Raw genomic sequence first — 56,907 nt, 5'->3', positions numbered from 1 at the left:
GGACCGGCTTGCCGCTGCCGTCGAGCTCGACGGTGCTCGCCGCGGGCTGCGGGTCGGCCGACTCGAAGGAGGAGCTGAAGTTCCCGGGCGGCGGCGCCGCGGCACCCGCCGAGGGTGCGACGACCAGCAGACCCACGGGCAGCGACAGGGCTATCGCGGCGCCTGCCCATCTTCGCAAGGACAGATGGCGGGCAGAGGGGGAAGGTGACACGGAGGGACCTTTCGTCATTGGAGGTCGGGTGCATCACGTCGGGGCGCGCCGCGGCTCGGTCCTGATCGGCGCCAGGAGGCGGTTCGGCCCGGAGAACAGGTCGGGACAGATCGGGACAGGTCAGTACGAGGAGGTGCCGCGACCGCCGACCCGGAACGGCGACAACCGCCCCGGCCCCGGACACGAGTTGGGGCGAAGGTCCTGGATCATGCGGAAGCTCCGTAAGGGGATGGGGGACTCGTAAAAGGGCACACCTGCCGTAGATCGCGGTTAGCCTGTTCCTTACCAGACAACGTTGTCAAGAGTGGAGCGCGTAACCCCCGTGAAATAGCCCGTTCTCCTTCCCGGTTCGCCCGGCCGGGACCGGGCGGGCGAACCGGGGGCCGCGATCGGCCCGCCCCCAACCGCCGTCTCCGATCAACCGCTTCGCGGGAGGCCGGGCGGTGACGGGCGGAGGAGGACCGGGCGGCTCACGCCTCCGGGCGCATCAGGGCGTTGAGTTCGCCCCAGGGGATGCCGCCCGCCAGCGCGGCGTAGCTTCCGCTTTCCAGCAACTCGCGGGTCGCGCGGTCGACAAGGGCGTAGGCCGCCTCGGCGACGGCGCTGCCCAGGCTCACCCGCGCGGCGCCGGCGGCGGCGAGTTCGGCGACGGCGGGTGCCCCGGGACCGGCGAGGACACCGAGGGGGGCGTCGATCCCGTCGGCGAGCTCGGAGACGAGGGCCGGGTCGGTCACGCCGGGGACGAAGATGCCGTCGGCGCCGGCGTCCAGGTAGACGGCGGCGCGCGCCAGGGTCTCCTCGATGTCGCCGGGACCGCGCAGGAAGGTGTCGGTACGGGCGTGGACGAAGAGCGGCACCCCGGCCTCGTCGGCGGCCCGGCGCGCGGCGGCGATCCGGGAGGCCTGGTCGGCCGGGGCACGCAGCGGCCGCGGACCGCCGGCGAAGGAGTCCTCGATGTTGACGCCCACGGCGCCCGCCGCCAGGACCGCCCGCACGGTGTCGGCGACGCCCTCGGGGCCGGTCGCGTAACCGCCCTCGATGTCCGCGCTCACGGGGACCGCGACGGCCGCCGCGACCCGGGCGGTGAGCGCCAGCGCGAGGGACGGATCGACGTGGCCGCCGTCCGCGGTGCCGAGGGTCCAGGACACACCGGAGCTGGTGGTGGCGACGGCGGCGGCCCCCGCGCGCTCGGCGACGCGGGCGCTCGCGGCGTCCCACGCGTTGGCCAGCAGCAGGGGGCGGCCGGGGACATGGAGGGAACGGAACAGTTCGGCCTCGGCCTTGAGTTCAGGATTCACACCGGCCAGTCCATCAGCGGGACGCGGTGGCCGTCCGGCGGTTTTCCGACACGACCGTCCGCCCGCGTCCGCCTACGTCGATGTCGGATTCTCGCTAGCCTCCGGGGGTCCCGCCCACGGATGCTGGGTGATGTGCACGAGGACTTCGAACGCTGCGTACGCGCCGTACAGGCGAAGGACTCCCGTTTCGACGGGTGGTTCTTCACCGCGGTGCTGACCACCGGCATCTACTGCCGGCCCGGCTGCCCCGTGCACCCGCCGAAGCCGCAGAACATGACGTTCTACCCGAGCGCGGCCGCGGCCCAGCAGGCCGGTTTCCGTGCCTGCAAGCGGTGCCGCCCGGACGCCAGCCCCGGCTCGCCGCAGTGGAACGAGCGGGCCGACCTCGTCGCCCGCGCGATGCGGCTGATCGCCGACGGGGTCGTGGACCGCGACGGCGTCCCGGGCCTGGCGAGGCGGCTCGGTTACAGCACCCGGCAGGTGGAGCGGCAGCTGCTCGCCGAGCTCGGGGCGGGGCCGCTGGCGCTCGCCCGGGCGCAGCGGGCGCAGACCGCCCGGCTGCTGATCGAGACCTCGGCGCTGCCGATGGGCGACGTCGCCTTCGCCGCCGGCTTCTCCAGCATCCGCACCTTCAACGACACCGTGCGCGAGGTCTTCGCGCTGACGCCGAGCGAGCTGCGGGCCCGGGCGGGGCGGCAGCGGGCGACGGCCGCCCCCGGCGTCTCCGGAACGCTGTCGCTGCGGCTGCCCCACCGGACGCCGCTCTGCCCCGGCAACCTCTTCGGGCACCTGGCCGCGACCGCGGTGCCCGGCGTGGAGGAGTGGCGCGACGGCGCGTACCGCCGCACGCTGCGGCTGCCGTACGGGCACGGGATCGCGGCCCTGCGGCCCGAGGCCGGGCACATCGGGTGCCGGCTGTCGCTCACGGACTGGCGCGACCTGTCGCACGCCATCAGCCGCTGCCGGTGGCTGCTGGACCTGGACGCCGACCCGGTCGCCGTCGACGGGCTGCTCCGCGAGGACCCGCTGCTCGCCCCGCACGTCGACAAGAGCCCGGGGCGCCGGGTACCGCGCACGGTGGACGGCGCGGAGTTCGCGGTACGCGTGGTGCTGGGGCAGCAGGTCTCCACGGCGGCCGCGCGCACCCTGGCCGGGCGCCTGGTCACGGCGCACGGCGATCCGGTCGCCGACCCCGGAGGCGGCCTCACCCATCTCTTCCCGTCGCCCTGGGCGCTGACCTCGCTGGACCCCGAGCGGCTGGCCATGCCGCGCTCGCGACGGACCACGCTGACCGGCCTGGTGGAGGCGCTCACCAAGGGCGGACTCGACCTGGACGTCGGCAGTGACTGGGACAAGGCGCGCGAGCAACTGGCCGCCCTGCCGGGCTTTGGCCCATGGTCGGTCGAGGCGGTCGCGATGCGTGCGCTCGGCGACCCCGACGCGTTCCTTCCCACCGATTTGGGCGTACGCCTCGCGGCGGATTCGCTGGGCCTTCCGAGGACCCCCGCGGCCCTCGTCCGGCGATCCGCCGCGTGGCGGCCCTGGCGGGCCTACGCCGTGCAGTACCTGTGGGCCACCGGCGACCACGCGATCAACTTCCTCCCCTCCGACAAGAACTGAGCTTCCGTCATGTCCCTTCGCACACACGCCTCGACGGACAGCCCGGTCGGACCGCTGACCCTGGTGGCCACCGACGGCGTCCTGTCCGGTCTCTACATGACCGAGCACCGGCACCAGCCCCCGGTCGAGACCTTCGGCGAGCGCCGCGACCCCGCCGACTCCCCCTTCGCCGAGGTCGCCGAGCAGCTCCGGGCCTATTTCGCGGGCGGGTTGACCGACTTCGACCTGCCGCTGGCGATGGCGGGCACCCCGTTCCAGCAGCGCGTCTGGGAGGCCCTGCGGGAGATCCCGTACGGCACCGTCACGACCTACGGTCAGCTCGCCGGCGAGCTGGGCAGCCCCGGCTCCTCGCGCGCCGTCGGGCTCGCCAACGGGCGGAACCCGATCAGCATCGTCGTGCCCTGCCACCGGGTGATCGGCGCCTCGGGGAGCCTGACCGGTTACGGGGGCGGCCTCGGCCGCAAGAGGTACCTGCTCGACCTGGAACGCGGGCTGCCATCTCATATGTGAGATACCCTCGCCCCATGGGAGACGACTACCTCGCACGTATCGGCAAACTCATCCGTGACGCCCGTCAGCACCGGGGCTGGACACAGTCACAGCTGGCGGAGGCGCTCGGCACCAGCCAGAGCGCGGTGAACCGTATTGAACGCGGAAACCAGAACATCAGCCTTGAGATGATCGCCCGAATCGGTGAAGCGCTCGACAGCGAGATCGTCTCCCTGGGGTACGCGGGCCCGATGCACCTGCGGGTCGTCGGCGGGCGCCGGCTGTCCGGCGCCATCGACGTCAAGACGAGCAAGAACGCGTGCGTGGCGCTGCTGTGCGCCACGCTGCTGAACTCCGGGCGGACCACCCTGCGCCGCGTCGCGCGGATCGAGGAGGTCTACCGCATCCTGGAGGTGCTGAACAGCATCGGGGTGCGCACCCGCTGGATCAACGACGGCAACGACCTGGAGATCGTGCCGCCGGCCGCGCTGGAGCTGGACTCCATGGACATGGAGGCCGCCCGGCGCACCCGCAGCGTCATCATGTTCCTCGGCCCCCTGATGCACCGCACCGACCGCTTCCGCATCCCGTACGCCGGCGGCTGCGACCTGGGCACCCGCACGGTCCAGCCGCACATGACGGCCCTGCACCACTTCGGGCTGGAGGTCACCGCCACCAGCGGCATGTACCACGCCCGGGTCACCCCCGCCGTGACCCCCGGACGGCCCATCGTGCTGACCGAGCGCGGCGACACCGTGACCGAGAACGCGCTGCTGGCCGCCGCCCGGCACGACGGTGTCACCGTCATCCGCAACGCCAGCTCCAACTACATGGTCCAGGACCTGTGCTTCTACCTGGAGGAGCTGGGGGTCAGGGTCGACGGCATCGGCACCACCACACTGACCGTGCACGGCGTCGCCCACATCGACCGGGACGTGGACTACGCGCCGTCGGAGGACCCGGTGGAGGCGATGAGCCTGCTCGCCGCGGCCGTGGTCACCGAGTCCGAACTCACGATCCGCCGCGTGCCGGTGGAGTTCCTGGAGATCGAGCTCGCCGTCCTGGAGGAGATGGGCCTGGACCACGAGCGCTCCGCCGAGTACAAGGCCGACAACGGCCGGACCCGGCTGATCGACCTCACGGTGCGCCCCTCCAAGCTGCGCTCCCCCATCGACAAGATCCACCCGATGCCCTTCCCGGGCCTCAACATCGACAACGTGCCCTTCTTCGCGGCGATCGCCGCGACCGCGCAGGGCTCGACCCTCATCCACGACTGGGTCTACGACAACCGCGCCATCTACCTCACCGAGCTGACCCGCCTCGGCGCCAACGTCAAGCTCCTGGACCCGCACCGCGTCCTGGTCGAGGGCCCCACCCGCTGGCGCAGCGCCGAGATGATGTGCCCGCCCGCGCTGCGGCCCGCCGTGGTCACCCTGCTGGCCATGCTCGCCGCCGAGGGCACCTCGGTCCTGCGGAACGTGTACGTCATCAACCGCGGCTACGAGGAGCTGGCGGAGCGGCTGAACTCGATCGGCGCGCAGATCGAGACGTTCCGCGACATCTGATCCCGCGGAACCGACCGCGCGGCTCCCGGACCCCCTCCCGGCATCTGGCACCCCTTGGCCCGCACCGAACCCGCCGTGATAATCATGCTGCGGTCACCGGATCATGGCCCGGGGGGAAAAGGCCAGGCCAGGAGGGGGTCTTCATGACAGCGGTCCGACAGGTCCGACAGGTCGGTCAACGGAGCGGCGGCACGGCGACGGAGGGGATCCGGGAACGCGCGTCGGCGTTCTCCCTGAGACGGTGGGCGCCGCGCCCGCCGGCACGACTGGATCCGGCGGGCGGGAACCCGGACCGCGCACGGCTGCTCGCGTCCACCGCCGCGGGCGACTGGCCCGCGATGCGGGCCCAGTTGTCCGCGGTCACGGACGACTGGGAGCGCAGCTGGCTCATCGCGGCGGCGACCGACGTCGCCGGGTTCGAGCAGTGGATGCCCGGCGTCGTCGAGGCCGAGGGGGACTCGGGACTCGCCCTGCTGGTGGCGGGCGCCCGCGGGGTGAGCTGGGCGTGGGAGGCCCGCACGGGGGCGCGCGCCTCGCATGTCTCCCGCGAGCAGTTCCGGATCTTCCACGAGCGCCTGGAGACCGCGGAGGACCTGCTGTACCGGGCGGCCGAGCTCGAACCCGGGTGGGCCTCCCCCTGGTACTTCCTGCAGATGTGCGGGCGGGGCCTGCAGATCGGCCCGGACCTGGCGCGCCTGCGCTTCGAGGCCTCCGTGCGCCGCGTGCCCGGTCATCTGGGGGCGCACCAGCAGCACTTGCAGCAGGTGTGCGCCAAGTGGAGCGGCTCGCACGAGGAGATGCACGCCTTCGCCCGCGAGTCCATGGAGAGCGGGCCGGAGGGCGGGCCGCTGGGCGTGCTCGTGGCCGTCGCGCACCTCGAGCACTGGCTGCACCTGGACCAGGGCGCCGACAGCGCCTACATCCTGCAGGACCACGTGAGCCGCGAGCTCCACGAGGCCGCCGACCGGTCCATCCGCCACCCCGGCTTCGCCGGCCGGATCGAGGCCGTCGAGTGCTACAACGTCTTCGCCATGGCCTTCGCCCTCGCCGGGGAGAAGCGGGCGGCCGCCGCGGCCTTCGCCGCGACCCGCGGCCTCGTCACCCGCTCCCCGTGGCAGTACATCAACGGAGACGACCCGCGGGTGCCCTACCGCGCCCTGCGCTCCGGCGCCGGCCGCCACTAGCCCCCGCCGCCGCACTCCGCACACCGCGCCGTGCCGGGCGGCACACGCTCGCCGGCGCGCCGATCGAGAAGGCCATCCACGTGTCCCACTCCCCTTCCCCGACAGCCCACACGTTCCAGGTCGACCTGCGCGGCCTGGTCGATCTGCTGTCCCACCACCTCTACTCCAGCCCGCGTGTCTACCTCCGCGAACTGCTGCAGAACGCCGTCGACGCGATCACCGCGCGACAGGCGCTCCAGCCGAGCGCCCCGGCCCGGATCACCGTGGCGACCGGCGACTCGCTGACCGTCACCGACACCGGTGTCGGCCTGAGCGAGGCCGACGTCCACTCCTTCCTCGCCACCATCGGGCGCAGCTCCAAGCGCGCCGCCGCCGGGGAACTCGAAGCCGCCCGGGGCGACTTCATCGGCCAGTTCGGCATCGGCCTGCTCGCCTGCTTCGTCGTCGCCGACGAGATCACCGTCCTCAGCCGTCACGCCGCCGTCCCCGGCGCCCCCGCCGTCGAGTGGCGCGGCCGCTCCGACGGCAGCTACACCATCCGCACGCTGCCCGCCGGCGCGATGCCCGAGCCGGGCACGCGCGTGACGCTGACACCGCGCGCGGACGGCGGCGAGTGGACGCAGCCGGACCGGGTGACCTCGCTGGCCCGGCACTACGGCAGCCTGCTCCGGCACGAGGTCACCGTGGTCGACCCGCGCGGCGGGACCACCGTGGTCAACGACACCCCGCCCTGGGAGCGCCGCCACGGCTCGCCGCTGGCCCGCCGTGAGGCGCTGGCCGAGCACTGCCGCACCACCTTCGGGTTCACGCCGCTGGACACCATCGACCTCGACCTGCCCGTCGCCGGGCTGCGCGGCGTTGCGTACGTCCTGCCCACCGCCGTCAACCCGTCGGAGCGCGCCGGGCACCGGGTGCACCTGAAGGGCATGCTCCTTTCGGACCGGGCGTCCGAACTCCTCCCGGAGTGGGCCTTCTTCGTCCGCTGTGTCGTGGACGTCAGCAGCCTGCGCCCGACGGCCTCGCGCGAGGCGCTGTACGAGGACGAGACGCTGGCCGCCGTCCGGGACGCCCTGGGCGCGCGCATCCGCGACTGGCTGACCGAGCTCGCGGCCAGCGACCCGGCGCTGCTGCAGCGCTTCATCGACAGCCACCACCTCGCGGTCAAAGCGCTCGCCCGCTACGACGACGACCTGCTGCGGATGCTCCTGCCCTGGCTGCCCTTCGAGACGACGGACGGCAACGTCACCCTCGAGGAGTTCGCGCGCACCCACCCGACGGTGCTGGTCACCCGCAGCGTCGACGAGTTCCGGCAGGTCGCGCCCATCGCGGCGGCGGCCGGCCTCGGCGTGGTCAACGGCGGTTACACCTACGACCGGGAGCTGGTGCACCGGCTGCCGGAGATCCGTCCCGGCTCCACCGTCACCGACCTGGACCCCGCGACGGTGACCGCCCATCTCGACCCCGTCGACTCCGGCGCCGAACTCGCCGCGGCCGCCTTCCTCTCGGTCGCCCGCGAGGTCGTCGGGACGTACGACTGCGACGTGGTGCTGCGGGCCTTCCAGCCCGTCACCGCGCCCGCGCTGCTGCTGGACAACCGCGAGGCCCGCCACGAGCGCACCCGGGCCGGTCTCGCCGCGGGCACCGACGGGCTGTGGGCGGACATCCTGGGCTCGCTCAAGGCCGAGGCGCCGCGGGCCCAGCTCGTACTCAACCACCTGAACCCGCTGGTGCGCCGGGCCGCCACCGTCAGCGAGCGCGGGCTGGCCGTCACCACCGCCGAAGCGCTGTACGGACAGGCGCTGCTGCTCACCCGCCGGCCACTGAAGGCCTCCGAGAGCGCCCTGCTCAACCGGGCCTTCATCGGCCTGCTCACCCACGCCATGCACGACCAGGACACCCCCGCGCCCGGGCCGGACGCCAAGGAGCAGTGATGCTGGAGACCCCCGAGGCCGTTTTCGAGGCCCTGCGCGAGAACAACGAGCGGCCCTACGGGCTGCCCCGCACCGTGACGGCCGAGGAACTGGTCGAGGCCGCCGAGCAGTTCGACGAGAAGGACGTCCTCGTCACGGCGCTGCTGGAGCTGATGTCGGCGTACGAGTACGCCGCCGAGCACCGCAAGTCGCCGGTCGTCTTCGCCCGCGTGCTGAAGCTGTGGGACGAGGTGCCCGGCTCCTTCAGCGAGTGGGAAGCCGGCCAGGTCCTGTGGCGCCACAAGTGGGTGGCGACCTCCCTGCTCCAGGTGCCCGAGGTGCCGCTGCCGGCTGTCCACGGCTGGATCGACCAGATGCGCGACCGGTACCGCGACGCGAAGCACGGCCTGCAGCCCGTCGCCGCCATGCGCCACCGGGTCGCCGCCCACACCGGCGTCGACCGGGACCACCTCTTCGACCTGTGGGCCACCCGGCCGCGCGAGGCGCTGAGCGACTGCGAGGCGTGCGAGACCCGGCACCGGGCCGTCCACCACCTCGTCTCGGGCGACGACGACCGGGCCCTGGGGGCCTGGCAGCCGGTGCTCGAGGGCGGCCAGAGCTGCCAGGAGGAGCCCTGGGTCAGCCAGGCCCACGCCCTGCTCCCCCTGCTGCGGCTCGGACGCACCGACGAGGCCCGCTCGTACCACCTGTCGGGGTACCGGCGGGCCCGGGGCCGGCTCGGCATGGCGGAGGAGGTCGGACTGCACCTGGAGTTCTGCGCCCTGTCCGGCAACGAGGGCCGCGCCCTGGAGATCCTCGCGGAGAACCGTCCGCTCTTCGGGACCACCGGGGCGCCCCTGTCGCTGCTCGGATTCCTGACCGGGGTACAGGTCCTGCTGCGGCGGCTGACCGAGGACGGCCACGCCGACGTCCCGGTGTCCGGGCCGCTCGGCCGCAACTGGACGGCGCGGACGCTGCTCGCCCATGTCGAGCGCGAGGCGGACGAGCTGACCACGGCCTTCGACGAACGGAACGGCACGACGACGGTGGGCGACCGGCGGCGCGCCCGGCTCGCCGCCCGGCCGCTGCTCGCCGAGCCGCTGGAACTGGGCCTGCGCACGGCCGCGGTGCCCTCCGCGTCGGCCGGATCCGCCACCCGGCTCCGGCCGGCGGCCGCGCCCGTGGAGGAGATCCCGGAGGACTTCGCGGACCTGGTCGAGCGGGCCCGCGCGCACGCCGCGCAGGCGCGTCCCGGCGACGAGCGGCTCTGGCGGCGGATCGCCGAACGGGTCGAGGCCGCGGACCACGCGCACGATCCGCGGCTCGGGCCGGAGGAGGTGCTGCGGGCCGAACTGGCCGAGCAGCGCGCGTTCGCGGCCTCGGACCTGGCCGACGGGCCGGACCGGCCGGCGATCCGGGAGGCCCTGACCGAGGCGATTGAGCTGTTCGGCCGCGCGGGCGCCGAGTGGCGGGCCCTGGCGGCCCGGGCGCGCCGCGCATCGGTCGGGGTCGCGCCCGGCGAGGAGAGCGCCGAGGGCTGGGTGGAACTGGACGCCGTCCTGGCGCGGGCACGCGAACTGCCGCTGGACGGTTCGGAGGACGACCGGCGGTCCTACTGCATCGTGCTGCAGTGCCGGGCCTTCCTGGCCCACACCGAGGCCAGTTCGGCGCTGCCGGACGTCCCGGCGGAGGTCGAGTCGCGTTTCCGGGCCGCCGCACAGGAGGCCGTCGAGGAGGCGGAACGGCTCGGCGTGCCGCAGCGCGCCATCAACGTCCGCCTGTACGTGGGGGATCTCGCGGCGCGCTCCGGGGACTTCGAGGGCGCGGAGCGGGAGTTGCGCGCCGCACTGGAGGCCATCGACAGCGCCGGGGCGCCCTGGCGCGCACAGCGACCGCACGGGCTGCTCGGCCAGATCCTGATGCAGCAGCACCGCCCCGACGAGGCCGTGGAGCAGTTGCGCATGGCGCTCGCGGCGGCCGCCGCGCACGGAGACACCGCGTTCCCGGTGGCGCGCACCCACGCGATGCTCGGACACGCCCTCTCGCACGCCGGCGACCTGGCGGGCGCCGTGCGCCATCTGTCCGAGGGCGCCTCCCGGCTGGACCGGCAGGACGACGCCGCCGGTGCCGTCGAGGTGCGTCTGGAGCTGGCCGACGTCCTCGCCCGCGCCGACCGGCAGGCGGACGCGGTGGCCGTGCTGGAGTCCCTGGTCACCGACGACGTCCCGGCCGGCACGGACGAGCGGGTGCTCGCCCAGGCCCGGCTGAGCCTGGCCCGGGGACTGCGGGAACTGGAGGAACACCGGTCCGCCGCGGAGCAGTTCCTGCTCCTGGCCGACCTGGTCGCCCCGTGGGAGGAGCAGTTCACGCACACCCTCGCCGCCTCGGAGGCGGCGGTCGCGCTGCTGGAGGCGGGGCGTCCGGACGCGGCCCGGTCCGCGTACGACCGGGCCGTCGCCTCGCACGGCAAGGCACCCAACCTGCCCATGGTCGCGGAGATGATGCGGCAGTTCGCCGCGCACACCATGGCGTCCGAGGGCCCCGAGGGCATCGACACGGCGCTCGGCCATCTCCGCGGGGCCGAGGAACTGCTGGCGGCCGCGGACGAGGGCACCGAGGACATCGCCCTGTGGTACGAGAACGGCGCCACGCACTACCAGCGCGGCCGCGCCCTCGCCGCGGCGGAGCGCTTCCCTGAGGCCCTCGCCGAGATGGAGCGGGCCATCACCGCCCACGACGCGGGCGGACCGGCCGGCGAGTCGCCGCGCGCCGAGGCGGTCCGGGTCGCCGCCCTCATCGAGGCCAACGGCCTGGAGTCGCCGGACGCGGCACGAGCCCGGCTCGGCGCCGCCATCGCCCGCTGCGAGGCCGCCGGTCTCGACCACGCGGCGCAGATCCTGTCCAGGCTCCGCGACGAGGTGGCCGCGCCGAGGCGCTGACACCGCATCCCTCGATGCCCCGCCGGTCCCCCGTTCGGCCGACCGGCGGGGCATCGGCGCGTCCGGGACCGGGGAGGAGGGGAGAGCGGGCCGCGCAACCGCCCGCGCGGAAACCGGGCGGCGGCGGGTGTCGATCCGGGCCGGGCCCGTTCGTACAGAAGGTGAGACGCCGGTACCGAGACCGGCGGCCGACGACAGGAAAGACCGCCATGAAGCAGTACCTGCTCAGTGTGTACCAGCCGGAGGGCACCCCTCCCCCGCCGGAGGTCCTGGAAGGGATCATGCGGGACGTCGACGCCGTGGACGCGCGGATGCGGGCCGCAGGCGCCTGGGTCTTCTCCGGAGGGCTGAACTCGCCCGGCACGGCGACCGTCGTGCGGCTGGAGGAGGGCGGGATGCTGACCACCGACGGGCCCTTCCTGGAGGGCAAGGAGTACCTCGGCGGGTTCACCGTCGTCAACGCCCCCGATCTGGACGCCGCCCTGGCCTGGGGCCGCGAACTCGCCCGCGCGACCACGCTGCCCATCGAGGTGCGGCCCTTCGCCGGCGGACCGGACGGGGCGGGGGACTGACGAGCGGCACGCCGGCCCCCGCCGCCGAGGTCGAGCGCGTCTTCCGCGCGGAGTACGGGCGTGCGGTGGCCGTCCTGGTCCGCCGCTTCGGCGACATCGACATCGCCGAGGAGGCGGTCCAGGACGCCTTCGCGACGGCCCTGCGGCGCTGGCCGTCCACGGGCGTGCCCCCGAGCCCGGCGGGGTGGATCATCACCACCGCGCGCAACCGGGCCATCGACCGGCTGCGCCGCGAGGCGACCCGCGAGGACCGGCACGCCGAGGCCGCGCTGCTGCACGACCGCGACGAACCGGCCGAGGAGGGCCCCGTGCGCGACGACCGGCTCCGCCTGATCTTCACCTGCTGCCACCCCGCCCTGGCCCCCGCCGCGCAGGTCGCCCTGACGCTGCGGCTGCTGGGCGGACTGACCACCGCCGAGATCGCCCGTGCCTTCCTCGTCCCCGAGCCCACCATGGCGCAGCGCCTGGTCCGTGCCAAGGGCAAGATCCGCGACGCGCGCATCCCGTACCGGGTCCCGGCCGATGCGGACCTCCCCGACCGGCTCCGGCCGGTGCTCGCGGTGGTCTACCTGATCTTCAACGAGGGCTACCGGGCGAGCTCCGGCGACGACCTGACGCGCGGGGACCTGTGCGCCGAGGCGGTACGGCTGGGACGGCTGCTGGCCGGGCTCATGCCCGACGAGCCGGAGGTCCTGGGACTGCTCGCGCTCATGCTGCTCACCGAGGCGCGCCGGCCCGCGCGCACCGCCGCGGACGGCGGTCTCGTCCCCCTCGACGAGCAGGACCGCGACCGCTGGGACCGTGAACTGGTCGCCGAGGGGCAGGTCCTCGTCCGCCGCTGCCTGCGCCGCGGCCGGCCGGGCCCGTACCAGATCCAGGCCGCGATCAACGCCGTGCACAGTGACGCGCCGACAGCCGCGGCGACCGACTGGGCGCAGGTTCTGGCCCTGTACGACCAGCTCATGGCCGTGGCCCCCGGCCCGGTGGTCGCGCTCAACCGCGCCGTCGCCGTCGCCGAGGTGGACGGCCCGGCGGCCGCGCTCGCAATCGTCGACGACCTGGCGCTCGACGGCTACTCCGTACTGCACGCCGTCCGCGCGGACCTGCTCCGGCGCCTGGGCCGCGGCGCCGAGGCCGCGCGGGCGTACGAGGCGGCGATCGCGCGCACCGGGAACGCCGCCGAGCAGGACTTCCTGCGGCGCAGGCGCGCGGAGACCGACCTGCCGTGAGGCCGTGGACAGCCCTCAGCCCGTCCGGGACGACGGCCAGGGACCGTCCGAGCCGCTCCTGGCGCCTTCGGACGGCGTCTTCGCCATCGCCTGCCGGCAGCGGACGCCGCACTCCCCGACGGACTCCGCGAGGACGGCCACCGTAGGGCGCCGGGTGACCCGGGACCCGGCCTGTGGGGTATATGTACCGATTCCGCGTCCGGGAGATCGACGGGACGGTGCCGTGCCCCGGCCTTGCTCCGGCTGGGGCCGGTCGCGCTGATGCCGTACAACGCGCGGCGACCGATGAACCCACGGAGACCGAGTGCCGCACGGCTCTCGACCGAGATTCAGAACAGGTTCACAAAGCGCGCGTCAAACGCCCTTCAGAACACGGTCGAGTGCCGCCCGGCCCACAGGTCCCCAGTGCGGCTTGCCGCCGGGAAGGCCCCGGTCTCCGTTCTGCCCCATGAGCATCAGGAAGAGGCTCTTCATCGCGGCCAGCCCGCGGGCGCGCCGGATCGCCGCCTCGTCCGCATGCGCGTACATGTCGAAGAACCGTGAGGCCGTGCCTGCGGGCAGCAGCACCCATGCGGCGGCGAGGTCCCACGCCGGATCGCCGGCGAACAGGGCACCGAAGTCGACGATGCCCGCGAGTGTTCCGTCCGAGACGACGACGTTCGCGGGATGGAGGTCGCCATGCACCCAGACCGGCGGACCCTCCCACTCGGGGGCCGCGACGGCGTCGTCCCAGACGGCCCGGACGTCGGCGGCGATGGCGTGGGGGACAACAGCCTGGAAGAAGTTCTCGAAGCCGTCGCCGCACTTCCTGGGGTGAGCGCCGAAGTCCGAGCTGATCGGCGCCTCGGCGGGCGCCTCCACGTGGAGCGCACGAAGAAAACCCGCCAGCGTATCGGCCGCGTGGGCGCCGCGGCTGATCGAGCCGTGGTCCAGCGGCTTGCCGGGAACCCATGTCATCACGGTCCAGTGCTTGGGGAAGCGCTCGGACGGTGCACCGAACCGCACCGGAGTCGGCACCGGGAGCGGAAGGCGCGGAGCCAGCACGGGTAGCCACCGCCGCTCCTTGAGTTGGAGCTCCGGAGTAGGGTCCATGCGCTGCATGCGCACGGCCAACTCGTCCCCGAGACGCCACATTTGGTTGCCCCAACCACCCGCCACCTCGCGGACGGCCAGCCCGGCGAGGTCGGGATGCTGCTCCTGCAGCAGGTCGCGCACCAGGTCTGCGGTGATCTCGATCTCGATGTCGGTCATGCGAAGTCACAGTACTGAGGCGGCAGGCGGCAGGCGGAGCCGCCGGGCTTCTCACTGTCATGTGTCCGGCAACTCCCATTCGGCTTCGGAGAGCTGCAGATCAGAAGCCCAGGGACGGAACAGCCCCAAAGTTCGGACAAGGCCGCGGTGGCGGTGGCCCGCGACGACCTTGTGGACCAGAGGTGCACGCCACCGGTCCTCACGCTCGCCGCGCCGCCGGCGTCCTTCTCTCCGCTCGCGGCCAAGTGCCGGCGGGCGGTCCCGGGCCCGGTGAAGGCGGCCGCCGGGGCAAACGGCCGCGGGCGGCCGCCTTGATGGGTCCGGTCCGGGCCGTCCCTAGGGCAGCATCGCGATGCCGTCGAGTTCGACCATGGCCTCCTCGTCCCACAGCCGGGTGATGCCGATGACGGCCATGGCGGGATAGTCGCGGCCGGCCAGGGTCCGCCAGACGCGGCCCAGTTCGGGGGCGTGCGCGCGATAGGCGGCGACGTCGGTGGTGTGGACGGTGAGACGGGCGAGGTCGGCCGGCGTGCCGCCGGCCGCGCGGAGGGCGGTGAGCAGATTGGTCAGGGCCAGCTCGAACTGGTCCGGGAGGGTGTCCCCGACGATCTTCCCCGAGGCGTCGAGCGCGGTCTGGCCCGCGAGGAACACCAGGGTGCGGCCGGTGGCGGTCACGGCGTGGCTGAAGCCGGTGGGCGGGGAGAGTTCGGGCGGGTTGACGCGGTGCAGGGTCATGCGAAGAGCTCCTTGGCGATGATCGACCGCTGGACTTCGGTGGCACCTTCGTAGATACGCGGCGCGCGGACCTCGCGGTAGAGGTGTTCGAGCAGATGACCGCGTTCCAGCGCGCGGGCCCCGTGGATCTGGACGGCGGCGTCCACGGCGAACTGGGCGGTCTCGGTGGCGAAGAGCTTGGCCATGGCGGAACTGCGCGCCGTTCCGGGCGATCCCGCGTCGTACGCCTCCGCGGCCGCGTACACCAGCAGGCGGGCGGCCTCGGTGCGGGTGGCCATCTCGGCGAGGCTGTGGGAGACGGACTGGAGGTCCTTCAGGGGGGCGCCGAAAGCGGTGCGGGAGGCGGCGTGGGCGGTGGCCGCGTCCAGGGCGGCCTGGGCCATGCCGACGGCGAAGGCCCCGACGCTCGGCCGGAAGCGGTTGAGGGTGGTCATGGCGACGCGGAAGCCGCGGTCCACTTCGCCGATGACGTCCCCCTCGCCGACCGGGACGGCGTCGAAGGTCAGCCGGCCGATCGGGTGCGGGGAGAGCATGTCGAGCCGCTGCCCGCCCAGTCCTGGCCGGTCGGCGGGGACGGCGAAGGCGGTGACGCCGCGGGCGCCCGCCCCGGGGGTGGTCCGGGCGAAGACGGTGTAGAGGTCGGCGTCGGGGGCGTTGGAGATCCAGCACTTCTCGCCGCTGAGCCGCCAGCCGCCCTCCGACGGGTCGCGCTCGGCGGCCAGTTCCAGGGCGGCGGCGTCCGATCCGGCGCCGGGTTCGGTGAGGGCGAACGCGGCGACCGCCTCGCCGGACACGACCCGCGGGATCCAGCGGCCGGCCAGTTCCGGTGACCCCAGCAGGGCGTGCGCGCCCAGTCCCTGCAAGGCGAGGGCGGTCTCGGCCTCGGTGCACTCTCGGGCCAGGGACTCCCGCAGCAGGCACAGGTCGAGTGCGGTGCCCGAGAACAGGCGGTCGAGCAGACCGAGTTCGCCGAGCGCGGTGAGCAGCGGCCGGTTGACGCGGCCCGGTTCACCCGCCTCGGCGAGCGGCCGCAGCCGTTCCGCGGCCCAGTCGCGCACCTGCGCGCACCACTTGAGCTGTTCCGGGTCGAGCGCGAACGATGCCACGGGGCACCTCCCGTATCGCGTACCGTTGACTGCCGTCACAAACACGTTACGCTGAATCCGTCCGCAACCAGGTGCCAACGAGGGGCGAACCCGCCATGGACCTGCTGCCATCCGCACACGTGGACACTTTCCCGCGGGAGCACCTCCCGCCGCGTGACCAGTGGCCCGTCCTGTCCTGCGACCTCCCCTCCATGGCGTACCCGGACCGGCTCAACTGCGGCGCCGAACTGCTCGCCGGGGGCACGCCCGACGCGCCCTGCCTGCGCATGCCGGACGGCGAGGTGTGGTCGTACGACGACCTGCGCGCCGCCGCCGACCGCATCGCGCACGTGCTCGTCGACGACCTCGGCGTGGTGCCCGGCAACCGCGTGCTGCTGCGCGGGCCGACCACGCCGTGGCTGGTGGCCTGCTGGTTCGCCGTGATGAAGGCGGGGGCCGTCGCGGTCACGGTGCTGGCGGCGCACCGCGCCCAGGAGCTGGCGACGATCGGCCGCCTCGCCGCCGTGGGGCACGCGCTGTGTGACATCCGGTCGGTGGACGACCTGGCCAAGGCCGAGGTGCCGGGACTGCGGATCGCGACGTACGGCGGGGAGGCCTCCGACGACCTGCTGCGGCTGGCCGCGGCCAAGCCGGACCGCTTCGCGGCCGTGGCCACCTCCGCGGACGACGTGGCGCTCATCGCGTTCACCTCGGGCACGACGGGCCGCCCCAAGGGCTGCATGCACTTCCACCGCGACGTGCTCGCCATCGCCGACACCTTCTCCGCGCACGTCCTGCGACCCCGCGCCGACGACGTGTTCGCGGGCAGCCCGCCGCTCGGCTTCACCTTCGGGCTCGGCGGGCTCGTCGTCTTCCCGCTGCGGGCGGGGGCCTCCACTCTGCTCCTGGAGCAGGCCGGGCCGGAGCAACTGGCCCGGGCCGTCGGCACCCACCGGGTCAGCGTGCTCTTCACGGCGCCCACCGCCTACCGGTCGATGCTGCAGCTCCCGGGCGAATACGACCTGTCCTCGCTGCGGCGCTGCGTGTCCGCGGGCGAGAACCTGCCCGCCGCCACCTGGCGGGCCTGGCACGAGGCGACCGGGCTGCGCATCATCAACGGCATCGGCGCCACAGAGATGCTGCACATCTTCATCTCCGCCGCCGACGAGGCGATCCGGCCCGGCACCACCGGCGTCGCGGTACCGGGCTACGAGGCGCGCGTGGTCGACCCGCTGACGATCACTCCGCTGCCGGACGGCGAACCGGGACTGCTCGCCGTACGCGGTCCGACCGGTTGCCGCTACCTGGCGGACGAGCGGCAGCGCGACTACGTGCGCGAGGGCTGGAACCTGACCGGCGACACCTATGTGCGTGAGCCGGACGGCTACTACCGCTACGTGGCCCGCGCCGACGACATGATCATCTCGGCCGGCTACAACATCGCGGGCCCCGAGGTCGAGGAGGCCCTGCTGCGCCACCCCGACGTCCGCGAGGCGGCGGTGATCGGCGTGCCGGACGAGGGCCGCGGGCAGGTCGTGCGGGCCTTCGTCGTCCTGCGCGACGGGCTGCCGCACGACGGACGCGCGGGAACGGCCGAGGCACTGCGCGCCTTCGTCAAGGAGGAGATCGCGGGCTACAAGTGCCCGCGCGAGATCCGGTTCGTCCAGGCCCTTCCGCGCACGCCGACGGGGAAGCTGCAACGCTTCCGGCTGCGCGACCTACAGTGATCGCGTGACCGAGCACACTCCCAGTTCGCTGATCGTGACCTACTTCGGCGCCTACGGGCGGACCGGCGAGTGGGACGGCCGCATCCCGGTCGCCGAACTGATCCGGCTCATGGGCGCACTGGACGTCGACCCGCAGTCGGTCCGCTCCGCGGTCTCCCGGCTCAAGCGGCGCGGCCTGCTCGCCCCGGACCGCGTCGACGGGGCCGCCGGGTACGTCCTGTCCGACGACGCGCGGCAGCTGCTCGCCGACGGCGACCGGCGCATCTACGGCCGCCCGGACGACGAGGCGGCCGGCGAGCAGTGGGTGCTCGCGGTCTTCTCGGTCCCCGAGAGCGAGCGCCACAAGCGCCATCTGCTGCGCTCCCGGCTGGCCCGCCTGGGCTTCGGCACCGCCGCGCCCGGAGTGTGGATCGCCCCCGCCCGGCTGTACGACGAGGCCGGGCACACCCTGCGCCGCCTCGGCCTGGACACCTATGTGGACCTCTTCACGGGCACCCACCTGGGCTTCGAGCCGACGGCCTCCGCCGTGCGCCGCTGGTGGGACCTGGACGGCATCGCCGAGCTCCACCTCGCCTTCCTCGACGCCCACGAGCCCGTCCTGCGCCGCTGGGCCGCCCGCCGCACCACCCCGGCCCAGGACGCCTTCGCGGACTACCTCCGGGCCCTCGACTCCTGGCGCCGGCTGCCCTATGCCGACCCCGGCCTCTCCCCCGCCCTGCTGCCCCGCGACTGGCCCGGCGGCAGGAGCGCCGCGGTCTTCCACGACCTGCACGACCGGCTCCGGGACGCGGGCGCGGCGTTCCTGCCGGTCCGCTGATCGCATGACGTGTCCGGCGCCGCGGGTGATCGTTGACAGGACACATGCCCATGCCGACCGGCGGGGCATGACCTGACCGCATGGGAGCGGAACCATGACGATCGAGGAGGTACGCGACTGGCACTGCCCGCGACCGGACGCCCGGACTCCGGCGGCGACGCCGTGCTGGCCGCCTTCCTCGACCTCACGGGGCCCGAGGGATACCGCGCCGAGCTGATCGAGGGGGAGATCGTCGCGACCCCGCCGCCCGACGGAGACCACGAGGACGCCGTGGGGGAACTGCTCTGGCAGATCGCCAGGAAATCTCCGCCGAACTTTACGGCGCCGGCACGAAGGGTTTGATCACCCCGCTCGGCCGCTTCGTCCCGGACGCCACCGTGGCTCCGCGACCGTTCTTCCGAGGCCTCGACGCGTGGGCTGTTCTCGACGGAGTCGTCATGACCGTCGAGGTGACATCCACGCGCCCGGACAAGGACCGCGGCCCGAAGCGCCGCGGCTACGCGGCCGCCGGCATCCCCTTCTACCTGCTGGTGGACCGCACCGAGGGCACCGTCACCCGGTACGGCGAGCCCGCCGACGGGGACTACCGCCAGGACGTCCGCGTCCTGTTCGGGAAGGAACTCGACCTCCCCGAGCCGTTCTCGTTCTCCCTGGACACGTCCGTCTTCGCCTGACGTGTGTCACCCGTCCAGCCTCAGGCGCGGCCTCGGCGCGTCCGTGCGCCCGGTGGGCGGCTTGCGGCTGCCCGCCTGGTACGGGAGCGGCCACGGTGCGCCGGGCCCGGTGTAGCCCTGCTCCGCGGCGGCGTGGAGCGTCCAGTGGGGGTCGTACAGATGCGGGCGGGCCAGCGCGCACAGGTCGGCGCGGCCCGCGAGGAGCAGGGAGTTGACGTCGTCCCAGGAGGAGAGGGCGCCGACGGCGATGACGGGGATCCCGAGCTCGTTGCGGATCCGGTCGGCGTAGGGGGTCTGGTAGGAGCGGCCGAAGTCGGGCCGCTCGTCGGGGACGACCTGGCCGGTGGAGACGTCGATGGCGTCGGCGCCGTGGTCGGCGAAGGCACGGGCGATCTCGACGGCGTCCTCGGCGGTGGTGCCGCCCTCGGCCCAGTCGGTGGCGGAGATGCGCACCGTCATGGGCCGGTCGGCGGGCCAGACCTCGCGGACGGCGTCGAAGACCTCCAGCGGGAAGCGCAGCCGCCCGGCCAGGTCGCGGCCGTAGGCGTCGGTGCGTCGGTTGGTGAGCGGGGAGAGGAAGCCGGAGAGCAGATAACCGTGGGCGCAGTGCAGTTCCAGCAGGTCGAAGCCGGCCCGGGCGCCGCGCCGCGCGGACTCGGTGAACTGCTCTCGGATGCGGTCCAGCCCGTCGGTGTCCAGGGCGTGCGGGATCTGGCTGGTGCCGGGCCGGTAGGGCAGCGGGGAGGGCGCGGCGAGCGGCCAGTTGCCGTACGGGAGCGGCTGGTCGATGCCCTCCCACATCAGGCGGGTGGAGCCCTTGCGGCCGCTGTGGCCGAGCTGGAGGCCGATCGCGGCCCCGGGCTGGGTGTGCGCGAAGTCGGTGACGCGGCGCCAGGCCGCCTCCTGCTCGTCGTTCCACAGGCCCGCGCAGCCGGGGGTGATGCGGCCCTCGGGGCTGACGCAGACCATCTCGGTCATGACCAGACCCGCACCGCCCAGCGCCCGGGCGCCCAGGTGGACGAAATGGAAGTCGCCGGGGACCCCGTCGGTGGCCGAGTACATGTCCATCGGGGAGACGACGACGCGGTTGCGCAGGGTCAGCCCGCGCAGGGTGAACGGCGTGAACATCGGCGGGGTGTCCGGGGCGGTGCCGAAGTCCCGCTCGACGGCGGCGGCGAAGTCCGCGTCACGCAGCCGCAGGTTGTCGTGGGTGACGCGGCGGCTGCGGGTCAGCAGGTTGAACGCGAACTGCCGCGGCGGCTGCGCCGCGTACTGCTCCAGGTGCTCGAACCACTCCAGGCTCGCCCGCGCCGCCCGCTGGGTACTGGCGACGACGGGCCTCCGCTCGGCTTCGTACGCGGCCAGCGCCCCCGGGAGGTCCGGCTGTTCGCGCAGGGACGCGGCGAGGGCGAGGGCGTCCTCCATGGCCAGCTTGGTGCCGGAGCCGATGGAGAAGTGCGCGGTGTGCGCGGCGTCGCCCAGCAGCACGATGTTCTCGTGGCGCCAGCGCTCGTTGACGACCGTGGTGAAGGCGCCCCAGCGGGAGCGGTTGCCGCGCAGGGAGTGGCCGCCGAGCGCGTCCGCGAAGATCTTCTCGCAGCGGGCGATGGACTCCGTCTCGTCCGCGCGGTCCAGGCCGGCGCGGCGCCAGACGTCCTCGTGCATCTCGACGATGAAGGTGGCGGCGCCCGGCCGGTAGGGGTAACCGTGGGCCTGCATGATCCCGTGCTCGGTCTCCACGATCTCGAAGCGGAAGGCGTCCAGGGCGAGGTCGGTGGCGAGCCAGATGTAGCGGCAGCCGTGGCCGGTCAGGGTGGGGCGGAAGGACGTGGCGTGGGCGCCGCGGGTGGCGCTGTTGGCGCCGTCGGCGGCGACGACGAGGTCGTGGGTGCGGGCCAGTTCCGCGGCAGCGGGGGCGAGTTCGCGGCTGCGGACGGTCACCCCGAGGGCACGGCACCGGTCGTGCAGGATCGTGAGCAGCCGGCGCCGGTCCACGGCCGCGAAGCCGTGGCCGCCGGAGGTCACCACCCGTCCGCGGTGGTGGACGTCGATGTTGTCCCAGCGGGTGAACTCGCGCTCCAGGGCGCGGAAGACGACCGGGTCGGCGTGCTCGATGCCGCCGAGCGTCTCGTCGGACAGCACGACGCCGAAGCCGAACGTGTCCTGCGGCGCGCCGCGTTCCCAGACCGTGACGGACCGCTCGGGGTCGAGGCGCGCCAGCAGCGCCGCCGCGTACAGGCCGCCGGGGCCGCCGCCGATGATGGCCACTCGCACGGTCAGCGGCCCTTCCAGTTGGGGCTGCGCTTCTCGGTGAACGCCGCGTGGAACTCCGCGTAGTCGGCGCTGGTCATCAGCAGCGCCTGAGTGGCGGCGTCCATCTCCACGGCCGCGGCCAGCGGCATGTCGAGCTCGGCGGTGAGCAGCGCCTTGGTCTGCTGGTACGCCAGTGCGGGCCCGGCGGCCAGGCGTTTGGCCAGCGCCGCGGCGCTCGCGTCGGCCTGCCCGTCGTCGACGAGTTCGCTGACCAGGCCGATGCGGTCGGCCTCGGGTGCGCCGACCGTGTCGCCGAGCATCAGCAGCCGGGTGGCGTGGCCGAGGCCCACCATGCGGGGCAGCAGGTAGGCGGCGCCCATGTCCGCGCCGGCCAGGCCCACCTTGGTGAAGAGGAAGGCGAAGCGGGCGGAGCGTTCGACCACCCGGAAGTCCGAGGCGAGGGCGATGACGGAGCCGGCGCCCGCCGCCACGCCGTGCACCGCCGCGATCACCGGGAAGGGCGCCTCGCGGATGGCGCGGACGACCTGCCCGGTCATCCGGGTGAAGTCCAGCAACTGGCCCGCGCCCATGGCGAGGGTCGCGCCGATGATCTCGTCGACGTCACCGCCGGAGCAGAAGCCGCGGCCGGCTCCGGCGAGTACCAGGACGCGGGTGTCGCCGTCGTGCGGCAGCTCGGTGAGCAGGTCGCGCAGATCGGCGTAGGCGCCGAAGGTCAGCGCGTTGAGCCGGTCGGGACGGTCGAGGGTGACGGTGACGATGCCGTCGGCCCGGTCCACCCGCAGGTGCCGCCATTCCTCGGTGCGGCCTGCGGAGCCTCGGTAGGGGCTCATGGGCACGTCCTCCTTCGCGGGGGAGGCAGACTGCCTTCACCGCGAAGTTATCACTCCTTCGTGACCGCCGTCACGACTACGCGATAGGCGTGGCGCCTGCCAGGGTGGCGACGAGGACCGCCTTGATGGTGTGCATCCGGTTCTCCGCCTGGTCGAAGACGACCGAGTGCGGCGACTCGAAGACCTCGTCGGTGACCTCCAGCGAGGTCAGGCCGTGCCGTTCGTGGATCTCCCGGCCCAGCTTCGTGCCGAGGTCGTGGAAGGCGGGAAGGCAGTGCATGAACTTCACGTCGGCCCGGCCCGTCGCCCGCAGGACGTCCGCGGTCACGGCGTAGGGGGCGAGCAGCGCGATGCGCTCGTCCCAGACCTCCTTGGGCTCGCCCATCGAGACCCAGACGTCGGTGTGGACGAACTCCGCGCCCGCCACGCCCTCGGCGACGTCCTCGGTGAGCGTGACGCGCGCGCCGGTGGCGGCGGCCAGCCGGTGCGCCTCCGCGACGACCGACGTGTCGGGCCACAGCCGCTTCGGGGCCACGATGCGCACGTCCATGCCCAGCAGGGCGCCGGTGACCAGGAGGGAGTTGCCCATGTTGGAGCGGGCGTCGCCCAGGTAGGCGTAGGCGATGCCGGCGGCGTCACCGGCCGTGCGGCCGCTGTGCTCGGTCATGGTGAGGACGTCGGCGAGCATCTGCGTGGGGTGCCACTGGTCCGTCAGCCCGTTCCACACCGGGACACCGGCGTGCGCGGCGAGTTCCTCGACGATCTCCTGACCGGTGCCGCGGTACTCGATGCCGTCGAACATCCGGCCCAGCACCCGCGCCGTGTCCTTGACCGACTCCTTGTGGCCGAGCTGGGAACCGGAGGGGTCCAGGTACGTCGTGGCGGCACCCTGGTCCGCGGCGGCGACCTCGAAGGCGCAACGGGTGCGGGTCGAGGTCTTCTCGAAGATCAGCGCGATGTTCCGGCCGGCCAGCCGCCGTACCTCGGCGCCCGCCTTCTTGGCCGCCTTCAGCTCGCCCGCCAGCTCCACCAGGCCGCGGAACTCCTCGGGGGCGAAGTCCAGCTCCTTGAGGAAGGGGCGACCGGCGAGGTCGATGGCCATGAGGGCCTCCTAGGTCGTCGTCGGCCGGGCGCCGAACACGCGTACACCAATGACGTGGAAGTATATACGCGAATTCGCATGTTTATACAGAGCCTTCCGGAAGAAGACTGGGTGACACCACTGTGACGCGGCGCGCCGATTCTCGTGTCGGCAGGGCATCGGTCGCCCGAAGCGGCGTGCCAGGTCACACCTTCCCGCCGCGTGGGGGATCCCGTTCTCCCGACCGGGAATCCACCACGCGGGTGGGGGCACGGCGCGGCAACCGCCTGGATCCCTCGCCACGCCCCGACCCGTCACTGCGGCCGGAGGCTCAGGACGAGGTCGCGCGGCAGGCCGTGGGTGTCGTGGAGGTAGCGGAAGTCCTCCTCGCCCAGCGGGCCACGGAACCGGGGCCGGGCCAGCACCCGCCGGCCGCGCTCCAGAAGCCGGCCGAAGCGGTGCTCCTCCTCGAGCAGCACCCGGCGTACGGTGTCCGGGTCCGTCTCCTGCCGGAAGTGGTCGAGGGTGTGGCGGACCAGTTCGTCCGGCAGGTCCCCCAGGCCGCGCGACGGATCGTCCCGCCGCAGCACGGTGAGCACCCGCCGGATCAGCCGGCGCAGCACGTAGCCGCGGCCGGTAGGGCCCGGGAGCGTCCCGTCGCCGATCACCACGACGGCCGAGCGCAGGTGGTCGTAGACCAGACGCAGCGACGGTTCGTCCAACGGCCACAGGACCGGTACGAGGCGGCGCCAGGGGTCGAAGACGTCGCACTCGAACACCGACGTCCGCCCCTGCAGCAGCGAGGCCAGCCGTTCCAGGCCGAGCCCGGTGTCGACATTGCGCTGGGGAAGCGGCACCAGTGAACCGTCGGCGAGCCGCCGATGGCGCATCATCACGTGGTTCCACACCTCCACCCAGCGGTCGTCCCCGGTCGGCGTGGACCTCGGCGGAGTGTCTCCTGTCCACAGGAAGATCTCCGAGTCGGGGCCGCACGGGCCGGTCGGCCCGTTGGACCACCAGTTGTCCTCGACGGTGAGCTCCACCGGCACCCCGTGCCCCTGCCACAGCTCCAGGGAGGCGGTGTCCGGGCCGGTCCGGTCGTCGCCGCCGAAGACCGTGACGTGGAGCAGGGCCGGATCGACGCCGAACCCCTCGGTGAGCAGTCCGTAGCCCCACTCGAGACTCGACGGGCCCTCGTAGTCGCCGAGCGACCAGGTGCCGAGCATCTCGAAGACGGTCAGATGGGTACGGTCGCCGACCTCGTCGAGGTCCGTGGTGCGCAGACAGCGCTGCAGATTGACCAGCCGCCTGCCGAGCGGGTGCGGGCGCCCCTCGAGGTACGGGGTGAGCGGGTGCATGCCCGAGGTGGTGAACAGCACCGGATCACCGGGCGGCGGCAGCAGGGTCGAGCCGGTGATCCGGCGGTGGCCGCGCTCCTCGTAGTACTCGACGAACGTGCGGGCGATCTGATCGGTGCTCATGATCCGGTCGGTGTGCATGGGATGACTCCTTCGCGTGTGCAGCGGGGAGGCACCGGACAGCAGTCCGCACGATCATCGGAACCGGGGCGGGGAAGCCATGGGGCCATCGGCGGACCGTTTCCGGTCGCCGGTGGAAGCAGGAGGTACGTCAGGCGGCGGCAACCGGCGAGCTGGTCGCTCGCGCGGTCGCGGTGGTGCTTCGGCCCATGACGTTCACAGCGCCGAGCGTAGCCCCTGCGGTGTCCGCGGGGCACACGATTTACCGCGCGGACGCACCGGACGCACCGCCGCACCGGCTGAACCCGCCGAACCCGCCGAACCCGCCGACCGGAGCGCCCGGTCGCGGCCGCTTCGTCGCCGAGCCGTCACACGGCGTCGCGCACGACGGGGCAGCTCATACAGCGCGGACCGCCGCGGCCCCGGCCCAGCTCGCTCCCCGGGATCTCGATCACCTCGATGCCGCGCTTGCGCAGGAAGGTGTTGGTGGTGCTGTTGCGCTCGTACGCCAGGACCACACCCGGCTCCACCGCCAGCACGTTGCACCCGTCGTCCCACTGCTCGCGCTCCGCGGAGTGCACGTCCTGGGTGGCGGTCAGGACCCGGATGTCGTCGAGGCCGAGCGCGGCGGCGATGGCGCGGTGCATGTGCTCCGGCGGGTGGTCGGTGACCTTGAGATCCCGCTCCCCCGCGCCGGGCTCGATGGTGTACGAGCGCAGCATGCCCAGCCCCGCGTACTTGGTGAAGGTGTCGCCGTCCACCATGGTCATCACGGTGTCCAGGTGCATGAAAGCCCGCCGCTTGGGCATGTCCAGCGCCACGATGGTGGTCGCCGAGCCCGCGTTGAACAGGCGCTGCGCCAGCATCTCCACGGCCTGCGGAGTCGTGCGCTCGCTCATGCCGATCAGCGCGGCGCCGTTGCCGATCACCAGCACGTCGCCGCCCTCGATGGTGGAGGGGTAGGCGGCCTGGCCCTCGGACCACACGTGGAAGCCCGCGCCGGCGAACAGCGGGTGGTGCCGGTAGACCGCCTCGTAGTGGACGGTCTCGTGCCAGCGGGCGGGCCAGCGCATCGCGTTGATGCTCACGCCGTCGTAGACCCAGGCGGAGGTGTCCCGCGTGAAGATGTGGTTCGGCAGCGGATCGAGCAGGAAGTCGTCCAGCTCCATGACGTGGAAGCGCACCGAGGTCGGCTCGGCGAACCGGGCCAGGAACTCCCGCTTGGTCATGCCGCCGACCAGTGCCTCGGTGAGCTCGGCGGCGGTCAGCTCCTCGAAGGCGGCGCGCAGGTGGTCGGTGACGACCGGCCCGTACTCCTTCTCGTCGAAGACCCGGTCCAGGACGAGGCGCCGGGCCTCGGGCAGGGCCAGCGACTCGCGCAGCAGATCGCCGAAGAGGTGGACCGTCACCCCCCGGTCGCGCAGCACGTCGGCGAAGCCGTCGTGCTCGGCGCGCGCCCGGCGCACCCACAGGACGTCGTCGAAGAGCAAAGCGTCCTTGTTCGACGGCGTGAGCCTCTTCAGCTCCAGGCCGGGGCGGTGGAGGATGACGCTGCGCAGCCGCCCGGCCTCGGAGTCCACATGGAATGCCATGGGGCTAGACATTCCCACTTGGCGGGGGTTTACCGCCTGGAAGGGGCGGGCAGCCACGTGCCCGCCCCTCACCCGTCACAGACGGGGGTCCACCGGCTCCGACTCCAGCGCCAGGACGGCGAAGACCGCCTCGTGCACCCGCCACAGGGGCTCGCCCGCGGCCATCCGGTCCAGCGCCTCCAGGCCGAGGGCGTACTCGCGCAGCGCGAGCGAGCGCTTGTGCCCGAGCGCGCGGGAGCGCAGGCGGGCCAGCTGCTCGGGCCGGGTGTACTCCGGACCGTAGATGATCCGCAGATACTCCCTGCCGCGGCACTTGATGCCTGGCTGCACCAGCCGGTTGCCGTCCTCGGTGCGCAGCAGCGCCCGCAGCGGCTTGACGACCATGCCCTCGCCGCCGGCCTCCGTCATCTCCAGCCACCAGCGGGTGCCGGCGGCCACCGACTCCTCGTCGCCGGTGTCGACCAGCAGCCGACGGGTCTCCTGCAGCAGCCCGGTCGGGTCGCCCGCGACCAGCCGGTCGATGAGCCCGAGCTGCTCGTCGTGCGGCAGTGCGGCCAGGCTGCGGCCCTGGACGGCCAGGATCTGGAACGGTGCGAGGCGCACCCCGTCCAGCCCCTCGGTCGTCCAGCAGTAGCGCCGGTACGCCTCGGTGAAGGCGGCGGCGTCCCCGGCGCGCTCGCGCTGGCGTCCCAGCAGCCCGGCGACATCGGTGCCGCGCGCCGCCGCGGCCTCCAGGGCGGCCAGTGCCTCCGGGAAGACGGCGCCGGAGGCGGCACCCACGGCGGCGTACTGCTTGCGGAGCAGGCCGGAGGCCTTCAGCGACCAGGGCAGCAGTTCGGCGTCGAGCAGCAGCCAGTCCGTGCCGAGCTCGTCCCACAGGCCGGCGGCGGTGACGGCGGCCCGCAGCCGGTCGAGCACCGCCTCGGTGACGGCGGGGTCGTCGAAGAACGGCCGGCCGGTGCGGGTGTGCAGCGTGCCGGTGGTCCCGTCGGTCACGCCGAAGCGCACACGGGCGGCCTCGGTGTCGCGGCAGACCAGGGCGACCGCGCGGGAGCCCATGTGCTTCTCCTCGCACAGCACCTCGCGCACACCGTCCTCCCGGTAGGCGGCGAACGCCTCGTGCGGGTGCTCCAGGTACCCCTCGACGTGCGAGGTCGCGCACGGCGACATCGTCGGCGGCAGGTAGGCGAGCAGCCGCGGGTCGACCGCGAAGCGGCTCATGACCTCCAGTGCGGCGGCCGCGTTCTCCTCGCGGACGGCGACCCGGCCGTGGTGCGCGGTCTCCACGATCCGCCGGCCGGTGACGTCGGCGAGGGCCAGCGGCCGCCCCTCGTGGCCGCCGGGGGCCTCGGCGGCGAGCGGCTTGGCCGGCTCGTACCAGACCCGCTCGGCGGGCACGTCGACGATCTCGCGCTCGGGCCAGCGCAGCGCGGTCATCCGGCCGCCGAAGACGGCGCCGGTGTCCAGGCAGATCGTGTTGTTGATCCACGAGGTGTTCGGCACGGGCGTGTGGCCGTAGACGACGGTGGCGCGGCCGCGGTAGTCCTCGGCCCAGGGGTAGCGCACGGGCAGGCCGAACTCGTCGGTCTCACCGGTGGTGTCGCCGTACAGGGCGTGCGAGCGGACCCGGCCGGAGGTGCGGCCGTGGTACTTCTCGGGCAGGCCGGCGTGGCAGACCACCAGCTTGCCGCCGTCCAGCACGTAGTGGCTGACCAGTCCGTCGATGAACTCCCGGACCTGCTCACGGAAGGCGGGGTCCTTCGCGTCCTCCTTCTCCAACTGCTCGATGGTCTCGGCGAGTCCGTGGGTGTGCTGGACCTTCTTGCCCTTGAGGTACCGGCCGAGCTTGTTCTCGTGGTTGCCGGGCACGCACAGGGCGTTGCCGGACTCGACCATGCTCATGACGCGGCGCAGCACGCCGGGGCTGTCGGGTCCGCGGTCGACGAGGTCGCCGACGAATACGGCGGTGCGGCCCTCGGGGTGGGCGCCGTCGGCGTAGCCGAGCTTGCCGAGCAGGGTCTCCAGCTCGGAGCTGCAGCCGTGGACGTCGCCGATGATGTCGAACGGCCCGGTGAGCTCGCGCTTGTCGTTGAAGCGGCGTTCCAGGACGACCTCGGCCGCCTCGACCTCCTCCGCGCCCCGCAGCACGTGCACCTTGCGGAAGCCCTCGCGCTCCAGCTGCCGCAGGGACCGGCGCAGTTCGCGGTGCTGGCGCTGCACGACGTGCCGGGGCAGGTGGGCGCGGTCGGGACGGGCGGCGTTGCGCTCGACGCAGACCTGTTCGGGGACGTCCAGGACGATCGCGATGGGCAGCACGTCGTACTCGCGGGCGAGCCGGACCAGCTGGCGACGGCTCTCCTGCTGGACGCTGGTGGCGTCGACGACGGTGAGGCGGCCGGCGGCCAGGCGCTTGCCCGCGATGTAGTGCAGGACGTCGAAGGCGTCGCCGCTGGCACTCTGGTCGTTCTCGTCGTCGCTGACCAGCCCGCGGCAGAAGTCGGAGGAGATCACCTCGGTGGGCTTGAAGTGGCGCCGGGCGAACGTGGACTTGCCCGAGCCGGTGGTGCCGATCAGGACCACGAGGGACAGGTCGGTCACGGGCAGGGTGCGCTTGCCGGTCATGCCACCGCCTCCTTCGCGGTCGTGGTGAAGACTGCCATCTGGGTGGGCGGGCCGACCTCGGGGTCGTCCGGCCCGACGGGGAGGTGGCGGACGTCGTATCCGTGCCGCTGCGCCACCTGCCCGGCCCAGGAGCGGAACTCCTCGCGGGTCCACTCGAAGCGGTGGTCGGCGTGCCGGACGTGTCCGGCCGGCAGCGTCTCCCAGCGCACGTTGTACTCGACGTTCGGCGTGGTCACGACCACGGTCGCGGGCCGGGCCGTGCCGAACACGGCGTACTCCAGCGCCGGCAGCCGCGGCGGGTCCAGGTGCTCGACGACCTCACTGAGCACCGCGGCGTCGTACCCCTTGAGCCGGGTGTCGGTGTACGCGAGCGAGCCCTGCATCAGCCGCACGCGTGCCGCCCGGTGGTCGCCCATGCGGTCCAGGCGCAGCCTCCGGGTGGCCTCGCCGAGCGCCCGCATCGACACGTCGACACCGACGATCTCGGTGAAACGGGCGTCCTTCAGCAGTTCGCCGACCAGCTGGCCCTGCCCGCAGCCGAGGTCGAGAACACGGGCGGCGCCGGCGGAGCGCAGTGCCGTCAGGATCGCCTCCCGCCGCTGCACAGCCAGCGGTACCGGCTTCTCCTCGGTGTCCACCTCCTCGTCCACCGCGTTGTCCAGTGCCTCGGGCTCGCTGTCGTCGGCCTCGGCCAGCCGGGCCAGCTCCAGCCGCTCCATGGCCTGCCGGGTCAGCGACCAGCGCCGGGCGAGGTAGCGGCTGGTGATCAGTCGCTGCTCGGGGTGGCCCGCGAGCCACCCCTCCCCCATCCGCAGCAGCTTGTCGACCTCGTCGGGCGACACCCAGTAGTGCTTGGCGTCGTCCATCACCGGCAGCAGCACGTACAGATGGCGCAGCGCCTCGGCGAGGCGCAGCTCGCCCTCCAGCACCAGCCGTACGTACCGCGAGTCGCCCCAGGCGGGGAACTGCGCGTCCAGCGGGACCGGTTCGGCCTCCACCGTCCAGCCCAGCGGCTCGAACAACCGGCGCACGAGGGCCGCACCGCCGCGCGCGGGAACGGCGGGGATCGCGATCCGCAGCGGCAGCGGACTCGCCGCGCGCTCCGGACGCGCGGTGCACACGCCCTTGAGCGCGCTGGCGAAGACCGTGCGCAGGGCGACCGCGAGCAGCGACGACGCCGCGTACGGCCGGTCGTTGACGTACTGCGCGAGCGCGGAGTCGGGTGCGCCGCCGCGGCCCTTGCCGCGCCGCACCAGCGCCACCGGATCGACCTCCAGGAGCAACGCGGCCGTGCACCGATGCTCGGACGCCTCGGGGTAGAACACGTGGGCGTCGCCGTAGGACGTCGAGAAGATCTGCGTCTTCTCCGGGTGCTTGTGCAGCAGGAAGCCGAGGTCCGTGGCGGGCGCGCCGCCGCTGCCAGTGGTCGATATCGTCAGGAACACCGCCTGAGTATCACCCTGCTCCGCCCCGCGCGACCAGCGGTTTTCCGGGCGTCAGCGGGTGAGGGCACCGGCCAGGCCGGATATCTCGCCGGGACCGACCCGGCAGCAGCCGCCGATGAGACGGGCTCCGGCCTTCTCCCATGCGCGGACCCGCTCCGGGTCGAACGAGGAACCGCCGTGCCAGGCGCGGGTCGTGGCGTCCCACGTCTCGCCGCTGTTGGGGTAGACCACGACGGGGAGTTGCGTTGCGGCCGCCGTCTCCACCGCCCGGTCCGCGTCCGCCGGGGAACAGCAGTTGACCCCGACGCCGATCACGGCGTCGCTGCCGGCCGCGATCCGGAACGCCTCCTCCAGCGGTTGGCCGGCGCGGGTCGCGTCGCCTTCGACGGTGTAGGTGAGCCACACGGGCACACCGACCCCGTCGACCGCGCGCAGCAGCGCCTCGGCCTCGTCGGTGTCCGGCACGGTCTCCAGTGCAAGAACGTCCGGCCCCGCCTCGGCCAGGGTCTCGATCCGGGGGCGGTGGAAACGCTCCAGTTCCGCGATGCTCAGTCCGTAGCGCCCGCGGTACTCGCTGCCGTCCGCGAGCATCGCGCCGTACGGGCCGACCGACGCCGCCACCCACACCTCCTCCGCCACCCGGTCCGCCGCGGCCCTGGCGAGTTCGACGCTGCGCCGCAGCAGCGCGCTCGCGGCGTCGCTGCCGATTCCGCGCCGGGCGAAGCCCTCGTGGGTCGCCTGGTAGCTGGCGGTGATGAGCACCCGCGCGCCCGCCCGGACGTAGGCCGCGTGGGCCGCCTCGACCTGCTCCGGGTCGTCGGCGAGCAGCCGGGCGGACCACAGCTCGTCGGACAGGTCGCAGCCCTGGTCGGCGAGCTGGTTGGACAGGCCGCCGTCGAGGGCCACAGTGCCCTCGGCGAGGGCCTGCGCCAAAGCCCTGGTCGGCACGGACATCGCGGGTGCTCCTTGCTGTGCGGTGGGCGGAACGGTGCCCGTCAGCCCAGCTGCGGCTGGACGCCCGAGGCGATCAGTTCCAGGTGGTCGAGGTCGGACAGGTCGAGGATCTGCAGGTAGAAGCGGCTCGCGCCGAGTTCCGCGTAGCGGTGGATCTTCTCGACGACCTCGGAGGGCGAACCGGCCAGGCCGTTGGCCTTGAGCTCGTCGACATCGCGGCCGATGGCGGCGGCACGGCGGGCGACCTCGGCGTCGTCCTTGCCGACGCACGCCACCAGGGCGTTGGAGTAGACGATGTCGTCCTTGCCGCGGCCGTGCTCCTCGGCCGCCTTCCGCACCCGGGTGAACTGCCGGGCCGTGTCCTCCAGCGAGCCGAAGGGCAGATTGAACTCGTCGGCGTAGCGGGCGGCGAGCTGCGGCGTGCGCTCGGCGCCGTGGCCGCCGATGAGGACGGGCACCTTGGCCTGGGCCGGCTTGGGCAGGGCGGGCGAGTCCTTGAGCGTGTAGTGCTTGCCGTCGAAGTCGAAGGTCTCCCCGACGGGCGTGGACCACAGTCCGGTGATGACGGCGAGCTGCTCCTCCAGGCGCGCGAACTTCGCCTTCGGGAACGGGATGCCGTACGCGGCGTGCTCCTCCGCGTACCACCCGGCCCCGATGCCCAGCTCGACGCGTCCTCCGGACATCTGGTCCACCTGCGCGACCTCGATGGCCAGGACGCCCGGCAGCCGGAAGGTGGCCGCCGTCATCAGCGTGCCGAGCCGGATGCGGGAGGTCTCACGGGCGAGGCCGGCCAGGGTGATCCACGCGTCGGTGGGCCCGGGCAGACCGTCCGCGCCGCCCATCTTCAGATAGTGGTCGGAGCGGAAGAACGCGTCGAAGCCGAGGTCCTCCGTGGCCTTGGCGACGGTGAGAAGGGTGTCATAGGTGGCCCCCTGCTGGGGCTCCGTGAAAATTCGAAGATCCATGCTTCCATCCTGCACCTCGTACCGCGAAAGTGATCGCCGACCCGTGGCTCCGCGATCGCGACACGGTCCACGGTGAGGCAAATGTCGGCCAACTCAGCTCAGAAAAAGTCGCGTTGCCGGTGCCATGGGCCGCGCGACCGCGAATCCCGTCCCGCGCCGTCGCGGATCACACGCTGTGCCGCTGCGACGACTCGACCGCGCGCAGCAGGGCGCCGACCCGGTCCTTGGACTCGTCGGCGGCGTCGACCGCCTCGATGCACTGCCAGTACTCGGTCTCGGACTCGGCCGTGCACGCGACCGACACCAGGGCCATGCAGAGTTCCGCCAGCAACTCGCGCAGTTCGCGCAGCGCACCCGCCGGCTCGCGGACCTCGGTGAGTATCGCGGCACGCAGCGGCCCGGCACTCGCCCCGGGCGGCCCCGTCGAACCGCACGCCCGGCCGCTGGCCTCGCAGACCCAGAAGCCCAGTGTCCGCAGTTCCGGGGCCCCGTGCAGGGCGAGATGGCTGCCGATCGCCTGCGTCAGCGCCTGGGCCTGCCAGGCCTCGGCCATCAGGTCACGCTCCGCGCCGCCGCCCTGCAACGCGCGCCGGGTCGCCCGGATCAGTCGTACCGCGTCCATGTCGCACCTCCGCCTCAGCTCACGAGAACTCCCGTGGTCACCCAGCGTGATGGACGGCGACCCTCCGCGAAAGGGCCCGGGGCGGAACTGTGGACAACATCGCGCCTGTGGAAAACTCGCTCACTCGACCGAGTGAAGGCCGACAGCAGGCCGCCGGACCTCCCGCTCGCCGTGGACGGCGGGATGTCCCGCCGGCCTCAGCCGCCGAGCCCCTCCGCGTCCGGCGCGTTCCCGGGCTGCTCGGCCGCCGCGGGCCGCTCCGGCTCCTGCGACGCGCCCGGCAGCGGGAAGCGCAGTTCGTTCCGGTCGATCTTCGCCGAGAGCGCGGCCGGCAGATCGACGCCCAGCACCTCGCAGAACTGCAGGAGGTACGCGAGGACGTCCGCGGCCTCGTCCCGGACCCGGTGTGCGCTCTGCGGGTCCTCCATCACCCGCGCCGCCTCCTCGGGCGTGAGCCACTGGAAGATCTCCAGCAGCTCGGACGCCTCGACGCTCAGCGCCACGGCCAGGTTCTTCGGCGTGTGGTAGCCCTCCCAGTGCCGGGCCGCCGCGAAAGCGGTCAGCCGGCGCTGCAGGGCCTGCAGATCCTCGGTCACACGGGAAGGTCTACCGCATCGCCGCGCCGGTGCGCTCCGGCTCCGGCCCTGTTCCCTGGAGGGGGACGCGCTCCCGGTCCTCCGCCGGGACCCCGAGGCGCAGCAGCGTCACGCCCTCGGCGCCCTCCGCCACCGTCTCGTCGTGGACCGTCCCCACCAGCCGGATGTGACCGCGCTCGGCCACCTGCCACGCGAGGTCGAGCAGTTTCCGCGACTGCGCCCGGTCCAGGCCCGTGTCCAGGCCGTCGGCGAGGACGGTCAGCACCTGGACCGCGTCGGGCACCTCGCCGCTCGTGTCGACCTCCAGCACACCCGGTCCGGTGAGCAGGACGAGGGCCAGGGCCAGGAATCGCAGTTCCCCGTCACCGAGCCGGTCCACCGGCACCAGCCCGAAGGACCCCCGGTCGATCGCCGCGAGCACGCTGTCAGGACCCGGCTGCGGCCGCTCACCGGGGACCACGGTCAGTCCCTCCACGGGCGGCCTGCATACCTCCCGCAGGGCGCCCACCAGCGCCGCGTGCCGGGTGCGGCACTCGCCCTGCGTGCGGCGCAGCACCGCCGAGAGGTTGTCGCAGCCACCGCGCAGCATCCCGTCCGACACCGCGGCGGGCGACCTCATGCCCTGCGGACGCGGGTCGACGGGGAAGACCCCGCGCAGCGCGAGCACGACCTGCTCGGCCGCCGCCAGCACCAGGCGCTGCCCGTCCGTGGTCCCCGCGACGCGCAGCGGCAGCAGCGAGGTGGCCAGCCGGTCGTCCGGCAGAGGTGCCCGGGTGACCGGGACCAGTCCCGCCGTGTGCCAGGCCGCCTGGACCTGGCGCCGGCCGGGATCACGCAGTGCCGTGGAGAGCAGCGTCTCGCCGGCGCCGACCAACCGCTCGCCCACGATGCGCAGTTCGGGCTCGGTCTGCACGGCGACATCGAGCTGCACCGGTCCGACGGAACCGGTCACCGTACAGCCGATACGGAATCCGCGCCGGCCCTCGGCGTCGGGCTGGGCGCCGTCCGGCACACACGCCGCGACTCCCCCGCGCACCCCGTCGAAGACCGCGTCCAGCTCCTCCCCGGCGGCAAGCTGCCCGAGCACGCCCAGCGCCTCCAGCACGCTCGACTTGCCCGATCCGCTCGGCCCGGCGAGCAGCGTGAGCGGGCCGAGCGGGAAGCTCGCGCCGCGGTGCGACTTGAAGGCGGAGAGCCGCAGCTCGGTCACGGAAGGCCGGTGACTGTTCGTGCTCATGCACGCGAACGTAGCGGTGCCGCGGGGTGCCGAACCGTTCCGCCGGGCCACCGGTCCTCCGAAAGTGGGTACCTCCCGCGAGCCCGCGGTTAATGTGGCCTCGTGACCGGATACGTGGCACTCCTGCGCGGGATCAATGTCGGGCCGACGACCAGGCTCCCCATGCAGGATCTGCGGGTGCTGCTCGAGGGCATCGGCGCCACCGCGGTGCGCACCCACCTCCAGAGCGGCAACGCGCTGTTCGACCACCACCTCGCCGATCCGGCGGCACTCGCCGCGGAGCTGGAGAGGGCCATCCGTGCCGAGTTCGGCCGCGACGTTCCCTGTGTGGTGCGCGAGGCCGCCGAGTTGCGCACGGTGATCGAACGCAATCCGTTCGACATGACCGGCGTCAACCCGGCGCGCTTCCTCGTCACCTTTCTGTCCGGCCCGGTCGAAGCGGACCGGATCTCCGGCCTCGACCCCGCCGGTTTCGCCCCGGACGAGTTCCGCCCGGGCGAGCGGGAGATCTACGTGCACTGCCCGGAAGGCGTGCAGAAGACCCGCCTCTCGCACTCCTTCTGGGAGAAGCGACTGGGCCTGACGGCCACGGCCCGCAACTGGAACACCGTCAGCAAGCTGGCGGCGATGGCAGGTGGGTGACCCGGGCCGCGATGATCAGCCCAGCCCCCAACTCTGGCCGAGCCTCCCGGCGGCACAGAGGTTGACGTCGAGGATGTAGGCCGCCGCCGTCCCGCACTGGGTCGCACCGGTTCCGGGGTCGACGGGCTGTCCGTGCCCCATGCCGGTGATGCTGTACGTCTCCGCGACCGGCGCACCGGAGGGGTCGTTGTACGTACGGTGCGGGAAGCCGGCGACGGTGTCGCTCGCGTCGGCACTCTGGTCCGCGCCGTGGACATCCGTCCACTGCCTCACCAGGTCGTCCATGTTGGCGGGCTTGACGGTGTAGTCGGCCGTTCCCTGGAAGACGGTCAGCTTCGGCCACGGCCCCGTGTACCCGGGGTAGGCGGCGCGCACGCGGTCGCCCCACTGGTGGGGTGTCTGCGTCGCGCCGACGTACATGCACACGTACGGCGAACCCGCGGCCTGCGCGCACCCGTAGGGCAGTCCGGCGACGACCCCTCCGCCCGCGTACACGTCCGGGTACGCGGCCATCATGACCGCGGTCATGCCGCCGCCCGCGGAGAGCCCGGTCACGTAGACGCGCGCGGGGTCGGCGGCCGTGTCGGTGATCTGGCGCGCGGTCATCTGCCGGATGGACGCGGCTTCGCCCTGACCGCGGGCGATGTCGCCGGGCTGGAACCAGTCGAAGCACTGGCTGATGTTGTTGGCGGTGGTCTGGCCCGGTAGTACGACCGAGAAGCCCCACCGGTCGGCGAGGGTCGTCCATCCGCTCTGCGTCCCGTAGTCGCGGGCGTTCTGGGTACAGCCGTGCAGGGCGACGACGACGGGGCGCCCCTGGGGGAGTCCGGCGGGGACGTACCGGTACATCTTCAGCGCGCCGGGATTGCTGCCGAAGCCGGTCACCTCCTCGATCGTGCCCGCGGCCCGGGCGGTGGCGGGTGGCAGGAAGGCGGCGGCGAGCGCCGCGATCAGAACGAGCAGGACCGCGCGCAGGCGGCCCGTGCGATGTTCGGCTGCGTGTGTGGTCATGGTGTCGGACGGTAAGTGCCCCGTCCCGTGCCCGACATGGGACGGGGCACCACATCACGCGTCCCCGGCGTGGTGTCCGCGCCGCGGGTCAGGAGCGGCGTCCGTCTCCGGAGGACGGGGGAGTCGCCACCTCCTGGTAGTGGTCGAATTCGTACTCCAGCACGCCCTCGCCGCGGGTGAGCGACGGCAGCCGCTGCTCCAGGGCGTGGACGGACGCGGCGGGGATGTCGCCCTCGACGACGTACGAGGCCCCGTGCGGGGACGAGGTGCGCGGCACCGCGCGCAGCCGTCCGAGCACCGGCAGGACCGTGCCGTAGACGTCCGCCGGGATCTCGAGGCCGAAGCGGTGCACGGGCTCGTACACCCTGGTGCCGGCCTGCCGCAGGGCGCGCGCCAGCACCAGTGCGGTCAGACCGCGGAAGTCCCCGGCCGTGCTGGACATGCTCTTGTCGAAGACGGCATGGGCATGGCTCTGACGGGCGGCGTACCCGGAGTGCGTCATCGTGACCGTGCAGTCGGTGACCTGCCAGCCGTGGAGCCCGCCGCGCCGCAGCACCGCATGGACGCTCTCCTCGACGGCGCGGATGAACGCAGGGGGCATGGAGCCGAGTTCGACCTCCAGCCGGAAGTCCACGCCACTGCCGACGGGCGCGGGATCGACGCGCAGTCCAACGGTCGCCAGGAACGGGTTGGAGTCGGCGTGCAGGATCTCGACGGCGCAACCGGTGCCCTCAGGGCGTTCGATGTGGATCGTCGTCGTCTCGCGGAAGGTGACGTCCACGCCGAAATCGTCCGCCAGGGTCGCCTGGATGACCTCCTTCTGCACCTCGCCGTAGAGCGACACGGACAGCTCCCGGCGGGCGTCGTCCTGCCGCAGGTCGATGAGCGGGTCCTGTTCCGCGAGGCGGCTGAGCGCCAGGTGCAGTGCGGCCCGGTCGGCGCTCCGGCACGGGACCACGACCGTCTCCAAGGTCGGCGGGGAGAAGTGGCGGCCGCCTCCTGGTGGCGCGCTGTCCGGCTCGCCGATGGTGTCGCCGATACGGACGCCGCCGAGCCCCCACAGCCTGCCGATCCGCCCCGCGGACACCGAAGGCGACGGGGCATCGGTCCCCTGGTCGAAGACGCTGACCGCGGTGACCTTGCCCTCCTCCCCCTGTGCGCCGTAGCGCACCCGGTCCCGGACGCCGAGGGTGCCCGAGAACATGCGGACGTAGGCGATCTTCTCCCCGGCGGGCCCCCGGCCCACCTTGAAGACGGTGCCCGAAACAGGGCCCCTGGTGTCGCCCCCGGCGGCTGGCAGCAACTCGGTGATGCCGTCGACCAGGGTGTCCACGCCCGCACCGGTGATCGCGGAGCCGAAGTACACCGGGTGGACCTGTGCCCGGCGGGTCTGTTCGGCGAGCGCGGCGCGCAGCCGGCCGTACGGGAGGGCGGCCTCGTTCACATAGGCGGCGAGCAGTGCTTCGTCGCCGTCGGCGAGGACCTCGGCCAGCCGGGCCGTGAAGTCCGCGTCGTCCGCTGTGTACGCGACGGTGCGCGCGGTCCGCGTGCCCGGGTGCTCGACGCGGCACATCGCGACACTGGTGGCGGCGAGCTTGCCGGTGACGGCCCGCAGGACCGCGTCGCAGCGGGCCCCGGTGCGGTCGGTCTTGTTGACGAACACCAGGGTGGGGATGCGCAGCCGCCGCAGGGTCCGCATCAGGACGCGGGTCTGGGCCTGGACGCCCTCGACAGCCGAGACGACCAGCACAGCGCCGTCGAGAACGCCGAGCACCCGCTCGACCTCGGCGATGAAGTCGGGGTGACCGGGCGTGTCGATCAGGTTGACCGTGATGTCGCCGATCCCGAAGGAGGCGACGGCGGACTTGATGGTGATGCCGCGCTGTCGTTCCAGCGCCATGGAGTCGGTCCGGGTACTGCCGTCGTCGACGCTGCCGATCTCGTCGATGACGCCGGCGGCGTGCAGGAGCCGCTCGGTGAGGCTGGTCTTTCCGGCGTCAACATGCGCCAGGATTCCCAGGTTCAGCACGTGCATGGAACGTCGTGTCCTTCGCGTAGGCGATGATTCCCGGCTGAATGGACATCGACAGTCCCCGCATGATCACTTCTCCTGGGTCGAATCGGTCTTTCCCGGGCAGTGCAGCAGAGGGCGCGCGCGGCGGGCAACCGAATTAGGGCCGGTAGTGGCCGCAAGGGGCCCGGCCGCGAAGATTTTTTATCGATCAATCCACAACCGTGCTACGGTGGGCACCATGGGACGCACCCGGGAGTTCGACACCGATCAGGCCATCGATCGAGCGATGGACCTGTTCTGGCGCCGCGGCTATGCCGAGACGTCCCTGCAGGACCTGCTCAAGGAACTGTCGATCGGAAGCGGCAGCCTGTACTCCGCCTTCGGGTCAAAGGAGCAGCTCTACGCCAGAGCCCTGGAACGGTACTGCTCACAGCAGGCCGGGGGCCTGACGGAGATCCTGGAGAACGCGACCGAGATCCGGCCCGCGGTGCACCAGGTGCTCACGGAGATGGTCGAGGCCGATCTGGCCGACCCCAGCCGGGGGTGCCTCGTCGTCAACGCCGCCACCGAGCGCGGCGACGACCCCGACACGGTGGACCGCGTCGCGGCCGCCATGCGCTCGGTCGAGTCGGCCCTGGCGGGCGCCCTGGAACGGGCGAAGTCCCGTGGCGAACTGTCCCAGGACAAGAATCCGGTGGAACTGGCGCGCTTCCTGACCACCTTCGTCCAGGGCCTCCGCGTCGTCGGCCAGGCACGCCTCGGCCGGACGTTCACGCAGGACGCGGTCGCGACCGCGCTGCGCAGCCTGGACTGACCTCCTCCCCCGACACCCTCACCACAGTGGCGGCGCTGCACTGGCGCCCGCCCGCAGCTCACCGTACCGTCATTGTTTATCAATCAATCCAGAAAAGGACATGTCATGGAACTGCGCCTCAAGGACAAGGTCGCCGTCGTCACCGGGGCCAGCAAGGGCATCGGCCTGGCCATCGTCGAGGCGATGGGCCGGGAAGGGGTCCGCGTCGTCGCGGGCAGCCGCGGCTCCACCCCCGAACTCGACGCGCTGCGCGACACCTACGACGTCACGGTCGTCCCGGTCGACCTGTCCACCGCCGAAGGGGCCGAGACGCTGGTGCGGCGCGCCGTGGAGCAGCACGACCGGATCGACATCCTCGTCAACAACCTCGGCGGCGCGGACGCCCGTTCCGGCTTCCTGGAGGTGGGCGACGCCGAGTGGCAGCGGATCTTCGACCTGACCTTCTTCAGCGCGGTGCGCACGAGCCGCGCGGCGCTCCCGCACCTGCTCGCGGCCGAAGGCGCCTCGATCGTGAACATCAGCTCGATCAACGCCCGGCTGCCTTTTCCCATGGTCGTGGACTACTCGGCGGCGAAGGCCGCACTGACCAGCCTGACCAAGGCACTGTCGGAGGAGTTCGCGCCCCGCGGCGTGCGCGTGAACGCGGTCTCCCCGGGGCCGGTCCGCACCCCGTTCTGGACGGCCCCGGGCGCCTTCGCCGACGCCACGGCCAGCGCCGCCGGCACCACGGCACAAGAGGCCCTCGACGTGGTCGTGCCGCAGAGCATGGGCATCAGCACGGGCCGGATCACCGAGCCGCACGAGGTCGCCGACCTCGCGCTCTTCCTGGCCTCGCCGGTGGCGGCCAACATCACCGGTGCCGAGTTCCTCATCGACGGCGGCCAGAACAAGACCATCTGAGCGCCGCCCCGGAACCGCGGCCCCCGGCGAGGGGGCGACACGGGGCAGGGGCGCCCGGGCAGGCGCCGACGATGAGGCGGCAGGGGGGGGAGCCGTCCGGGGGCGGACCGGGCGACCCGTAGGCTGCGCCCGCCGGAAACCACCGCACCGAGGGATCACCGTGAAGCTCACCGCCGCACTGCTCGATCTGCTGAACCGCCCCAGCACGTGCTACCTCGCCACGACGATGCCGGACGGCTCGCCGCAGCTGACCCAGACCTGGGTCGACACCGATGGCGAGCATGTGCTCGTCAACAGCGTCCAGACCCACGTGAAAACCCGGAACATCCAGCGGGATCCGCGCGTGGCGGTGACGATCTCGGACCCCGACCACCCGTCCCGCTACTTCCAGGTCCGCGGGCGCGTGATCGAGGTGACGACCGACGGCGCCGCGGAGCACATCGAGAAGCTGTCCCAGAAGTACACGGCTGGGCCCTACGCATGGTTCGGCGGGCGTGACCAGGTGCGCGTCCTCTTCGTCATCGCTCCGGAGAGCATCAGCGGCACGGGCTGACCCCACCGCCACCCCACCGTCACCTCAGCGCCGGCGGTTGCCCGGCGAACTTCGTCTCACCCGTTCGAGAGCACTGCTCTTGACTCTGATCAATGCACCACGAGAGCATTGCTCACATTCCGAAGCGTGCGTCAACGTTCATGAATGGGGTTCGCCATGAAACTGCTCTACCACGGCCCGAGCCGGCAGGTCCTCCACGACCAGCTCGCCAAGCGCCGGCGCATCGACGCCGACGCGCCGGTCGTGAGCATGTCCGAGGTGCGGATCGAGGCGCCGCCGGAGCGGGTCCGGCGGATCATCGCCGACCCCTCCGGCCGGTCGTCCGTGCCGCCCGGCCGCCGTGTCGTGCGGCTCGACGACGGCGCGACCCGCGGCGCCGAGTTCATCTGGGCCATGGGCCGGAAAAACATCAGGTCCCGCTTCGCCGTGGTCGACGAGGGGCGAGAGCTCACCCGGACCGGCGTCGCCTTGGGCGTCAAGGCGGTGGACCGCCAGGTGCTCACGGCGACGCCGGACGGCGGGACCGCCCTGCGCATCGAGGAGTCGATGGCGGCCCCGCTCGTCCGCCTCCTGTTCAGTTCCCGCAAACTCAGTGCGCAGCACGGGATACGGCCGGCCGCCGTCAAGGCCGCCGCGGAGGCCCGGGCTCGTGCCGGGGCGGGTGCTCAGCCGCGCGGATAGCCGATCTGCTCGATGTCCTTGACGAGATCGGCCGGGTCCACGTCCGGGTTGAGCGCAGCGATCACGTCGTCGGTCAGCGGGCGCAGGTCATGGACATGTCGGACGGCCTCCAGGTCGACCGCGCGCTCGTAGTAGTCCTCGGCGAACTCCCGATAGGCCTCTGCCGAGCGGTCGGCCAGCAAAGCGAAAAGAGCGCCCGCACCGTCCGGGTCGTCCGTCCCGCCCTCGGGGAAGTCGATCGTCCCCGCCCGCCACGCGTCGTCCTGCGGCTGCCGCCACATACAGACGGTCACCACCGGAGTGCCGTCCTCGTCCGAGAACGCCGGCTCATCGACGTACGGGCGGAAGACCTCGGGCACCTCGTCGAGGACACCCGGCCAGGGGCCGTCCGCCACATAGGGGCTCATGTGCGAGTCATGGGCGAACCCGCAGACGTAGGCGCCCGCCGGCGAGAAGACGATCGCGTACTCGTCGCCTGAGCCGTTCCGCATCGAGGCCATTTCCTCGGTCCCGGACCACCGGGAGTCGAAGGAGTAGTAACGGTCCGCCCACTCGGGGCTGAGGATCGCATCCAGCATGGCCAACGCACGGCAGTGGTCACGGAGTACAGGGATGCCGGGCAGACGCCGGGCGGTGTCGTGAACGGTCATGCCCACATCCAAGAGCATGCCGTCGGCGGACCCGCACCCGCCCACGGCAATGCCGACCGCCGGCCGACCCCGGATTCCGGACACCTCCGCGAACCATGACGTGGAGTAATCATCTGGCGCTCTCCAGCAAATGGAGCGACACCTATCGAGGAGGTAGTCACTTCACTTGACCCACTCCAGAAAAGTGGTAATGTCGCATTTGAGGCTTCCTTGCCCATCCATCCCCTGGGCAGGTGTTGATCATGGACGCCGCACTCCTTCCCTCCCAGATCCCTTGTTCCGGCGACCACGGACCGCAGTCCACGCCGTCCGCGGCCGTGGGCTCCTGGGCCCTGCCCTGGTCCAGTCAGGCCTGCCACCATGCGCGCGCGGCGGTCCGCGGGGCGCTGCACCAGTGGGGCCTGGACGATGTCGCGGACACCGCGGAACTCCTGGTCAGCGAACTGGTCGGCAACGCTCTGCGGCACGCTCGCGCACCGCTGGCGCTCAACTGCGTGCTCCTGGGCGAGACCGTGTGCTGCGTCGTCATCGACGGAACTCCGGACCTGCCCCAGGTCATGAGGGCCGGTTCCGAGGACGAGAGCGGGCGCGGGCTGGCGCTCGTGGAACAGCTCTCCGCACGCTGGGGCTCCGACAGCACCCCCGTGGGCAAGGCCGTGTGGTTCGAGCTGCACCGCCGGCCCGATGGGTCCCCGGCCGGCACGGAGAGTCACCGGTGACCGCCGTCGAACCCATGGCCGCCGCCACCGCCCGGCTGCGCGCGGCGGGGTTGCGGGTGACGGCGCAGCGCATCGCGTTGCTCATGGCCGTGGACGAGTCATCTGGCCACGCCGACGCCGAGACCCTGCGTGAGGTGGCCGGCCGTGTCACGGGAGGCCTCTCCCTGCAGGCCACCTACAACGTCCTGCGCGCCCTCGTGGACGCGGGGCTCGTCCGTTGCACCCTGATCCCGGGCCACCCCGGCCGGTACGAGACCGAGAGCGGCGACAACCACCACCACTTCGTCTGCCGGTCCTGCGGCAGCATCCGCAACGTGAAGTGCGCCGTGGGCCGTGCGCCGTGCCTGGACCCCGGTCTCCCCGACACGTACACGGTCGACGAGGCCGCCGTCACCTTCTGGGGGCGGTGCCCCGACTGCGCCGTGGCGGACTGACGCCGAACACGAACGGAGGGCCCGCCTCCACAGCGGGCCCTCCGTCACGGCGACCGTCGCATCGGCCGGCGCGGCCGCGTCAGGCGGCGGTGCGCCGGTTGCGCCGGACCGTGAACCAGGTGCCGGTGCCACCGGCGGCCAGCAGCGCGCCGACGGCCAGGCCCACCGGCAACGCCGGGAACGCCGGGGCGTCGCTGGTCGCGGCGGTGGTCCTCATGGCCGGCCCCGGCGTGATGCTGGTGCGGACCGGTGCCACGTGCCGGATCGGGCCGTAGGACTTGACCGAGCCGTCCGTGTTCAGCACCAGTTGCTTGTTGTTCGGGTGCCGGAAGTCGAACATGCCCGTGAGCGAGCCGGCCGTGGCGTCGAAGGAGTGGTCCCCGACCCGCCCGGTGCGCCAGTTGTCCTCGACGAAGCGGATGATCGAGGACTGGTCCGTCAGCGTGTGGTCCACCTTGTTGACCTTGCTGTACGGGGAGACGACCAGGAGCGGCTGACGGGTGCCCGGCCCGCAGCGGTCCGCGTAGCCGCCCGCGGCCTTGGGGCCTGCCTGGCACGCGGGGCTGTCGGTGGTCTTGCCGTTGGAACCGACCGTGGTGTCCTTCGAGCCGTTGCGCGGCTTGACGAAGGTGTGGTCGTACCAGCCGTCGGAGTCGTCGTACGCGACGACGACAGCGGTGGAGCTCCACTGCGGCGACTGCTGCACGGCGTTGATCTGCTGGACGAGGAAGTGCTGCTCGTCGATCGGGTCGGAGTAGGCGCCGTGGCCGTCCTGGTACTCGGGCGCCTTGACGAAGCTCACGGAGGGCAGCTTGCCCGCCTTGAGGACCGCGTCGAAGTCCGAAAGGTCGTAGTTGTGGTTGGCCTGGCCGTTGTGCCCGATCTCGTCGACGCTCTTGGGCGGCAGGTGGTGCGGGTTGGACGTCGACTTGAAGTACTCGAACGGCGAGTGGTGCGGGCTGTAGTCCACGACCGCCGCGCCGCCGATGTTGGCGTGCGTGGTGTCGCACTTGGCGTAGTCGCCCTGCTTGCCGTCCCACGCGGTGGAGGGCCGGAAGCCGCCCTGGAACCAGCCCCAGCTGACGTTCTTGGCGTTGAGCAGGTCGCCGATGTTGCGGCCCTGCATCGCGCCGAGCGCGTTGGTGCTGGTGTGGTCCTTGTCGGAGCAGTCGTCGTAGGCCGGGTCCGGGTCGTTGATGACCGTGCCGACGCCCTTGGAGTTCGGGGAGGCAACGGTGTAGGCGTCCGGCGTGGACGTCTGCTTCGGGTGCTCGGTGCCCGTGGCCGGGTCGACGGAGATGACGCCGTGCGTCTGACCCGCGATCAGGCTGAGCGCGCCGGGGGTGGACGGGCCGTAGACCGAGCTGAAGGAGCGGTCGCCCAGGGTGTAGTGCTGGGCGTAGTTCCACAACGCGGTGACGGTGTTGCCGTCGTAGTAGTCCATCACCAGGCCGGGCTCGCCGAAGAGGCCGCCGCTGCAGGTGTCCACGTTGGTGTTCTGCACGAACTGGTCGGCCTTGCCGCCGTTGTAGGCGTACTGCTCCGGCCCGTAGTTGTGGTTCTGGTCGCAGGTCAGCGCCTGCGAGGAGGCCAGCCGCTTCGGCGCGTACTGGTTGGGGTTCTTCGTCAGCAGCCCGGCGTGCGCCAGGGTGTCGACGTCCCGGGGGGTGTTCTTGGCCGCCGTGAATGTGGTGCCGTCGGTGTTGGCGGCCTTGGGGTAGGTGCCGAAGTAGTGGTCGAACGAGACGTTCTCGTCGAAGAGGACGACCACGTGCTTGATGGGCGTGGCCGTCGAGGGGGCGGGATGGTGCCTGGTGGGTGTCGCGGCCCAGGTGGCCGCGCTCCCGCCGAGCACGGTGAGCGCGGCGGCGCCCGCAAGCGCCCCCAGGCTCCGCATCGCCGCTCGTCTCTTCCTGCTGATCATGTTCTCTCACGCTCCGCGGAGGATCGTTGCCTTGGCGTACGTTCTCGGATACTCCGCCCGAAGAACGGCCTGAGACCGGAGCGTTGATGGCCACGGGATGAACACAGGGTCAGGGAAGCCGGGCCAAAACTTGACCACCAGTTGACCTGGGGCACCTGTGGCGCCCGGACGGTGCGGGCAGGGTTCAGCCGAGCAGGGCGCGCCCGTACCAGTCGTCCGCGTCCCGCACACCGGGCAGGGCGAAGAAGTAGCCTCCGCCGAAGGGCTTGATGTAGTCCACGAGCGGTTCGCCCGCCAGACGGTGCTGCACGGCCTCGAACTGGCGGGCCAGGTCCTGCTGGTAGCTGCAGAAGATCAGGCCCATGTCGAGGTTGCCGTTGGAGTCCGCGCCCCGGTCGTAGTTGTAGGGGCGCCGCAGGATGCGCTGGTCGGAGGTGCCCGCGGTGCGGGGGTTGGCGAGCCGGATGTGGCTGTCCAGGGGTATGACGTCGCCCTTGGGGTCGTCCGCGTAACGGGGGGCGTCCCGCTCGTGGTTGCCGTCGAGCGGCGCCCCGGACTCCCGGGCCCGGCCGAACATCCGCTCCTGCTCCGGGAGCGAGACCCGGTCCCAGAACTCCACGAGCATCCGGATCAGCCGGACCACCTGGTAGCTTCCGCCGACCGCCCAGTCCGGCTCACCGGCGCCCTGCCCCACCCACACCAGGCGGTCCATCTCGCGGGCGTCGGAGGGGTCCGGGTTGGCCGTGCCGTCCCTGAACCCCAGGAGGTTGCGCGGGGTGCCGGCAGGGCGCGGCGGGCTGCTGAATCCGTCCAGCCGCCAGCGGACCTGCATGCCGCCGCGGGTGTGCCGGGTGATGTCGCGCAGCGCGTGCAGCACGGTGTCCGTGTCGTCCGCGTGCAGTTGCAGGCTGACGTCGCCGTGGCACCACTCGGGCAGCAGGTCGTCGTCGGGGAATGCGGGCATCGCCGTCAGCCGCCGGGGCCTGCGGTCGCCGAGGCCGAAACGGCCGTCGAAGAGGGAGCCGCCGACGCCCACGGTCACCGCGAGCGCGCCGGCGGGCACCCGCTCCCCGAGCAGCCCTGAATCGGCGGGCGGTCCGGTGATGCCGACCGGTCGCGGCAGACCGCCGGAGGTGAGCGCGCGGGCGCGGTCGGTGAGCGTGCGCAGCAGGTCGGTCAGCTCGGCACGGGTGCCGGCGGTCACGTCGAGGGCGGTGACCGCGGTGACCCGGCGCGCGGCGGCGATCACCGACTGCTGGTGCCTGCCGTGGAACGGGGCGACGGGTGTGCCGGCGGCTTCGCCGTCACCGCCCGCGCCGTCCTCGCCGGCGGGGGGCGGCGCGGCGGCGCCGGCGGCGAGCCCGGCACCGGCCAGAGCCGCGCCGCGCAGGAAGCCGCGCCGTCCGACTCCCCCGCCGCCCGGTCGCCCCGCGGAGCTCACACCGTCCTCCGCGGCTCGCACAAGGTGGCCACCGACGCCAGCCGTTCGACCAGTCCGTCCAGGGCCGCGTCGACCTTCTCCCGCTGGGCGCGGGTCAGCCGGGACAGCGGGGTCCACTCGCCGTCCGGGGCGAGCCCGTCCAGGGTGTCCTGCGTCTCGTCCAGTTCGCGGTCCAGCTCCGGCAGTTCCGGGTACCGCGTCGACAGCAGGGGGCGCAGCCGGGACAGGACCTCGCGGGTGCCGTCGAGGTTGGCACGGGCGGTGGCCAGATTGCTGCCGCTGCCGTAGTCGGTCCGTCCGGTCAGCTCGAACTGCACGGTGTTCTCCAGGATCTCGTGTGCCCGCAGGCCGAGTTGGGCCGGGTCCATGCGGGTCTGCGACCAGCTGTCGCGCAGCGCGGTGACGGCTGCCACCAGGGCACCGGCCGGGGCGCGCAGGCTGCCCGCGGACCGGCCGTGCCACAACCCGTACTCGATGCGGTGGAAGCCGGTGAAGGACGGGTCGCCGACGCCGCCGGGCAGGCCCGCGTCCGTCCCGTTGATCTGCCCGTCCGCGTCGCCGAAGGCGTCGTAGGCGGCGCCGAGCCGCTCGTACTCCAGGTGCGCGGGCAGCCAGGCCCTCCGCGCCGCGGCAAGATCCCCGCGGTCGACGGCGTCGCGCACGTCCCCGGTGAGCCGCACCACGCGGTCGAGGCCTCCGGCGACCCACTTCTGGTAGGCGATGGACGGCGGGATCAGGTCCTGCCGGCTGACGGGGGCGGCCGCGGGGCCGCCCTGGCCCGACGTGACACGGACCGTGGGCCCGGTGATCGCGTCGCCGTCGTCGGGTACGCACCGGAAGGCGTACGCGCCCTTGCCGAGGTCGACGGTCAGCGAACGGGTCGTGCCGGGGCCCACGCCCTCGACCTCGCCGTACACGGCCCTGGTCGCCGGGTCCTCCAGGTAGACCTCGGAGGCCACGTCGGAGGTGTTGCGCAGGTCGAAGACCTGAAGGCCGGGCCGGGCGTCGTGCCAGCCGTGGCCGCAGGCGCCGCGCGACACCTCGACGGTGGTGTGCCGCGGTCCTGCCGCGGTCGTGGTCGTGGCGGGCGGAACCTGCCAGGGGACGACGGCGGCGAAGACGGCGAGCACCACCACGAGACCCGTGGCGCCCCACAGGCGGGACGAGCGCGACCCGGGGCCGGGCAAGGGCATTCCGGGCCTCCCCCGGTGTCGTACGGTGCGTTGATCACCTCATGCTAGGCAGCGGAATCAGGCCAAAACGTTTCCCAGAGGAATCGATGACCAAGAGTTCCCTCCTGGTTCACCCGGCCCGCCGCACATACGCGAAGGCCGCCGCCCCCGGAGGGACGGCGGCCTTCGGCCGACCGGGAAGGTCAGAGGGAGCCACCGGGCTTGAGCGCGGCGGCGATGCGGGTCACGCGGGCACCCAGGTACTGGGCGGCCTCCAGACGAGCGGCGTCCGGGAGGTCGGCACCGTTGTTGGAGGGGTGCGAGGGGCCGTAGGGGTTGCCACCGGCCGCGAAGAGCAGCGGGTCCGTGTAGCCGGGGGACGCGATGAGTCCACCCCAGTGATAGAAGGTGTTGTTGATCGCCAGGATGGTGCTCTCCTGGCCGCCGTGGGCGTTGGCCGCGGAGGTGAAGGAGGCGTAGACCTTGTTCGCCAGCTTGCCCTGGGCCCACAGCGGGCCGGTCTGGTCGAGGAACTGCTTGAGCTGCGCGGCCGGCAGGCCGAAGCGGGTCGGCGAGCCGACGAGCACGGCGTCAGCCCACTCGAGGTCGTCGTTGGTGGCCTCGGGGATCTCCTGCGAGACGCGGTGGTTCTCGGCCCACACGGGGTTGCTGTTGATCGCGGCCTCGGGCGCGAGCTCCGCCACGCGACGCAGCCGGACCTCCGCCCCCTCCTTCTGCGCGCCCTCGGCGATCGCCTGCGCCAGGCTCCGCACCGAGCCGGTGGCCGAGTAGTAAATGATCGAGACGCGTGTCACGTGTATCGCTCCTTGCTGTGCCGGATCTTGCGGGCAGGACACCGCCCTCCGCATGGTTGAACGTTAAACGACTATGCCGCAATCCGCCAGTTCCGGCATCGGAAGTGGCACGCGTCTCACCGCACACGGCGCCCTCGCCGCGAGCGGACGCCGCGCGGCACCCTCGGGACCCGGCAGAACCGTCCGCCCAACGGCCCATTCGGGCCCCCGATGTGACGCCACATCAGGCAGCGGCCGCGGCCTCGGCGATCTGCTCCGCGCTCGGCGCGATCCTGGGTGAGGCGAGGGTCACCAGCACATTGACCACGGCGAAGGCGGCCGCGACGAGCAGCCCGCGGTGGAAGCCCTCGACCAGAGCCTGCTGCGGCGCCGTGCCGTCGGCGAGCGCGGCGTCGGCACGCGAGACGGACAGGGTCGTCGCGAGGGCCAGCCCCAGCGCGCCGCCGACCTGGTAGAAGGCGGTGACCACGCCAGAGGCCGCACCCGCCTCGTGGTGCTCGACGTCCACGACCGCCGCGATCTGGGCGGGGACGCCGACGGCGATGATGCCGGCCCCGAAAAGGATGAGCCCCGGCAGCAGGTGCGAGGCGTATCCGCTGTCCGCGCCCGTCCGGGCGAGCAGCAGCAGGCTCAGCGCACTGAGCACGGCGCCGGACAACTGGACGGTGCGCGTGCCGAAGCGGTGCACCAGCGGAGGGGTCACCACGGCGACGAGGATGGCGGCGGCACCCATCGGCAGGATCTCCATACCGGTCCTCAGCGCCGAGGCGCCACGGACCTGCTGCAGGTAGATCGCGGTCAGGAAGAACATCGCCAGGAAGGCCGCGCCGTTGAGGGCCAGGGCGCCGCTGGACGAGCTGAGGGCGCGGGAACGGAAGAGCCGCAGCGGCACCAGGGGCGCCGCGGAACGGGCCTCGACCGCGACGAAGGCGGCCAGCAGGGCCACCCCCGCGACGAGGCAGACGACCACCTCGGCCGAGCCCCAGCCCACCGGCTCGGCGCGTACCACGCCGTAGACCACGGCCAGCAGTCCCGCGGTGCTCAGGCCCGAGCCCAGGACGTCGAATCCGCGGCCCGCCTGCCGTGCCGTGGCGCGGATGATCAGCGGGGTGGCCGCGATCAGGGCCACGACGACGGGGACGTTGACGAAGAAGACCCAGCGCCAGCCGAGGGAGTCGACGAGCAGTCCGCCGGCCACCACGCCCAGCGTGCCGCCGAGGCCCGCCAGGCCGCCCCACACGCCCATGGCGATGTTCCGCTGCCTGCCGTGCGCGAAGGTGACGGTCAGGATCGACAGCGCCGCCGGGGACATCAGCGCCCCGCCCAGCCCCTGCACCGCCCGGGCGGCGATCAGCTCACCGGGGGTGTCGGCCAGGCCGGCGACGAGCGAGGTGACGCCGAAGAGGGCGAGGCCGGCGAGGAAGACCCGCCGGGAGCCCAGCAGGTCGGCGGCGCGGCCGCCGAGCAGCAGGAACCCGCCGAACAACAGGGTGTACGCGCTGATGACCCACTGGAGGCCGTCGGTGGTGAAGTCCAGATCGCTCTGGATGTGGGGCAGTGCGACGTTCACGATCGTCACGTCGAGCACCACGGTGAATTGTGCGAGGGCCAACACCGTCAGGGTCGCCCAAGGGCTGCGCCGCATGGAATTCCTCGTCAGAACGGGAGAACGGGAGGGTGGGACAGGGGAGTTGCCACCCCTTCGAATGCCGCGCCCCGGACCGGGAACAGGACGGAACCGTTCCGGGGAAGCGATGTTTACAGCGTAAGCATAGGCATGAGATTACAGCGTAAACAAGCATGTCCTCACGCAAGCGCCCTCACATGTACGCTGTAAACCCGGTCGGTCAGGGAGGTCGCGCATGGAGTCACCGCGAAAGCGCCTGGACCGCGACGTCCTCGTGACCACGGCCCTCGCCCTCGCCGACGCGGAAGGACTGACCGCCGTCACCACGCGCCGCGTGGGCCAGGAGCACGGGGTCTCGCCGATGGCCCTCTACCGGCACTTCCGCGACAAGGACCAGATCCTCGACGCCATCGCCGAGCGCCTGCTGTCCGAGGTCCGGCTCCCCGAACCGGACGACCGCGCCTGGGACGTCCAGTTGCACGACGTGCTCACCGCACTGCTCACCGTTCTGCGCCCGCACGCCGCGGCGGCCGGGCTCGTCACCACCCGCATCCTGGGCTCGCCGCCGGGGCTCGCCATCGCGGAGCGGACCCTGGAACTGCTGGCCGGCGCCGGCTTCGGGGTCGATCAGGGCGCGGAGATCGCGAGCCAGTCCCTGTGCTCGATGGTCACGCTCGTCGTGACCGAACCGGGGCGCGTCCAGACCGAGGACCCGCTGGCCCGGGAGGACGCGGTCCGGGCGAAGCGGGCGTCACTGGAGTCGCTCTCCGCCGAGCGCTACCCGCACGTCGTCGCCGCGGCGGGCGCACTGGCGTCCTGCGCGAGCGACGACGTCTACTACGCGCACGGCGTCGAGCTCCTCGTCGCCGGAATTCGCGGCGTCCGCACCGGGACACCCACCCCCGCCGCCTGACGCGGGGCCGCTCCGACGCCACGGCGACCACCGGAGCTCACTCCAGGGCCGGCCGCGCGCTGCCGCGCGCTATGACCGGCCTCACGTTGGTACCGGACTCGCGGGTCCGGTACCGTTCCGGTCATCCGGACCTTCGAGTCCATATCTCTGTGCACCGCCTCTCGGAAGGACACACGAGCGATGACCCACGCACGGATCAGCGAAGCCCTCACGGCCCTGGTGTTCGAGCCCCGACTCCCCCTGGACGAGGCCCTGGACACGTACTACGCCCCCGACTACACCCACCGCAGCGACGGCACGACCATGGACCGCGCGGAGTTCGCCGCCATGGTCGCCCGCACCCGCGCCGGGATCACCCGGGGCACCGTGACCGTGCTCGACGAACTGCGGGACGGCTCCGCCTACGCCGAACGGCACGTCTTCGAGATCACCCTGGCGGACGGCTCCACCCAGCACCGGGAGATCGCCGTCTTCGGCACATTCGCCGAGGACGGCAGGTTCCGGCACCTGAGCGAGACGGGCTTCAGCGTCGCCCCGGACCCTGCCGCCTGATCCGCCCGTCCCACCCCTGCGAACGGAGAACCACATGCCCCGCCTGGCGAACCCCGACCCCGACACGCTCCCCGCCGACGTACGCGAATTCCTCTCCTTCCTCCCACCGGACCCGCTGGTCAAGATGCTGTCCCACGCGGCCGGCACGGTGCGGCCCTTCATCGAGCTCGCCAAGGCGCAGTTCACCTCGCTCGAACTGCCCGCCCGCTCGCGGGAGCTGGTGATCCTCACGGTGGCCGCGTACGCGGACTGCGCCTTCGTCGCGGCTCAGCACGAGCCGATGGCGCAGGCCGCCGGTGTCGACGAAGCAACCCGCCGGCTCATCGCCGACCGGGAACCGGAGAGCCCCGGCCTGTCCCCGTACGACCGGGCGGTCGTCCGCCTCACCGCAGAGGTGGTGCGGCACCCGCGGGTGTCCGACGAGATCTTCGGGGAGGCACGGCGGTTCCTCAGCGCGCGCGAACTCGTCGAGGTACTGCAGGTGGCGGGCTACTACTGGTCGTTCAGCCGGGTGTGCACCGTGCTCGACGTCGAGATCACGAAGGTGTACGGCGCCGGGGAACCCCTGCTGTCCGACGACGCCCCCGGCCCCGGCGCCGACGCGCAGTGACCCGAGGGCGCCCGGCGTCCGCGCTCAGGGCCGCAGTGCCTGGAGCACCAGTTCCCCGTAGCGCCGCCACACCGCCGGATCGCGTTCCGCGACGGTCATGAGCTGCAGGGCCGCACCGCACAGGATGACGCGCAGATCCAGCAACGTCGCGTCCTCACGGACCGTCCCGGACACCTTGGCCGCCTGCATCAACTCCGTCAGCACGGTCAGGACCGAGCCGGCCGCGGGCGAGGTCGCCTCCGCCAGCCGTCCGGCCAGCAGCCGGTCGCGGGCCAGGTTCTCGAAGAGCCGCAGCACATAGGCGTGGAACGCGCGCTCGGGGCCGGTCTCGCCGAGCGCGGCCTCCGTGTCCCGCTTGAGCTCCTCAAGGCGCAGTTGCGCGATCGCCTCGACCAGATCCTCCTTGGCCGGGAAGCTCCGGTACACCGTGGCCTTGCCGACCCCCGCCCGGGCCGCGATCTGCGGCACGGTGGCCTGCGGGCCGAACTCGGCGAACACCTCGATCGCGGCCGCCACGACCCGCTCGTGATTCCGGCGTGCGTCCGCCCGCCTCAGCGGTGCCGCCTGCGCCGGTTCCCCCGGCCGGGCCTCGGAAGTCTGCATGCCACCAGTCTGCACGTCCTGCCCGGTGGACCGTGCGAGGCCGCCGCCCGGCCCCGGCCCGGCACCCCGCGGTCACGGCCGGTGACGCGGATCACGTCCGGAACCGCATCGGCACGGCCGGGAGGGACCTCCCACGCGAACGACAACGGCCGCTCGGCGCCCCGCCCGTGACGGCCGGTCGGACGCGGTCGCGCCGGAGGGGTTGCTCCCGGGAACACGTCCCGATCCGCCGGCCGGCCGGTCCGGCGCCCGCCGGAACCGGCGTCACGGGGCGTCGTCCCGCGGGGGGACGCCGACCGCAACGCCCGCGGCGCGTCATGGCACGCCCGCACAGGACAGCGGGTCAGGAAGGTTCGGGCGCGGGCTCCAGAATCGCGACGCACTCCACGTGGTGCGTCATCGGGAAGAGGTCGAACGCCCGCATGCGCCGCGGGACATAGCCGGCTTCGCCGAACCAGCGCAGGTCGCGGGCGAGGGCGGCGGGGTCGCAGGCGACGTAGGCGATGCGGCGGGGGCCCAGGGAGGCGACGTGGCGGACGGTCGCGTGGCCCGCGCCGGTGCGGGGCGGGTCGAGGACGACGAGGTCGGCCTCGGTGATGCCGGTGCGGGGCAGGACGGTCTCGACCTTGCCCTGTTCGATGCGGACCCGGTCGAGGTCGCCGAGATTGTGGCGGGCGTCCTCCACCGCGCGCTTGCCGGACTCGATGCCGAGCACGGCACCGGTCTCGCCGACGCGCTCGGCCAGGGCGCCGGCGAACAGGCCCACCCCGCAGTACAGGTCGAGGGCGGTCTCGCCCTTGCGGGGCGTGAGGCCCTGCATGACGGCCTCGACCAGGAGCTCGGCGGCCATCGGGTGGACCTGCCAGAAGCCGCCGGACCCGACGCGCCAGGTGCGGTCGTCGGCCCGTTCGCGGACGAAGCCGCGGCCGTGGACGCGGTGCACACCGCCCTGCTCGTCGACCCGCATGACCGACACCGGCCGGTCGAGCTCCACGATGGGCAGCCGGCCGCCGGGACGCGGCGTGACGATGACCTGCCGGTCGGAGGAGCCGGTGGCGGAGATCGCCTCGACGGTGGCGATGCCCGGCCAGTCGCGGGACTCCACGCCCAGCTCGGAAACGCCCGGGGCGGCGATCAGGCAGCGGTCGATCCGCTCGACCTCGTGGGAGCGGTGGCGGCGCAGGCCCGCGTGCCCCTCGGCGTCGACGGCGTACTGGACGCGGGTGCGCCAGGCCGGGACCTCGCCCTTGGCGACCTTGTCGCCCGGCGCGGGCTCCACGGTGCCGTCCCAGCCGGCCTCCTGCGGGGTGAGGCCGCCGAGCCGCTCCAGCTGCTCGGTGATGACCTGGACCTTCAGCCGCCGCTGCGCGCCGGGCGCCGCGTGCTGCCAGTCGCAGCCCCCGCACTTGCCCGGTCCGGAGAAGGGGCAGGGCGCCTCGACCCGGTCAGGGGAGGCCTGGAGGATCTCCACCGCGTCGGCGCGCAGGAAGCGGGAGTCCGGGCCGCCCTCGGTGACCTCGGCGATCACGCGCTCGCCGGGGAGGGCGTGCCGGACGAACAGCACCTGGCCCTCGTGGCGGGCGACGCAGTGACCGCCGTGCGCGACGGGGCCGACCTCGACCTCGTAGCGCTCGCCGACGAGGGCGTCGGCCTCAGGGGCCTTCGTACGGTGCTGCATCTCGGAACGGGCTCCTGACAACGGGGGCGGGATGAGGACGGCAGCTCACCAGTCTACGGTGCGCCACCGCCCTCCCCTCACGCCCGTCCGCTGGGCTCCCGGCGCCTGCGCGGGCGGCCGACCTCGCCGCGGCGCACCGAACCGGGCGCGTTCCACTCGGCGCCCTTGCGGGCCCGGACCTTGGCACGCTCGGAGGACTCCAGCTGCCAGGGCACCGAGGTGACCATCACACCGGGGGTGAACAGCAGCCGGCCCTTGAGCCGCAGGGCGCTCTGGTTGTGCAGCAGATGCTCGTACCAGCGGCCGACCACGTACTCCGGGATGAAGATCGAGACGACGTCGCGCGGGCTGCTGCGGCGCAGGCTCTTGACGTAGTCGACGATCGGCCGGGTGATCTCGCGGTAGGGCGAGTCCAGCACCTTCAGCGGCACGTCGATGCCGCGCCGCTGCCATTCGGCCTGCAGCGACTTGGTGTCGGCGGGGTCGACGTTGATGCTGAGCGCCTCCAGCGTGTCCGAGCGGAACAGCTTGGCGTAGGTCAGGGCGCGCAGCGTGGGCTTGTGGACCTTGGAGACCAGCACGATCGAGTGCACCCGGGAGGGCTTGGCCTCCTCCTCGCCGGGCTCCTCCGCGGCGGCGAGCTCGCTGGAGACCCGGTCGTAGTGGCGGCGGATGGCGGTCATCGTGGCGTAGAACAGGCCCATGCCGAGCACCGCGACCCAGGCGCCGTGGGTGAACTTGGTCAGCAGGACGACGACCAGCACCAGACCGGTGAAGAAGGCGCCGAAGGTGTTGATCGCGCGCGAGCGGATCATGTGACGGCGCACCGCCGGGTCGGTCTCGTCGGCCAGGTGCCGGTTCCAGTGCCGGACCATGCCGATCTGGCTCAGGGTGAACGACACGAAGACGCCGACGATGTATAGCTGGATCAGCCGGGTCGAGTCGGCCCCGTAGAGGTAGACCAGCACCGCGGCGAACGCGGCCAGCAGCACGATGCCGTTGCTGAAGGCGAGCCGGTCGCCGCGGGTGTGCAGCTGCCGCGGCAGGTAGCGGTCCTGGGCGAGGATCGAGCCGAGCACCGGGAAGCCGTTGTAGGCGGTGTTGGCGGCCAGGAAGAGGACCAGGGCGGTCGCCCCCGCCAGGAAGATGAAGGGGATCGAGCCGTCGCCGAAGACGGCCGAGGCGACCTGGGCGATCACCGGGTCCTGGGTGTAACCCGCGCCGACCGGCTTGCCGTTGACCAGCAGGTCGGTCGCCGGGTTCTCGGCCATCCGCACCTTGGTGTACAGCGCGAGCGCGATGATGCCGCAGAACATCGTCACCGCGAGCAGGCCCATGGCGGCCAGCGTCGTGGCGGCGTTCTTCGACTTCGGCTTGCGGAAGGCGGGCACGCCGTTGCTGATCGCCTCGACGCCGGTGAGCGCCGCGCAGCCGGAGGAGAAGGCGCGCAGCAGCAGGAAGACCAGGGCGAAGCTCGCCAGCCCGGTGTGCTCGGCCTTGATCGTGTAGCCCGCGGTCGGGGCGTGCATCTCACTGCCGGTCGCGATCTTGAAGATGCCCCAGAGCAGCATGCAGAAGACGCCGAAGACGAACGCGTAGGTGGGGATCGCGAAGATCGTCCCGGACTCGCGGACGCCGCGCAGGTTCATCAGCATGAGCAGCACGATCATGCCGATCGCGCCGATCACCTTGTGCTCGACGAAGAACGGCACCGCGGACCCGAGGTTCTCCACGCCCGAGGCGACCGACACGGCCACGGTGAGCACGTAGTCCACGAGCAGCGCGCTGGCCACGGTGAGCCCGGCACGCGGCCCCAGGTTGGTGGTGGCGACCTCGTAGTCGCCGCCGCCGGAGGGGTAGGCGTGCACGTTCTGCCGGTACGAGGCGACGACCGTGAACATCAGCACCACGACCGCGACCGCGATCCAGGGGCTGAAGTGGTAGGCCGACACTCCCGCGATCGACAGGACGAGGAGCACCTCGCCCGGCGCGTACGCAACGGAGGACAGCGGGTCCGAGGCGAAGACCGGGAGGGCCAGCCGCTTGGGCAGGAGGGTCTCCCCGAGCTTGTCGCTCCGCAGCGCCCGCCCGATCAGGATCCGTTTCGGAAGGTCGGTCAGTTTGGACACCCGAGGATGTTAGAGGATCGTCA

General features: G+C 72.7%; 50 protein-coding genes (1 of these 50 cut by a window edge). 22 read left to right on the top strand and 28 right to left on the bottom strand.

All coding sequences use genetic code 11. The annotated features are described in order from the left end of the window. Nucleotides 1-229, bottom strand: the 5' end (the start) of a protein-coding gene (locus tag ACIP98_RS11110) for a GH92 family glycosyl hydrolase (RefSeq protein WP_401975088.1). The gene continues 5,414 nt to the left of window position 1, outside the view; the window shows 229 of its 5,643 coding nt (coding positions 1-229); the start codon lies at nt 227-229; the stop codon falls past the left edge of the window. Between the two features lie 452 nt (nt 230-681). Further along, complete coding sequence (locus ACIP98_RS11105; protein ID WP_401975086.1) at nt 682-1,509, bottom strand: isocitrate lyase/phosphoenolpyruvate mutase family protein; 828 nt, start codon at nt 1,507-1,509, stop codon at nt 682-684. Between the two features lie 132 nt (nt 1,510-1,641). On the opposite strand from ACIP98_RS11105, the gene ACIP98_RS11100 reads away from it, so the two are divergent. The 8 genes from ACIP98_RS11100 to ACIP98_RS11065 all read left to right on the top strand — a co-directional run bounded on the left by ACIP98_RS11100 (nt 1,642) and on the right by ACIP98_RS11065 (nt 13,017). After that, nucleotides 1,642-3,129, top strand: coding sequence for an AlkA N-terminal domain-containing protein (locus ACIP98_RS11100; protein ID WP_401975084.1), 1,488 nt, complete (start codon nt 1,642-1,644; stop codon nt 3,127-3,129). Between the two features lie 9 nt (nt 3,130-3,138). Next, nucleotides 3,139-3,639, top strand: coding sequence for a methylated-DNA--[protein]-cysteine S-methyltransferase (locus ACIP98_RS11095; RefSeq protein WP_401975083.1), 501 nt, complete (start codon nt 3,139-3,141; stop codon nt 3,637-3,639). A gap of 14 nt (nt 3,640-3,653) precedes the next feature. Next, nucleotides 3,654-5,183, top strand: a complete 1,530-nt coding sequence (locus ACIP98_RS11090) for a helix-turn-helix domain-containing protein (RefSeq protein WP_401975081.1) — start codon at nt 3,654-3,656, stop codon at nt 5,181-5,183. Between the two features lie 143 nt (nt 5,184-5,326). Next, nucleotides 5,327-6,367: a hypothetical protein gene (locus ACIP98_RS11085; RefSeq protein WP_401975079.1), complete on the top strand. Its 1,041-nt coding sequence runs from the start codon at nt 5,327-5,329 to the stop codon at nt 6,365-6,367. A gap of 80 nt (nt 6,368-6,447) precedes the next feature. Next, the gene (locus ACIP98_RS11080; protein ID WP_401975076.1) at nt 6,448-8,298 is read left to right on the top strand and encodes an HSP90 family protein; all 1,851 of its coding nucleotides are present in this window, start codon (nt 6,448-6,450) and stop codon (nt 8,296-8,298) included. Beyond that, entirely contained in the window at nt 8,298-11,216 is a 2,919-nt protein-coding gene (locus tag ACIP98_RS11075; protein ID WP_401975073.1) for a hypothetical protein, read from the top strand. Before ACIP98_RS11080 ends, ACIP98_RS11075 begins: the two co-directional genes overlap by 1 nt. Nucleotides 11,217-11,425: 209 nt before the next feature. Further along, nucleotides 11,426-11,788, top strand: a complete 363-nt coding sequence (locus tag ACIP98_RS11070) for a YciI family protein (RefSeq protein WP_319659043.1) — start codon at nt 11,426-11,428, stop codon at nt 11,786-11,788. Continuing rightward, complete coding sequence (locus tag ACIP98_RS11065; RefSeq protein WP_401975240.1) at nt 11,785-13,017, top strand: RNA polymerase sigma factor; 1,233 nt, start codon at nt 11,785-11,787, stop codon at nt 13,015-13,017. The genes ACIP98_RS11070 and ACIP98_RS11065 overlap by 4 nt, the downstream gene beginning before the upstream one ends. Nucleotides 13,018-13,371: 354 nt before the next feature. On the opposite strand, the gene ACIP98_RS11060 is transcribed toward ACIP98_RS11065, so the two are convergent. From ACIP98_RS11060 to ACIP98_RS11050, 3 genes are all read right to left on the bottom strand, one after another. Further along, on the bottom strand, nt 13,372-14,268 hold the full coding sequence (locus tag ACIP98_RS11060; protein ID WP_401975071.1) for an aminoglycoside phosphotransferase family protein: 897 nt from the start codon (nt 14,266-14,268) through the stop codon (nt 13,372-13,374). Nucleotides 14,269-14,604: 336 nt separating this feature from the next. Continuing rightward, a complete protein-coding gene (locus ACIP98_RS11055) occupies nt 14,605-15,003 on the bottom strand; it encodes a RidA family protein (RefSeq protein ID WP_401975068.1) in 399 nt (132 codons plus the stop codon). Next, on the bottom strand, nt 15,000-16,109 hold the full coding sequence (locus tag ACIP98_RS11050) for an acyl-CoA dehydrogenase family protein (protein WP_319659046.1): 1,110 nt from the start codon (nt 16,107-16,109) through the stop codon (nt 15,000-15,002). Before ACIP98_RS11050 ends, ACIP98_RS11055 begins: the two co-directional genes overlap by 4 nt. A gap of 95 nt (nt 16,110-16,204) precedes the next feature. Between ACIP98_RS11050 and ACIP98_RS11045 the strand changes: the two genes are divergently transcribed. From ACIP98_RS11045 to ACIP98_RS11030, 4 genes are all read left to right on the top strand, one after another. Then, complete coding sequence (locus tag ACIP98_RS11045; RefSeq protein ID WP_319659047.1) at nt 16,205-17,815, top strand: AMP-binding protein; 1,611 nt, start codon at nt 16,205-16,207, stop codon at nt 17,813-17,815. A gap of 4 nt (nt 17,816-17,819) precedes the next feature. Then, the gene (locus ACIP98_RS11040; protein ID WP_319659048.1) at nt 17,820-18,632 is read left to right on the top strand and encodes a PaaX family transcriptional regulator C-terminal domain-containing protein; all 813 of its coding nucleotides are present in this window, start codon (nt 17,820-17,822) and stop codon (nt 18,630-18,632) included. A 162-nt stretch (nt 18,633-18,794) separates the two neighbouring features. Then, nucleotides 18,795-18,974 carry a Uma2 family endonuclease gene (locus tag ACIP98_RS11035; protein WP_401975065.1) on the top strand — a complete coding sequence of 60 codons (180 nt, stop codon included), beginning with the start codon at nt 18,795-18,797 and terminating at the stop codon, nt 18,972-18,974. A 35-nt stretch (nt 18,975-19,009) separates the two neighbouring features. Continuing rightward, a complete protein-coding gene (locus tag ACIP98_RS11030; RefSeq protein ID WP_319659248.1) occupies nt 19,010-19,306 on the top strand; it encodes a Uma2 family endonuclease in 297 nt (98 codons plus the stop codon). A 6-nt stretch (nt 19,307-19,312) separates the two neighbouring features. Here the strand turns inward: ACIP98_RS11030 and ACIP98_RS11025 are convergent, their stop codons facing one another. The 12 genes from ACIP98_RS11025 to ACIP98_RS10970 all read right to left on the bottom strand — a co-directional run bounded on the left by ACIP98_RS11025 (nt 19,313) and on the right by ACIP98_RS10970 (nt 35,002). Then, the gene (locus ACIP98_RS11025; protein ID WP_319659050.1) at nt 19,313-21,580 is read right to left on the bottom strand and encodes a bifunctional salicylyl-CoA 5-hydroxylase/oxidoreductase; all 2,268 of its coding nucleotides are present in this window, start codon (nt 21,578-21,580) and stop codon (nt 19,313-19,315) included. Nucleotides 21,581-21,582: 2 nt separating this feature from the next. Next, on the bottom strand, nt 21,583-22,410 hold the full coding sequence (locus tag ACIP98_RS11020; protein ID WP_401975062.1) for an enoyl-CoA hydratase family protein: 828 nt from the start codon (nt 22,408-22,410) through the stop codon (nt 21,583-21,585). A gap of 76 nt (nt 22,411-22,486) precedes the next feature. Next, nucleotides 22,487-23,512, bottom strand: a complete 1,026-nt coding sequence (gene argF / locus ACIP98_RS11015) for an ornithine carbamoyltransferase (protein WP_401975060.1) — start codon at nt 23,510-23,512, stop codon at nt 22,487-22,489. Between the two features lie 293 nt (nt 23,513-23,805). After that, nucleotides 23,806-24,972, bottom strand: a complete 1,167-nt coding sequence (locus tag ACIP98_RS11010; protein WP_401975237.1) for an alanine--tRNA ligase-related protein — start codon at nt 24,970-24,972, stop codon at nt 23,806-23,808. A gap of 365 nt (nt 24,973-25,337) precedes the next feature. Further along, nucleotides 25,338-26,561 carry an arginine deiminase gene (locus ACIP98_RS11005; RefSeq protein WP_319659053.1) on the bottom strand — a complete coding sequence of 408 codons (1,224 nt, stop codon included), beginning with the start codon at nt 26,559-26,561 and terminating at the stop codon, nt 25,338-25,340. Nucleotides 26,562-26,636: 75 nt separating this feature from the next. Next, nucleotides 26,637-29,183 (bottom strand): polynucleotide kinase-phosphatase, encoded by a 2,547-nt coding sequence (locus ACIP98_RS11000; RefSeq protein ID WP_319659054.1) that lies wholly within the window; start codon nt 29,181-29,183, stop codon nt 26,637-26,639. Continuing rightward, nucleotides 29,180-30,628: a 3' terminal RNA ribose 2'-O-methyltransferase Hen1 gene (locus ACIP98_RS10995; RefSeq protein WP_319659055.1), complete on the bottom strand. Its 1,449-nt coding sequence runs from the start codon at nt 30,626-30,628 to the stop codon at nt 29,180-29,182. Before ACIP98_RS10995 ends, ACIP98_RS11000 begins: the two co-directional genes overlap by 4 nt. 51 nt (nt 30,629-30,679) lie before the next feature. Beyond that, complete coding sequence (gene mmuM, locus ACIP98_RS10990) at nt 30,680-31,582, bottom strand: homocysteine S-methyltransferase (RefSeq protein WP_401975056.1); 903 nt, start codon at nt 31,580-31,582, stop codon at nt 30,680-30,682. A gap of 41 nt (nt 31,583-31,623) precedes the next feature. Then, nucleotides 31,624-32,547, bottom strand: a complete 924-nt coding sequence (locus ACIP98_RS10985; RefSeq protein WP_319659057.1) for an LLM class F420-dependent oxidoreductase — start codon at nt 32,545-32,547, stop codon at nt 31,624-31,626. Between the two features lie 166 nt (nt 32,548-32,713). Further along, nucleotides 32,714-33,169 carry a DUF6099 family protein gene (locus ACIP98_RS10980; RefSeq protein ID WP_319659058.1) on the bottom strand — a complete coding sequence of 152 codons (456 nt, stop codon included), beginning with the start codon at nt 33,167-33,169 and terminating at the stop codon, nt 32,714-32,716. Between the two features lie 197 nt (nt 33,170-33,366). Continuing rightward, nucleotides 33,367-33,765, bottom strand: a complete 399-nt coding sequence (locus ACIP98_RS10975) for a nucleotide pyrophosphohydrolase (RefSeq protein ID WP_401975053.1) — start codon at nt 33,763-33,765, stop codon at nt 33,367-33,369. A 10-nt stretch (nt 33,766-33,775) separates the two neighbouring features. Next, entirely contained in the window at nt 33,776-35,002 is a 1,227-nt protein-coding gene (locus ACIP98_RS10970; RefSeq protein ID WP_401975050.1) for an AAA family ATPase, read from the bottom strand. Between the two features lie 102 nt (nt 35,003-35,104). On the opposite strand from ACIP98_RS10970, the gene ACIP98_RS10965 reads away from it, so the two are divergent. After that, nucleotides 35,105-35,644, top strand: a complete 540-nt coding sequence (locus ACIP98_RS10965; protein ID WP_319659061.1) for a DUF1697 domain-containing protein — start codon at nt 35,105-35,107, stop codon at nt 35,642-35,644. A 15-nt stretch (nt 35,645-35,659) separates the two neighbouring features. Here ACIP98_RS10965 and ACIP98_RS10960 read toward each other — a convergent pair whose 3' ends face one another. Continuing rightward, entirely contained in the window at nt 35,660-36,655 is a 996-nt protein-coding gene (locus ACIP98_RS10960; RefSeq protein WP_319659062.1) for a PHB depolymerase family esterase, read from the bottom strand. 88 nt (nt 36,656-36,743) lie between these two features. Continuing rightward, complete coding sequence (locus tag ACIP98_RS10955; RefSeq protein ID WP_401975047.1) at nt 36,744-38,690, bottom strand: GTP-binding protein; 1,947 nt, start codon at nt 38,688-38,690, stop codon at nt 36,744-36,746. A gap of 217 nt (nt 38,691-38,907) precedes the next feature. On the opposite strand from ACIP98_RS10955, the gene ACIP98_RS10950 reads away from it, so the two are divergent. From ACIP98_RS10950 to ACIP98_RS10935, 4 genes are all read left to right on the top strand, one after another. Further along, a complete protein-coding gene (locus ACIP98_RS10950; protein ID WP_319659064.1) occupies nt 38,908-39,483 on the top strand; it encodes a TetR/AcrR family transcriptional regulator in 576 nt (191 codons plus the stop codon). A gap of 105 nt (nt 39,484-39,588) precedes the next feature. Continuing rightward, nucleotides 39,589-40,383 carry an oxidoreductase gene (locus ACIP98_RS10945; protein WP_319659065.1) on the top strand — a complete coding sequence of 265 codons (795 nt, stop codon included), beginning with the start codon at nt 39,589-39,591 and terminating at the stop codon, nt 40,381-40,383. 160 nt (nt 40,384-40,543) lie between these two features. Beyond that, entirely contained in the window at nt 40,544-40,936 is a 393-nt protein-coding gene (locus ACIP98_RS10940; RefSeq protein ID WP_401975044.1) for a PPOX class F420-dependent oxidoreductase, read from the top strand. Between the two features lie 144 nt (nt 40,937-41,080). Next, nucleotides 41,081-41,617 carry an SRPBCC family protein gene (locus ACIP98_RS10935; protein WP_401975041.1) on the top strand — a complete coding sequence of 179 codons (537 nt, stop codon included), beginning with the start codon at nt 41,081-41,083 and terminating at the stop codon, nt 41,615-41,617. Here the strand turns inward: ACIP98_RS10935 and ACIP98_RS10930 are convergent. Beyond that, nucleotides 41,602-42,267, bottom strand: a complete 666-nt coding sequence (locus tag ACIP98_RS10930; protein WP_401975040.1) for a hypothetical protein — start codon at nt 42,265-42,267, stop codon at nt 41,602-41,604. The genes ACIP98_RS10935 and ACIP98_RS10930 overlap by 16 nt on opposite strands. A gap of 242 nt (nt 42,268-42,509) precedes the next feature. Between ACIP98_RS10930 and ACIP98_RS10925 the strand changes: the two genes are divergently transcribed. Together ACIP98_RS10925 and ACIP98_RS10920 are read left to right on the top strand one after the other, a co-directional pair. Next, complete coding sequence (locus tag ACIP98_RS10925) at nt 42,510-42,986, top strand: ATP-binding protein (protein ID WP_401975037.1); 477 nt, start codon at nt 42,510-42,512, stop codon at nt 42,984-42,986. Next, a complete protein-coding gene (locus tag ACIP98_RS10920) occupies nt 42,983-43,420 on the top strand; it encodes a Fur family transcriptional regulator (RefSeq protein ID WP_319659070.1) in 438 nt (145 codons plus the stop codon). Before ACIP98_RS10925 ends, ACIP98_RS10920 begins: the two co-directional genes overlap by 4 nt. A 79-nt stretch (nt 43,421-43,499) precedes the next feature. Here ACIP98_RS10920 and ACIP98_RS10915 read toward each other — a convergent pair whose 3' ends face one another. From ACIP98_RS10915 to ACIP98_RS10895, 5 genes are all read right to left on the bottom strand, one after another. Then, nucleotides 43,500-45,344, bottom strand: coding sequence for a phospholipase C (locus ACIP98_RS10915; RefSeq protein WP_401975035.1), 1,845 nt, complete (start codon nt 45,342-45,344; stop codon nt 43,500-43,502). A gap of 184 nt (nt 45,345-45,528) precedes the next feature. Beyond that, entirely contained in the window at nt 45,529-46,785 is a 1,257-nt protein-coding gene (efeB, locus tag ACIP98_RS10910; protein ID WP_401975033.1) for an iron uptake transporter deferrochelatase/peroxidase subunit, read from the bottom strand. Beyond that, the gene (locus ACIP98_RS10905; RefSeq protein ID WP_401975030.1) at nt 46,782-47,978 is read right to left on the bottom strand and encodes an EfeM/EfeO family lipoprotein; all 1,197 of its coding nucleotides are present in this window, start codon (nt 47,976-47,978) and stop codon (nt 46,782-46,784) included. Before ACIP98_RS10905 ends, efeB begins: the two co-directional genes overlap by 4 nt. Before the next feature lie 182 nt (nt 47,979-48,160). After that, nucleotides 48,161-48,826 carry an NAD(P)H:quinone oxidoreductase gene (gene wrbA / locus ACIP98_RS10900; protein ID WP_401975027.1) on the bottom strand — a complete coding sequence of 222 codons (666 nt, stop codon included), beginning with the start codon at nt 48,824-48,826 and terminating at the stop codon, nt 48,161-48,163. Nucleotides 48,827-48,995: 169 nt separating this feature from the next. Next, nucleotides 48,996-50,384, bottom strand: coding sequence for an MFS transporter (locus ACIP98_RS10895; protein WP_401975025.1), 1,389 nt, complete (start codon nt 50,382-50,384; stop codon nt 48,996-48,998). 250 nt (nt 50,385-50,634) lie between these two features. On the opposite strand from ACIP98_RS10895, the gene ACIP98_RS10890 reads away from it, so the two are divergent. The 3 genes from ACIP98_RS10890 to ACIP98_RS10880 all read left to right on the top strand — a co-directional run bounded on the left by ACIP98_RS10890 (nt 50,635) and on the right by ACIP98_RS10880 (nt 52,474). Further along, complete coding sequence (locus ACIP98_RS10890) at nt 50,635-51,312, top strand: TetR/AcrR family transcriptional regulator (protein ID WP_401975022.1); 678 nt, start codon at nt 50,635-50,637, stop codon at nt 51,310-51,312. A gap of 180 nt (nt 51,313-51,492) precedes the next feature. Continuing rightward, nucleotides 51,493-51,864, top strand: coding sequence for a nuclear transport factor 2 family protein (locus ACIP98_RS10885; protein WP_401975020.1), 372 nt, complete (start codon nt 51,493-51,495; stop codon nt 51,862-51,864). Nucleotides 51,865-51,898: 34 nt separating this feature from the next. Then, nucleotides 51,899-52,474, top strand: a complete 576-nt coding sequence (locus tag ACIP98_RS10880; RefSeq protein ID WP_401975018.1) for a carboxymuconolactone decarboxylase family protein — start codon at nt 51,899-51,901, stop codon at nt 52,472-52,474. 24 nt (nt 52,475-52,498) lie between these two features. On the opposite strand, the gene ACIP98_RS10875 is transcribed toward ACIP98_RS10880, so the two are convergent. The 3 genes from ACIP98_RS10875 to ACIP98_RS10865 all read right to left on the bottom strand — a co-directional run bounded on the left by ACIP98_RS10875 (nt 52,499) and on the right by ACIP98_RS10865 (nt 56,884). Then, complete coding sequence (locus tag ACIP98_RS10875; RefSeq protein WP_401975016.1) at nt 52,499-53,077, bottom strand: TetR/AcrR family transcriptional regulator; 579 nt, start codon at nt 53,075-53,077, stop codon at nt 52,499-52,501. A gap of 343 nt (nt 53,078-53,420) precedes the next feature. After that, nucleotides 53,421-54,755 carry a class I SAM-dependent RNA methyltransferase gene (locus ACIP98_RS10870; RefSeq protein WP_319659080.1) on the bottom strand — a complete coding sequence of 445 codons (1,335 nt, stop codon included), beginning with the start codon at nt 54,753-54,755 and terminating at the stop codon, nt 53,421-53,423. A 77-nt stretch (nt 54,756-54,832) separates the two neighbouring features. Then, on the bottom strand, nt 54,833-56,884 hold the full coding sequence (locus ACIP98_RS10865; RefSeq protein ID WP_319659081.1) for an APC family permease: 2,052 nt from the start codon (nt 56,882-56,884) through the stop codon (nt 54,833-54,835). Nucleotides 56,885-56,907 lie beyond the last annotated feature (23 nt).

Source organism: Streptomyces sp. NPDC088354 (assembly GCF_044753585.1).
GTDB lineage: Bacteria > Actinomycetota > Actinomycetes > Streptomycetales > Streptomycetaceae > Actinacidiphila.
The sequence above is the reverse complement of the archived record's forward strand: the minus strand, read 5'-3'. Positions and strand labels throughout refer to the sequence as shown.

What these genes read in the sequence shown, in the direction of transcription:
- ACIP98_RS11095 (WP_401975083.1), top strand. Translation starts at nt 3,139, where the DNA reads ATGTCCCTTCGCACACACGCCTCGACGGACAGCCCGGTCGGACCGCTG.
- ACIP98_RS11090 (WP_401975081.1), top strand. Translation starts at nt 3,654, where the DNA reads ATGGGAGACGACTACCTCGCACGTATCGGCAAACTCATCCGTGACGCC.
- ACIP98_RS11085 (WP_401975079.1), top strand. Translation starts at nt 5,327, where the DNA reads ATGACAGCGGTCCGACAGGTCCGACAGGTCGGTCAACGGAGCGGCGGC.
- ACIP98_RS11075 (WP_401975073.1), top strand. Translation starts at nt 8,298, where the DNA reads ATGCTGGAGACCCCCGAGGCCGTTTTCGAGGCCCTGCGCGAGAACAAC.
- ACIP98_RS11070 (WP_319659043.1), top strand. Translation starts at nt 11,426, where the DNA reads ATGAAGCAGTACCTGCTCAGTGTGTACCAGCCGGAGGGCACCCCTCCC.
- ACIP98_RS11060 (WP_401975071.1), bottom strand. Translation starts at nt 14,268, where the DNA reads ATGACCGACATCGAGATCGAGATCACCGCAGACCTGGTGCGCGACCTG.
- ACIP98_RS11055 (WP_401975068.1), bottom strand. Translation starts at nt 15,003, where the DNA reads ATGACCCTGCACCGCGTCAACCCGCCCGAACTCTCCCCGCCCACCGGC.
- ACIP98_RS11045 (WP_319659047.1), top strand. Translation starts at nt 16,205, where the DNA reads ATGGACCTGCTGCCATCCGCACACGTGGACACTTTCCCGCGGGAGCAC.
- ACIP98_RS11020 (WP_401975062.1), bottom strand. Translation starts at nt 22,410, where the DNA reads ATGAGCCCCTACCGAGGCTCCGCAGGCCGCACCGAGGAATGGCGGCAC.
- argF (WP_401975060.1), bottom strand. Translation starts at nt 23,512, where the DNA reads ATGGCCATCGACCTCGCCGGTCGCCCCTTCCTCAAGGAGCTGGACTTC.
- ACIP98_RS11010 (WP_401975237.1), bottom strand. Translation starts at nt 24,972, where the DNA reads ATGAGCACCGATCAGATCGCCCGCACGTTCGTCGAGTACTACGAGGAG.
- ACIP98_RS11005 (WP_319659053.1), bottom strand. Translation starts at nt 26,561, where the DNA reads ATGGCATTCCATGTGGACTCCGAGGCCGGGCGGCTGCGCAGCGTCATC.
- ACIP98_RS11000 (WP_319659054.1), bottom strand. Translation starts at nt 29,183, where the DNA reads ATGACCGGCAAGCGCACCCTGCCCGTGACCGACCTGTCCCTCGTGGTC.
- mmuM (WP_401975056.1), bottom strand. Translation starts at nt 31,582, where the DNA reads ATGTCCGTGCCGACCAGGGCTTTGGCGCAGGCCCTCGCCGAGGGCACT.
- ACIP98_RS10985 (WP_319659057.1), bottom strand. Translation starts at nt 32,547, where the DNA reads ATGGATCTTCGAATTTTCACGGAGCCCCAGCAGGGGGCCACCTATGAC.
- ACIP98_RS10980 (WP_319659058.1), bottom strand. Translation starts at nt 33,169, where the DNA reads ATGGACGCGGTACGACTGATCCGGGCGACCCGGCGCGCGTTGCAGGGC.
- ACIP98_RS10970 (WP_401975050.1), bottom strand. Translation starts at nt 35,002, where the DNA reads ATGAGCACGAACAGTCACCGGCCTTCCGTGACCGAGCTGCGGCTCTCC.
- ACIP98_RS10960 (WP_319659062.1), bottom strand. Translation starts at nt 36,655, where the DNA reads ATGACCACACACGCAGCCGAACATCGCACGGGCCGCCTGCGCGCGGTC.
- ACIP98_RS10955 (WP_401975047.1), bottom strand. Translation starts at nt 38,690, where the DNA reads ATGCACGTGCTGAACCTGGGAATCCTGGCGCATGTTGACGCCGGAAAG.
- ACIP98_RS10950 (WP_319659064.1), top strand. Translation starts at nt 38,908, where the DNA reads ATGGGACGCACCCGGGAGTTCGACACCGATCAGGCCATCGATCGAGCG.
- ACIP98_RS10945 (WP_319659065.1), top strand. Translation starts at nt 39,589, where the DNA reads ATGGAACTGCGCCTCAAGGACAAGGTCGCCGTCGTCACCGGGGCCAGC.
- ACIP98_RS10935 (WP_401975041.1), top strand. Translation starts at nt 41,081, where the DNA reads ATGGGGTTCGCCATGAAACTGCTCTACCACGGCCCGAGCCGGCAGGTC.
- ACIP98_RS10930 (WP_401975040.1), bottom strand. Translation starts at nt 42,267, where the DNA reads ATGACCGTTCACGACACCGCCCGGCGTCTGCCCGGCATCCCTGTACTC.
- ACIP98_RS10925 (WP_401975037.1), top strand. Translation starts at nt 42,510, where the DNA reads ATGGACGCCGCACTCCTTCCCTCCCAGATCCCTTGTTCCGGCGACCAC.
- ACIP98_RS10915 (WP_401975035.1), bottom strand. Translation starts at nt 45,344, where the DNA reads ATGATCAGCAGGAAGAGACGAGCGGCGATGCGGAGCCTGGGGGCGCTT.
- ACIP98_RS10905 (WP_401975030.1), bottom strand. Translation starts at nt 47,978, where the DNA reads ATGCCCTTGCCCGGCCCCGGGTCGCGCTCGTCCCGCCTGTGGGGCGCC.
- wrbA (WP_401975027.1), bottom strand. Translation starts at nt 48,826, where the DNA reads ATGCGGAGGGCGGTGTCCTGCCCGCAAGATCCGGCACAGCAAGGAGCG.
- ACIP98_RS10890 (WP_401975022.1), top strand. Translation starts at nt 50,635, where the DNA reads ATGGAGTCACCGCGAAAGCGCCTGGACCGCGACGTCCTCGTGACCACG.
- ACIP98_RS10885 (WP_401975020.1), top strand. Translation starts at nt 51,493, where the DNA reads ATGACCCACGCACGGATCAGCGAAGCCCTCACGGCCCTGGTGTTCGAG.
- ACIP98_RS10880 (WP_401975018.1), top strand. Translation starts at nt 51,899, where the DNA reads ATGCCCCGCCTGGCGAACCCCGACCCCGACACGCTCCCCGCCGACGTA.
- ACIP98_RS10875 (WP_401975016.1), bottom strand. Translation starts at nt 53,077, where the DNA reads ATGCAGACTTCCGAGGCCCGGCCGGGGGAACCGGCGCAGGCGGCACCG.
- ACIP98_RS10870 (WP_319659080.1), bottom strand. Translation starts at nt 54,755, where the DNA reads ATGCAGCACCGTACGAAGGCCCCTGAGGCCGACGCCCTCGTCGGCGAG.